Annotated in this window: 49 protein-coding genes, 2 tRNA genes and 4 pseudogenes (1 of these 55 running past the window's edge); 22 read left to right on the top strand and 33 right to left on the bottom strand. The window is 57.9% G+C overall.

The window, feature by feature from the left end; genetic code table 11:
- Positions 1-190, top strand: a 190-nt coding sequence (locus DWU98_RS22350) for a hypothetical protein (RefSeq protein WP_230474966.1), incomplete at its 5' end; no start/stop codon positions are given.
- Between the two features lie 267 nt (positions 191-457).
- Here DWU98_RS22350 and DWU98_RS20160 read toward each other — a convergent pair.
- A complete protein-coding gene (locus tag DWU98_RS20160; protein ID WP_115497387.1) occupies positions 458-1,339 on the bottom strand; it encodes a LysR family transcriptional regulator in 882 nt (293 codons plus the stop codon).
- Positions 1,340-1,436: 97 nt separating this feature from the next.
- Here DWU98_RS20160 and DWU98_RS20165 point away from each other — a divergent pair, with 97 nt between their 5' ends.
- From DWU98_RS20165 to DWU98_RS20185, 5 genes are all read left to right on the top strand, one after another.
- Positions 1,437-2,036, top strand: coding sequence for an NADPH-dependent F420 reductase (locus DWU98_RS20165; protein ID WP_115497388.1), 600 nt, complete (start codon positions 1,437-1,439; stop codon positions 2,034-2,036).
- A 56-nt stretch (positions 2,037-2,092) separates the two neighbouring features.
- Positions 2,093-2,599 (top strand): SRPBCC domain-containing protein, encoded by a 507-nt coding sequence (locus DWU98_RS20170; RefSeq protein ID WP_115497389.1) that lies wholly within the window; start codon positions 2,093-2,095, stop codon positions 2,597-2,599.
- Positions 2,600-2,616: 17 nt separating this feature from the next.
- Positions 2,617-3,120, top strand: coding sequence for an SRPBCC domain-containing protein (locus DWU98_RS20175; RefSeq protein ID WP_115497390.1), 504 nt, complete (start codon positions 2,617-2,619; stop codon positions 3,118-3,120).
- Positions 3,121-3,147: 27 nt separating this feature from the next.
- Positions 3,148-3,942, top strand: coding sequence for an SDR family NAD(P)-dependent oxidoreductase (locus DWU98_RS20180; protein WP_115497391.1), 795 nt, complete (start codon positions 3,148-3,150; stop codon positions 3,940-3,942).
- A gap of 213 nt (positions 3,943-4,155) precedes the next feature.
- The gene (locus DWU98_RS20185; protein WP_115497392.1) at positions 4,156-4,521 is read left to right on the top strand and encodes a cupin domain-containing protein; all 366 of its coding nucleotides are present in this window, start codon (positions 4,156-4,158) and stop codon (positions 4,519-4,521) included.
- A 136-nt stretch (positions 4,522-4,657) separates the two neighbouring features.
- Here the strand turns inward: DWU98_RS20185 and DWU98_RS20190 are convergent, their stop codons facing one another.
- The 4 genes from DWU98_RS20190 to DWU98_RS20205 all read right to left on the bottom strand — a co-directional run bounded on the left by DWU98_RS20190 (position 4,658) and on the right by DWU98_RS20205 (position 9,284).
- Entirely contained in the window at positions 4,658-5,794 is a 1,137-nt protein-coding gene (locus DWU98_RS20190; protein WP_115497393.1) for an RICIN domain-containing protein, read from the bottom strand.
- A 547-nt stretch (positions 5,795-6,341) separates the two neighbouring features.
- The gene (locus tag DWU98_RS20195; RefSeq protein WP_158545130.1) at positions 6,342-6,842 is read right to left on the bottom strand and encodes a DUF2199 domain-containing protein; all 501 of its coding nucleotides are present in this window, start codon (positions 6,840-6,842) and stop codon (positions 6,342-6,344) included.
- A gap of 52 nt (positions 6,843-6,894) precedes the next feature.
- A complete protein-coding gene (locus tag DWU98_RS20200; protein ID WP_158545131.1) occupies positions 6,895-8,163 on the bottom strand; it encodes a serine hydrolase in 1,269 nt (422 codons plus the stop codon).
- Positions 8,164-8,819: 656 nt separating this feature from the next.
- The gene (locus DWU98_RS20205) at positions 8,820-9,284 is read right to left on the bottom strand and encodes a hypothetical protein (RefSeq protein WP_147293391.1); all 465 of its coding nucleotides are present in this window, start codon (positions 9,282-9,284) and stop codon (positions 8,820-8,822) included.
- 386 nt (positions 9,285-9,670) lie between these two features.
- On the opposite strand from DWU98_RS20205, the gene DWU98_RS20210 reads away from it, so the two are divergent.
- From DWU98_RS20210 to DWU98_RS20230, 5 genes are all read left to right on the top strand, one after another.
- Positions 9,671-10,792 carry a cysteine peptidase family C39 domain-containing protein gene (locus DWU98_RS20210; RefSeq protein ID WP_158545132.1) on the top strand — a complete coding sequence of 374 codons (1,122 nt, stop codon included), beginning with the start codon at positions 9,671-9,673 and terminating at the stop codon, positions 10,790-10,792.
- A gap of 110 nt (positions 10,793-10,902) precedes the next feature.
- Positions 10,903-11,895 (top strand): DUF5675 family protein, encoded by a 993-nt coding sequence (locus tag DWU98_RS20215; protein WP_115497436.1) that lies wholly within the window; start codon positions 10,903-10,905, stop codon positions 11,893-11,895.
- A gap of 16 nt (positions 11,896-11,911) precedes the next feature.
- The gene (locus DWU98_RS20220; protein ID WP_147293392.1) at positions 11,912-12,478 is read left to right on the top strand and encodes a hypothetical protein; all 567 of its coding nucleotides are present in this window, start codon (positions 11,912-11,914) and stop codon (positions 12,476-12,478) included.
- 114 nt (positions 12,479-12,592) lie between these two features.
- Positions 12,593-13,309: an RHS repeat-associated core domain-containing protein gene (locus DWU98_RS22600; RefSeq protein WP_425480253.1), complete on the top strand. Its 717-nt coding sequence runs from the start codon at positions 12,593-12,595 to the stop codon at positions 13,307-13,309.
- Complete coding sequence (locus tag DWU98_RS20230; RefSeq protein WP_230474967.1) at positions 13,306-13,779, top strand: hypothetical protein; 474 nt, start codon at positions 13,306-13,308, stop codon at positions 13,777-13,779. The genes DWU98_RS22600 and DWU98_RS20230 overlap by 4 nt, the downstream gene beginning before the upstream one ends.
- Positions 13,780-13,850: 71 nt before the next feature.
- Here DWU98_RS20230 and DWU98_RS20235 read toward each other — a convergent pair whose 3' ends face one another.
- Both DWU98_RS20235 and DWU98_RS20240 read right to left on the bottom strand, forming a co-directional pair.
- The gene (locus DWU98_RS20235) at positions 13,851-14,405 is read right to left on the bottom strand and encodes a hypothetical protein (RefSeq protein WP_147293393.1); all 555 of its coding nucleotides are present in this window, start codon (positions 14,403-14,405) and stop codon (positions 13,851-13,853) included.
- Between the two features lie 319 nt (positions 14,406-14,724).
- The gene (locus DWU98_RS20240) at positions 14,725-15,072 is read right to left on the bottom strand and encodes a response regulator (RefSeq protein ID WP_158545134.1); all 348 of its coding nucleotides are present in this window, start codon (positions 15,070-15,072) and stop codon (positions 14,725-14,727) included.
- A gap of 624 nt (positions 15,073-15,696) precedes the next feature.
- Here DWU98_RS20240 and DWU98_RS20250 point away from each other — a divergent pair.
- From DWU98_RS20250 to DWU98_RS20265, 4 genes and pseudogenes are all read left to right on the top strand, one after another.
- Entirely contained in the window at positions 15,697-19,212 is a 3,516-nt protein-coding gene (locus tag DWU98_RS20250) for a chemotaxis protein CheB (protein WP_115497403.1), read from the top strand.
- Positions 19,213-19,614 (top strand): response regulator, encoded by a 402-nt coding sequence (locus tag DWU98_RS20255; protein ID WP_115497404.1) that lies wholly within the window; start codon positions 19,213-19,215, stop codon positions 19,612-19,614.
- Between the two features lie 50 nt (positions 19,615-19,664).
- Positions 19,665-20,639, top strand: a complete 975-nt coding sequence (locus DWU98_RS20260; protein WP_158545135.1) for a chemotaxis protein CheB — start codon at positions 19,665-19,667, stop codon at positions 20,637-20,639.
- A gap of 92 nt (positions 20,640-20,731) precedes the next feature.
- Positions 20,732-21,815, top strand: a pseudogene (locus DWU98_RS20265) (IS5 family transposase).
- A gap of 71 nt (positions 21,816-21,886) precedes the next feature.
- On the opposite strand, the gene DWU98_RS20270 reads toward DWU98_RS20265, so the two are convergent.
- On the bottom strand, positions 21,887-24,805 hold the full coding sequence (locus DWU98_RS20270) for a putative bifunctional diguanylate cyclase/phosphodiesterase (protein WP_147293394.1): 2,919 nt from the start codon (positions 24,803-24,805) through the stop codon (positions 21,887-21,889).
- Positions 24,806-25,482: 677 nt separating this feature from the next.
- On the opposite strand from DWU98_RS20270, the gene DWU98_RS20275 reads away from it, so the two are divergent.
- Positions 25,483-25,737, top strand: a complete 255-nt coding sequence (locus tag DWU98_RS20275; RefSeq protein ID WP_115497407.1) for a hypothetical protein — start codon at positions 25,483-25,485, stop codon at positions 25,735-25,737.
- 127 nt (positions 25,738-25,864) lie between these two features.
- Here the strand turns inward: DWU98_RS20275 and DWU98_RS20280 are convergent, their stop codons facing one another.
- Together DWU98_RS20280 and DWU98_RS20285 are read right to left on the bottom strand one after the other, a co-directional pair.
- On the bottom strand, positions 25,865-26,203 hold the full coding sequence (locus DWU98_RS20280; protein ID WP_115497408.1) for a PRC-barrel domain-containing protein: 339 nt from the start codon (positions 26,201-26,203) through the stop codon (positions 25,865-25,867).
- A gap of 126 nt (positions 26,204-26,329) precedes the next feature.
- Positions 26,330-26,788 (bottom strand): PA2171 family ribosome-binding persister protein, encoded by a 459-nt coding sequence (locus DWU98_RS20285; protein ID WP_115497409.1) that lies wholly within the window; start codon positions 26,786-26,788, stop codon positions 26,330-26,332.
- Positions 26,789-27,057: 269 nt separating this feature from the next.
- Here DWU98_RS20285 and DWU98_RS20290 point away from each other — a divergent pair, with 269 nt between their 5' ends.
- Positions 27,058-27,225 carry a lipocalin family protein gene (locus DWU98_RS20290; RefSeq protein ID WP_425480252.1) on the top strand — a complete coding sequence of 56 codons (168 nt, stop codon included), beginning with the start codon at positions 27,058-27,060 and terminating at the stop codon, positions 27,223-27,225.
- A gap of 200 nt (positions 27,226-27,425) precedes the next feature.
- On the opposite strand, the gene DWU98_RS20295 is transcribed toward DWU98_RS20290, so the two are convergent.
- Positions 27,426-28,601, bottom strand: a complete 1,176-nt coding sequence (locus DWU98_RS20295; protein WP_158545136.1) for an AI-2E family transporter — start codon at positions 28,599-28,601, stop codon at positions 27,426-27,428.
- Positions 28,602-29,138: 537 nt separating this feature from the next.
- Entirely contained in the window at positions 29,139-29,795 is a 657-nt protein-coding gene (locus DWU98_RS20300; RefSeq protein WP_115497412.1) for a hypothetical protein, read from the bottom strand.
- Positions 29,796-30,547: 752 nt separating this feature from the next.
- On the opposite strand from DWU98_RS20300, the pseudogene DWU98_RS20305 reads away from it, so the two are divergent.
- Positions 30,548-31,003 (top strand): annotated as a pseudogene (locus tag DWU98_RS20305) (HupE/UreJ family protein); the annotation flags it as partial.
- A gap of 185 nt (positions 31,004-31,188) precedes the next feature.
- The gene (locus DWU98_RS20310; protein ID WP_158545137.1) at positions 31,189-33,261 is read left to right on the top strand and encodes a TonB-dependent receptor; all 2,073 of its coding nucleotides are present in this window, start codon (positions 31,189-31,191) and stop codon (positions 33,259-33,261) included.
- 143 nt (positions 33,262-33,404) lie between these two features.
- Here DWU98_RS20310 and DWU98_RS22035 read toward each other — a convergent pair.
- The 10 genes and pseudogenes from DWU98_RS22035 to DWU98_RS20355 all read right to left on the bottom strand — a co-directional run bounded on the left by DWU98_RS22035 (position 33,405) and on the right by DWU98_RS20355 (position 42,102).
- Positions 33,405-33,495 (bottom strand) — tRNA-Val (locus tag DWU98_RS22035).
- 374 nt (positions 33,496-33,869) lie between these two features.
- Positions 33,870-34,151 carry a hypothetical protein gene (locus DWU98_RS20315; protein WP_115497415.1) on the bottom strand — a complete coding sequence of 94 codons (282 nt, stop codon included), beginning with the start codon at positions 34,149-34,151 and terminating at the stop codon, positions 33,870-33,872.
- Between the two features lie 73 nt (positions 34,152-34,224).
- Positions 34,225-34,650 (bottom strand): antitoxin, encoded by a 426-nt coding sequence (locus tag DWU98_RS20320; RefSeq protein ID WP_115497416.1) that lies wholly within the window; start codon positions 34,648-34,650, stop codon positions 34,225-34,227.
- A gap of 347 nt (positions 34,651-34,997) precedes the next feature.
- Positions 34,998-35,956, bottom strand: a pseudogene (locus DWU98_RS20325) (IS5 family transposase).
- A gap of 510 nt (positions 35,957-36,466) precedes the next feature.
- Positions 36,467-37,210 carry an SseB family protein gene (locus tag DWU98_RS20330; protein ID WP_115497417.1) on the bottom strand — a complete coding sequence of 248 codons (744 nt, stop codon included), beginning with the start codon at positions 37,208-37,210 and terminating at the stop codon, positions 36,467-36,469.
- 17 nt (positions 37,211-37,227) lie between these two features.
- Positions 37,228-37,452, bottom strand: coding sequence for a helix-turn-helix domain-containing protein (locus DWU98_RS20335; RefSeq protein WP_115497418.1), 225 nt, complete (start codon positions 37,450-37,452; stop codon positions 37,228-37,230).
- 723 nt (positions 37,453-38,175) lie between these two features.
- Positions 38,176-38,496, bottom strand: a complete 321-nt coding sequence (locus DWU98_RS22355) for a hypothetical protein (protein ID WP_230474969.1) — start codon at positions 38,494-38,496, stop codon at positions 38,176-38,178.
- A 585-nt stretch (positions 38,497-39,081) separates the two neighbouring features.
- Positions 39,082-39,510: pseudogene (locus DWU98_RS22605) on the bottom strand (TniQ family protein); the annotation flags it as partial.
- A complete protein-coding gene (locus tag DWU98_RS20350; protein WP_147293395.1) occupies positions 39,510-40,496 on the bottom strand; it encodes an ATP-binding protein in 987 nt (328 codons plus the stop codon). The pseudogene DWU98_RS22605 and the gene DWU98_RS20350, both read right to left, overlap by 1 nt.
- Before the next feature lie 34 nt (positions 40,497-40,530).
- A complete protein-coding gene (locus DWU98_RS20355) occupies positions 40,531-42,102 on the bottom strand; it encodes a DDE-type integrase/transposase/recombinase (RefSeq protein WP_115497422.1) in 1,572 nt (523 codons plus the stop codon).
- A gap of 1,230 nt (positions 42,103-43,332) precedes the next feature.
- Here DWU98_RS20355 and DWU98_RS22040 point away from each other — a divergent pair.
- A complete protein-coding gene (locus DWU98_RS22040) occupies positions 43,333-44,145 on the top strand; it encodes a hypothetical protein (RefSeq protein WP_158545138.1) in 813 nt (270 codons plus the stop codon).
- Positions 44,146-44,377: 232 nt separating this feature from the next.
- Here DWU98_RS22040 and DWU98_RS20365 read toward each other — a convergent pair.
- A tRNA-Arg gene (locus DWU98_RS20365) sits at positions 44,378-44,454 on the bottom strand.
- 150 nt (positions 44,455-44,604) lie between these two features.
- Positions 44,605-46,509, bottom strand: coding sequence for a M61 family metallopeptidase (locus tag DWU98_RS20370; protein WP_115497424.1), 1,905 nt, complete (start codon positions 46,507-46,509; stop codon positions 44,605-44,607).
- Between the two features lie 313 nt (positions 46,510-46,822).
- Here DWU98_RS20370 and DWU98_RS20375 point away from each other — a divergent pair, with 313 nt between their 5' ends.
- Both DWU98_RS20375 and DWU98_RS20380 read left to right on the top strand, forming a co-directional pair.
- Positions 46,823-47,473, top strand: a complete 651-nt coding sequence (locus DWU98_RS20375; RefSeq protein ID WP_158545139.1) for an outer membrane protein — start codon at positions 46,823-46,825, stop codon at positions 47,471-47,473.
- Positions 47,474-47,669: 196 nt separating this feature from the next.
- Positions 47,670-48,032, top strand: a complete 363-nt coding sequence (locus tag DWU98_RS20380) for a hypothetical protein (RefSeq protein ID WP_115497426.1) — start codon at positions 47,670-47,672, stop codon at positions 48,030-48,032.
- A gap of 327 nt (positions 48,033-48,359) precedes the next feature.
- Here the strand turns inward: DWU98_RS20380 and DWU98_RS20390 are convergent, their stop codons facing one another.
- The 9 genes from DWU98_RS20390 to DWU98_RS20430 form a co-directional block, all read right to left on the bottom strand.
- Positions 48,360-48,665, bottom strand: a complete 306-nt coding sequence (locus tag DWU98_RS20390; RefSeq protein WP_115497428.1) for an STAS domain-containing protein — start codon at positions 48,663-48,665, stop codon at positions 48,360-48,362.
- A gap of 12 nt (positions 48,666-48,677) precedes the next feature.
- The gene (locus tag DWU98_RS20395; RefSeq protein ID WP_115497429.1) at positions 48,678-49,859 is read right to left on the bottom strand and encodes a methyl-accepting chemotaxis protein; all 1,182 of its coding nucleotides are present in this window, start codon (positions 49,857-49,859) and stop codon (positions 48,678-48,680) included.
- 16 nt (positions 49,860-49,875) lie between these two features.
- Complete coding sequence (locus DWU98_RS20400; protein WP_115497430.1) at positions 49,876-50,973, bottom strand: protein-glutamate methylesterase/protein-glutamine glutaminase; 1,098 nt, start codon at positions 50,971-50,973, stop codon at positions 49,876-49,878.
- A 108-nt stretch (positions 50,974-51,081) separates the two neighbouring features.
- Positions 51,082-51,738, bottom strand: coding sequence for a chemoreceptor glutamine deamidase CheD (gene cheD / locus DWU98_RS20405; protein ID WP_115497438.1), 657 nt, complete (start codon positions 51,736-51,738; stop codon positions 51,082-51,084).
- Complete coding sequence (locus DWU98_RS20410) at positions 51,735-52,610, bottom strand: CheR family methyltransferase (RefSeq protein ID WP_115497431.1); 876 nt, start codon at positions 52,608-52,610, stop codon at positions 51,735-51,737. The genes cheD and DWU98_RS20410 overlap by 4 nt, the downstream gene beginning before the upstream one ends.
- 85 nt (positions 52,611-52,695) lie before the next feature.
- On the bottom strand, positions 52,696-54,423 hold the full coding sequence (locus DWU98_RS20415; RefSeq protein ID WP_115497432.1) for a methyl-accepting chemotaxis protein: 1,728 nt from the start codon (positions 54,421-54,423) through the stop codon (positions 52,696-52,698).
- Between the two features lie 14 nt (positions 54,424-54,437).
- The gene (locus DWU98_RS20420; protein ID WP_115497433.1) at positions 54,438-54,923 is read right to left on the bottom strand and encodes a chemotaxis protein CheW; all 486 of its coding nucleotides are present in this window, start codon (positions 54,921-54,923) and stop codon (positions 54,438-54,440) included.
- Positions 54,924-55,206: 283 nt separating this feature from the next.
- The gene (locus DWU98_RS20425) at positions 55,207-56,850 is read right to left on the bottom strand and encodes a methyl-accepting chemotaxis protein (protein WP_230474970.1); all 1,644 of its coding nucleotides are present in this window, start codon (positions 56,848-56,850) and stop codon (positions 55,207-55,209) included.
- Between the two features lie 129 nt (positions 56,851-56,979).
- Positions 56,980-57,671, bottom strand: the final stretch of a protein-coding gene (locus DWU98_RS20430) for a chemotaxis protein CheA (protein ID WP_115497434.1). 1,294 nt of this gene lie beyond the right edge of the window; the window shows 692 of its 1,986 coding nt (coding positions 1,295-1,986); its start codon lies beyond the right edge, outside the window — the gene reads right to left on this strand; its stop codon occupies positions 56,980-56,982.

The following is a 57,671-nucleotide window of genomic DNA, read 5'->3' on the forward strand; positions in this document are numbered from 1 at the left end:
CTTGCCATCGATCTGCTCCTTCTACGGCGATTATCATCGCCTCATTGAGCAGGAAATCCACCTATCGGGCTGTTCAGTTTTCCGGGGCCAGCTCTGTGACGCCGCAATGGTTCGGCAACCTATGCCGAAGTTTATGCACCCGCTTGCCTGGAAGCGCATCGGAGAGCAGGCGGAATTCATGCTCCGATAAGTAAATGGACGTAAGAAGTCGCGTGCACGCATCCACATCAGCTTTTCGGGTTAGGCGAAGAATCGCCGGGCCACCTGATAAAGGCCTGGCTTCCCTGAGTCGAAGGCGTGCCCCGGTGGCGTAGAGGTCGGTTATACGCTCCGTTCGGAGCTCGAGTCCTTCAGGTATCGCACGACACAGCCATCGACGCTCGCGCTCGACCGCCATGTATTTGGTGGTACGAAATCCAAGCGAAGCTGCCATGTGATTATCGATATCCATCATTGGCTAGATGCGTTGCGGCATCGCTGCCGCAAAAAAATCAGTCACACGGCGTACGCGTGTTGGTACGAACCGACGCTTGGGCCAGATGAGGCTCACGTCTCTGGGCTCGCTCACGAATTTCTCGAGAACTATGATCACGTCCTTGTGCTGGAATTCACCGACCAGCGAAGCGCGATGAAACATACCGATGCCCACACCGGCCAGTACACCTGCCAGGATCGTTTCGGCGCTGTTGGAGGAAAGGTTGCCGCGCACCGGCACGTTGAATCGTCCTTGTGGCCCCATGAATGGCCACTCTGTCATGTCGCCATAGATCAAGCAGTTATGGCCGGCGAGATCGGCCGGTGTTTTAGGGATGCCGTACTGCTTGAAGTAACGGCGGGAACCGGCGCAGACAAGCGACGTGCCGGCGACGCGGCGCACGACGGAATCGGGATCGCTGACAGTACTCACCCGGATCGCCAGATCGATCCGGTCTTCGACCATGTCCCGCACGGCATCGGAAAGCACCAGATCCACGCGAAGGCCGGGGTGTCGCAAGAGCAGCTCGGGAATAAGCGGAAGCACGTGCAGGCGACCGAACGTCGACGGCGCGGCGATCCTCACCAGACCCGTGGCATCGAGCGTGCTGCTGGTCAGCTCGCTGTCCGCCACCTGGATTTCGTCCAGGAGTGGCTTGGTACGTTCGTAGTATTTCTGTCCCTGATCGGTGAGTGTCACCTTGCGCGTGCTCCGATGGAGCAGCGCCACGCCCAGGCGCTTCTCCAGCGCATTCACCGCCTTGCTGACCGCAGACTGGGACTCGCCGGTTTTGCGTGCCGCCGCGGAGAAGCCGCCGGTCTCGACCACGGCGATGAAGGTATTCAATTCGTGAAACTTATCCATTCGATTTTGGAATAGGTTTTATGAATATTCTGCGGATTATCATCACAGCGAGCCGTAATTACCATCCTTCTCAATCTGACTGAGCAGGAGCGGTTCCTTGTGCTATTCGATCATCGGTTTCGGAGCGGTCGGCCAGGCGCTCGCGCGCGCGTTCGCCCGGAAGAACATCGACGTCACCGTCGCGAGCCGTCGGCCACCGGAGGCGCTGGCAGCGCAGGCACGGGGGATCGGTGCCGCCGTTATTCCTGCGACGCTGCAAGATGCCGTCAAGGCCGACACGCTTTTTCTTGCCGTTCCTTACTGGGAACACCGGGCAGTCTCAAAAATCCTGGCGAGCTGGCGAGGCAAGACGCTCATTGATGTGACAAACGCGTTTGGCGTTCCGGTTGACGATCTGGATGGTCTTGGGTCCTCCGTGGTTGTCGCCAAGGCGTTTCCCGACGCTGCTTTTGTGAAGGGGTTTAACCATCTTCCAGCAGCGGTCCTCGCGGCTGATCCAGACGTCCAAGGCGGACATCGGGTGGTGTTTCTATCGAGCGACGACGAGGCTGCCGTAAAGCCCGTGGCGACGCTGGCCGAGCGACTCGGCTTTGCGCCGATCTGGTTGGGAAAGCTCAACGAAGGCGGTTCGCTCGTGCAAGCGCGCGGACGCAGCTGGGCACCGCTCATTTTTCAAGATCTCGTCAAACCTCGCTAAGGCGACGCAAACATTCAGCGTCATCAAGCGCGCCATCCAGACAGCAAAGGAAAAACATGTACGAGATCATCAAATGGCCCAGGGACATGGCGCCCAGCCGTTCCCCGATCCACTTCACCAACGAACTCGAAGTCGCCGCTTCGCCGGCAGCGATCTGGTCGCTGCTCACGGATCCAGCCGCGTGGCCGCGCTTCTATCCCGGGGTCAAACACGTCCAGTTGTTGGACGGCCACACGACGCTTGGTTTGGGCACACGGTTCGAAACAAATCTCGCCGGCCAGGATGTCCTTGCATCGGTGCAGGAATTCGAACCGATGACGCGCATTGCGTGGGGAGGCTATCCAAAGGTTTCCGAGGTATCCAAGGCGTATCACGCCTGGATCATCACGCCGACAGCCAACGGGTGTCACCTGTGGACGGAAGAGACGATGCAGGGACCGCATTGGATCGAATTGGCCAAACAGGCGCCGGACATTTTCTGGCTTACGCACGAAAAGCTGCTCAAGGATCTGGCCGCCGCCGCGCTCACTCGCGAGCACGCTCGCGACTATCTATCCCCCTGACGAAAGAGATTGCAGCCATGCTAGATAAAGTGATTTGGCCCGAACGGTACGACCCACGAACAGCGGCCATCTACGCGCTCAACGACATCGACGTGAAAGCGCCTGCCGAGGTAGTTTGGAAACTTCTCGTCGATGCCAAGCGCTGGTCGCGCTACTTTCCTGCCGAAGACCAGGTCACCATTCTGTCCGGTGAATCGGTATTGGCGCTGGGCACCCGATACCGCCGGGTGACCGTTGGCTATCCCATGTCGCTGACCGTCACGGAGTGCGTGCCCGGCCGCAGGCTTGCATGGGCGACCACCGTCGATGGCGACGGCACCGGTTCAAGCGCCTATCACGGCTGGGTGATCACCCCCACGAACGACGGTTGTCACGTACTGACCGAGGAAACGCAACAAGGCGAGTTCTTCCTCGAAGTGATCGGCCGCCAACATCCCGGTGCGCTCTATCGCTATCACCAGGAATGGGTCGAATGCCTTGCCCGCGCGGCAGAAAGCGAAGCTGGCAAGCGTGCAGGCTGATCGGGGGTCCTACCGGAGACGTATTCCATGCATATCCAATTGAAAGGCCGCAAGGCAGTCGTAACGGGCTCCACGGCGGGCATCGGTCGGGCCATTGCGGAAGGCCTCGCGCGTGCGGGTGCCGCGGTGGTGATCAACGGCCGCACACAGGAGCGGGTCGACGTCGCGCTTGGGCAGATGCGGGCGCTGCTGCCCGAAGCTGATATCACCGGTGTTGTCGCCGATGTTTCGACACAGGAAGGATGCGCGGGGCTGATTGCACGGGTGCCCTCCGCGGACATCCTTATCAACAACGCAGGCACAGCACGCCTGAACAACTTCTTCAAGCAACACGACAGCGAATGGCTCGACCTGTTTCAGCTCAACGTGATGAGCGGCGTTCGCACCGCACGCCATTACCTGCCGAAAATGATGGAGCGCGGCTGGGGGCGGGTCGTTTTCATCAGCAGCGAGTCCGCACTGAACATTCCGAAGGACATGATCGACTATGGCGTCACCAAGACCGCGATGCTGGCGGTCTCGCGTGGCCTGGCCGAACTCGTTGCCGGCACGGGCGTCACCGTCAATGCCGTGCTTCCCGGCCCGACCGATTCGGAGATTCTCTCCAACTGGATGAAGTCGACGGCGCACGACAAGGGCATCTCGCAAGCGGAGGCCGAACAGCAATTCTTGCAGACCATGCGCCCGACGACGCTGATCAAGCGATTCGCTACCACCGAAGAAGTCGCGAACATGGTGGTCTATGTTTCTTCTGAACAGGCCTCTGCAACGACGGGCGCCGCACTGCGCGTCGATGGCGGGGTTCTTCGATCAATCGCCTGAGGTTCTTCACGCCAGCGCCTATGCGGCATTCTGTGGATTTGATCATCGGCCATCCAAACTGCATCGCGGCGCAAGAGCGGGTTGCCGTGCGTGAGTTTTCTCGAAGGGCTTCGCCATGTTGAAGCCACCGCTTCCGTAAAGTGCAACTTTCTACACGGGACGCTGCGTGCGCGCCGTGCTATGAATGGTCCGCTGTCGTCTCTGGAGATACCTATGCTCGCCGTACAAAACCTGCTCGCCGCGTTCGAGCGCGTCACCGATTACTGGTCGCCCAAGGTGATCGGCAAGGTCAACGATCAGCTGCTAAAGGTTGCCAAAATCAAGGGTGAGCTCGTCTGGCACGCGCACGACCACGAGGACGAGCTGTTCCATATCGTCAAAGGCAGCCTGCGCATTGAGTTGGAGGATGCTGTGGTCGAGCTGCGCGAGGGCGACATGCTCACCATTCCCAAGGGCGTGCGCCACAATCCGGTCGCCGATGAAGAGTGCTGGATACTGCTGATCGAGCCGGCGTCCACCAAGCACACCGGCGATGAAGTCACGCCGCTGACGCGCAGCATCGAAGAGCAACTTTCCTGAGTACCGCAGCGATGCGGCCACCGCATCCATTTCCGGTGGCCGCGTTGTGCGACTACGCGAGGTTTAACGTAGCGCAGTCGCCGGAGGTTTCCTCACGGTGGTGCTCAAGCGACAATCGATCACAGCAGAACCATACCTACGGCAGCACCGGCAAAAACGGCAGTGACCACTGTTGCGTAAAGTCTCCTGTGCATACCTGCATCGTCAACTGTGCGCCGGCATTTCCCTCCGTCAGGCAATACCCGGAGAGGTTGCTCTGCAATATGTTGCCGTCCCCTTCAAGCGTCCACTGCTGACTGACGCCACCGTTGCACTGATCAGCGACCACCACCGCACCCGACGACGGATCGGCGTTGGCGATATCCAGGCAAAGATTGCTCTGTAGCCGCATCGTGCTGTCCTTCGCGTACACCCAGGCTTGTCCCGCACTCTTCTCGTTGCAGGTTACGGTGGTAACCGCTGCATCATTGGTACGGCCGTTGCCCGCATCTGCGCAAAGGCTATCGTTCTCGCTCTGGGTTTCGCCGCGCAGCAAATTGCCGACGCCGTTGAACTGTTCGCTACCGGCCCCGTTCGGATACGTATCGATGTTGCTGAAGCTGGCGCACGTTGTGTTGGTACCGGTATCCGAAACAGTAGCCACGTACTGGCCATTGTTACCGCTGGGCGCGGTGAACTGCACGTCACTGTAGGGTTGGTTGTAGCAGTTCGAATTGGGCGAACTTCCTTCGAGATAGTTCGTCCGGCTCTCCATGCCGCGCGGCGAAATGCTGGTCGCGTCGGTGAGGATGCTGCCCAGATTGACCGACTGATTGGTGTAGAGATCGGTGACCGTAACGCTCAGCCACTCGCCGCCTGCATAGGCAAGCTGGAACTGATAGTTATCGGTTGGCACCCAGTTGTAGGGCATGCTGCAGCTGACGCCGCCATTTTCACCGCTCACAGTGGCGCAGGAGCTGCCGGGCGAGCCGGCCTGGTATTGTGTTGCGCCCCGCACCGAAAACACGAAGAGGGGACCGCGATCAGCCTTTTCCTCCATGCCGGTATAGCCGCCGTTGCTGGTACCGACCAGGTGAAACCGGTTGCTCCAGCGCACATTCGCGCGGTAGCCCGGATCGGCTTGCACGTTGATGTCGTAGTCCACCGCAGTCAGCCCGGTAACCGCGGGGGCCCATTGATATTTGGCATAGGTACCGGGTACGTCGCCAGCGTGGGCGAGGATTGGAAACAGCAAAAGCAATGGCAGCGTGTACAAGCTCTTTGTCGCCTTCATGATTGCCTCCGTAGGTTGGCCCCTGTTGATGACACGTGTTGCGTGATAAGCGAACCGTTGCCCGGAAGACGCACAAGGGCTCAAGTGGAACGAGTCACTCGTTCAATGCATTCGTTCAGGTGTCAGCTCCGCGCACGGTGAAGCGACGTGCCGTGCCCGTCGGCCTTTTCTGTTGCCGGTTCACGCCATGAACGTCGCTTCCGAATGCGCATCCACATTGCAGAGCGCAATCAAGCGTTATCGGAGACAGCGGATGTTGGAACACGTACGTGCAAACGGATGAGCAAGCCAACGCCGCCGTGCTGGCAACGAGCACACGCATGATGGATTTTCCCCAATAACTGGAACGAACTACCCGAACACATGACCCCTGCGATGCCGCCACGCGCTTGACGCGCGGTGACGTACGCGGCCCTCTACGGATGTGAGCTTAGGGGCGTTCGAGTCGATGTAGCGTGAGAACGCTTACACAGCTTTTTTTGTAGGATGAGTCCGCTCGTTGCAGACAGGACTATCGGTCGCGAACATCCCACTAATGCGCGCTTTATTACCGCGCGCTCGTCGTGTATTCGTAAGCCCTGTGCGCCGTGATGCCATTACGCTGCTGATCGGTTATGGGGTGACCGACAACCGCAACAAAAACGTCCGGCCGCGTCTTCGGGCCGGTCAGTTGTAGCGACGCCGCCAAGCCGCGGGTATCGGGAAGGGTTGAAATGCGGTTGGCAATGGTTACCTCGAACGGGGGTTCGTTCGCCTGGCTCTCATCGCTCCAGAGCATATAAATCCTGCGGAACGCCGCTTCGCTGGTTTGAACCCATACACCCAGCCGGTACGGAATTTCACTTGCGTGCACGGGCAGAGGCAACGTCGCGCGTACGAAATAGTGCTCGTTACGAATCACGCAAAGATCATCCGATTCCAGCACATCCTGCTTACGCGCGTTCTCCGGCAAGTCAATCACAGCGTCCGGCCGGAAGAATGTCAGTTCTAGCTTGTCGAGCGCATGGATCGCTCCGCACTGCTGACATGCCGCCTCGTCACTTCGCATAATCTCTCTCCATTTCATCACGATCTTTCATGACGTTCGAAGTATCTGCCGGTTAATGAGTGCCTATGCGCTTTTCCAGCCGCGCGTGGCTCATGCCGTCTGGATAAAACTCGAGCGCGGTAATGCGACCATCCCTCGCTCTGACGATATGAAAATAGTCCGTGCCGTCACCTGCATAATAGAGAAGATCACCCTTGGCCGGCGTCAACGGACGGCTCGGACCAGGTGGCCGTTGGATAAATAGCTGCCCATTCTCCAGCGTTATGACGTGCGTGGAACCTCCTGCAATCGCATAGGTTCCCGCCAGGGCTTCTTCGTCGTGCGTTGACAACGTCACATCGACAAAGCGCTGGTACGGCTTGCCGATGGCCAACGCCGCCAACTGACGCGCGATGCCGCGTGTATTGGGCGTTCCGGAGTCCGAGTTGGCGAGCACCACTACCGTCACTTTTTCGCGAGGCACATAAATGTATTGCGATGAGAAACCCTCAATACCGCCGTTGTGTGCGAACGCCTCTTCGCCGCGCACGCGTTCCAGCATGACGCCGTAGCCGTAAGGAACGGTGCTTCCATCCGCGAGTTTGGTCGCCGCGGTCATCACGTTGAGTAGCGCTGCCGGAAATGTCTTGCTGTTGTTGAGACCTTCGACCAGGCGACGTATGTCATCGGCCGTGGAGGCGAGCGCGCCCGCCGTCATGGGGCCACTGATGGACACGAAGGGCGGCCTGGTCACTTCGCCTTGTGCGTTGACGCTATAGCCTTGTGCCATGTCGTTGACAACGGAATTGTCGGGATAATAAGCCGTATGAGTCATGCCAAACGGGACGAGTACCACATCGTGTTCGACGTCATACCAATGACGCCCCGTTACTTTTTCGATCACGGCACCCAGCAGCATGTATCCCGAATTGCTGTAACGCCACGCGCTTGCGGGCTTGAAGTCCAAGGGCTGCTTGGCGATCAAGCTGGCCAGCGTTTTGGTATCGATGGCCGATGCGGGATCGACGTTCCAATCGTCGCTGATGCCTGCGGTGTGGCTCAACAGTTCCGCAATGGTGATGTCGGACGCGTGGGGAAAATCCGGCAGGAATCTGGACAGACGATCATCCAGGGATAATTTTCCCTGTTGGCTTAGCAACAAAATGGTGGCTGCCGTAACTGTTTTGGTGATCGAACCGATGCGATAGACGTCATCATCTGCGGATGGCACATGGAGTTCCATGCTGGCCATTCCGCGCGAAGCACGGTAGATCACGTTGCCGTCCTTGGAAACAGTCACGGAAATACCCGGACTGTTCTGCTGCACAAGCTGCAACACCATGCGGTTGGCTGCCGATGCGAACGGCGGTATTTCTGAAGCAGCCGCAGGGAACGTTATGCCAAGCAACGAAACAACAACCAGGGCAGCTCGTAATAGGCGAACTACGCAATCCATGATCATCCCCTGTGATGCCTTGTCCTAGCTAAGCACATGTACCCGTGAGCGTACTCCTGAGAAAGTGCTCAAAGGCAGCGTTCCGCAAAAGCCTGAAGATCGATTATTGATTGATCTCGCTGGGCGGCCCATCGCCTTCCGTTAGCCGTCCGTGATGGCACTGGAATCGGCTGGAGTTCATCCTCGATGCGGCGGTCGCAAGAGTCGCGCCAGTTACGTGTGCCGACCGATCGCGTGAAGCCTCCGTAAGCGTTTGCAGCGGCGTTAGCTGGATATGTGGCGACCTGGCCGCGCAGCGTCCCTGGAGCACATTACCTGAAATAAAAAAAGCGGCTGAAAGCCGCCTTTACAGTTAAAGCTCAAACTTAGTGGCCGCTCATTAACGGAGCAGGTTTCTCATCACCAAGTGAAGATAGCCAGGCATACAGAGATGACAAAGCCCACCGATGCGCAACCGGCCGCAATCAGCGATACAAGTGCTCGGGGCGTGCTTTCTGATGGAAATAGACGTTGGGCGAGTGCTGTCATGACACCATCCTAACCTAGTGACGAATGGCCCAGAAATGAACCGTAATGAATGCAACTATGGCACCAAGAGTAGCGATGGTACTCCAAAACGCAACCCCATAGTAGTTGATCCAGTCCCATATTGATTCAGTTTCAATGACTTGGACCGTGTCGACGGCTCCGTTGGTAGCGAAAACACCTGCTGCAAGGACCGTAAGAACGATATCCAAAAGGACAAAGATCGTCCACGCTGGAGCAGTTTTGTGATCTATCACAAGACCTTCGGCGAATTCAGAAACCGCGGCGAAACACATTAGAAGCGCCACCCATCCCAATTGTCCATCCTTGAACAAGAGAACATAGCGCCTTGTTTTTAAGAGTTCTTTTCGTTCTTCCTTTTTCTCGGGTTTCTTCAACGACACGCGCATCAAAAACATTCCGCCCACAGGAAGAAATATAGGCAGCACGATATTGACGAATATCCACAGCCATTCGTTCATATTCAATAGCTTCCTTTCATAACGAAATCTACGAGTACGCGCGTTCAGCGACAGCCGGAACATACCCGCCCACCGCACCGATCGCTATTGTTTCGCGAGTTCCACCAGGTACGCGACTTCAATTGGACAAACTTGCTGAGCATCCATCGAAGTTTGTCCAAAACGGACAAACTTGTGCTGGATCGCGCAGATCCGCGGGTGGGCCATCTAAGAAATAGCGGGACACGAAACTTGGAAGGATTCCAGCAAATAGTGAGAAATTGAGGCAACCAATCACCGCATCAGTTGCATGATATCTCTTCGAATCCACGAATAAGTGGGAATCCATGCGCCACGACACCCCAGCACAATGCGGGGTCCCGGAAGCTCGCCGCGTAGTTTGCTTAGTGAGTCGATCGAATGCGTCAGCTGCGCTGGAGCAGTTCCTCGCATCGCATCCCCAAAATCCCTGGCGTGCTTCGCTTTGGCTGGATATCGGCCTGGCCGATCGCACCAGCGGGCGCTTTAGTGCAGTTATCCACGCCTTCGAGCAGGCACGCGCTACCGTGCAAGCTTCGCGCGACTTGGCCTTACGCCCCATTGCGGTTCGTGCACTGAGTGAACAGCTGACCCTGGAAACCCGTTTGGGTCACGAGCAATCTGTGACGCAATTGCTTCATGCGGCACAACATCTTGGTATGTCCGCGCAAGATTCGTTGGCAATGTCGCTGGCCGAAAACGGCTTGTGGGACATGCAGCAGCATCCCGAAAGTGCTTTCCAATGTGGGTGGATCGCCTTGCGTGCACTTTGGCAGACGCAGGGTTTCCATGTGAATACGGCCCCTTCGCTACCGATGGATGCCGCGCATCCGGGCTATAGTTTGGGTCAACTGGTGACGATGGCGGCGCAGATGCACCAGCCGGTGGTGGCGGTCCATCTGGCTGCGAACGCCACTATCCCGGTGCCGTCCGTTGTGCATTGGAAGAGCGGTCACTTTGCCACAATCGTGGCAGAGGACCACGGTCATTATCAGGTTGCCGATCCGACCCTGGAGGGCGGCTTGGCCCGGATGACCGCTGCCGCCGTGCATGACGAAAGCAGTGGCTATTTCCTGGTGCCGGCTGCGAACGGTGAGCTGGCTATGAGCGAGCGGCCGGTCAATGCTCACGAAGCCACTACCGTGCGTGGCGCGGGCTATACCACGTCAAACAATCCGCATGGTTTTCCGAGCGGCTGTAACCAAAGCTGCACGGGTTCGAACGGTTCATCCGGTGGCGTAAATGGTGCTGGCGGCGGTACTGGTGGCGCTACGCCAGGCGCGGTCAGCGCCCCCTCGCCGTCGCCATCCACCGGGATGCCCACCTACAGCATTAGCCCGATGCTGGTTAGTCTTTCCCTGACTGACACGCCGCTCAGCTACGCGCCGCCCAAAGCGTCACATACAACGGGACGGGTGACCGGGTTAGCAAGAACGGCAGTGGATATGGCACCGGCACCTACCTCTACAACGCAGGCTCCCATCAATTAATTGCTACAGGAACTGCCGCGCGTACGGTTGACGCGGATGGCAATACTACGGCAGTGAGTCAAGCGGGCAGTACATTCGGCTTTGGTTATAGCAATCGCAATCGCAATCGCATGACGATCGCGCAGCTTGCAGGTAGTACGGTAGGTAGCTACATCTACAATGCGCTGGGACAGCGGGTATCCAAGCAGACAGGTACGTATCCGTCACTTTTTGCTTACGATGAAGCAGGTCATTTGATCAGCGAAAATCAAAATGGAAATTATAAGTACTATGCTTGGCTTGGTGATTTGCCGATTGCGACCGGGTCTGCGGGTGTTTGGCAATTCGTTATCGCGGACCAACTGAATACTCCGCGCGTGGTAATCAACGCCATAGGACGCGTTCAATGGCAATGGTCCTATCAAGAGAATCCTTGGGGTGAGCAGGGGCCGACGACGACCAATGGAACTACTTATAATTTGCGTTTCCCGGGGCAGTACTACGATCAAGAAACTGGCCTGTTTTACAACGGACATCGCGACTACGACTCGGCGAGTGGGCGGGAAATCGAGAGCGATCCGATGGGTTTATTCGGCAATCAAATAAGCACGTACGACTACGCTCGAAACAATCCGCTGTATTGGATAGACCCTTCAGGACTTGATGTCACGATCACTATTCAACGCCAAGGCTACTCCTCAACCGGGAATAGTATGCAAAGCACAATTACTGTGACGAGCGATCAAACATCGGACACCTATTCAGGTTACACGATGGAGAATGCCCACGCGGGCGACAACGGTGACAAGGGTCCGATACCGGCGGGCACGTACGATGCATTTCTAAGGGCAGATCACAACCCAAATAGACTGGAACTGGAGAATGTTCCTGGCTATCAAAACATCCAGATTCACAACGGCAACTATCCACGCGATTTCAAGGGCTGCTTTGGTGTAGGAAATACGCATAGAACGGATTTTATAGGCGACAGTCAAAATGCATTGAAGTCAATCCTGAACATCGTCAGTGAGGATGGTACGGGTAACATATCTGTAAACGTTCTTCCGCCATCGGCACCAAGTTATGTTCCTTTTGATGACAGCTTGCCCGGCCCGCCCTTCTAATTGGGAGATGCGAATCATGAAAAAGGAAATTAACTGCCTCCTCGTGGCGCTGCTGGTGAATGCAAGTGTTGTGTGCGCCGCTCCAAGTGCGCGGGCCTGCCAGGCAAATGCAAGCGCATTTTTAGCTAATCCGGATAAAAGAACCTTGGCGGCACTTGCTCCAAATGTCGGTGATCAGTGCTGGCAGATCATTGGGAAGTCCAATTCAAATCTTAAAAAACTACTCGACAGCGTAAGCAGTGGAAATTACTCAGCTGCTAGCTATCTTGCAAAAAATATCAAGTCGCTCGATGGTGGGAACTTGGAAGACTCTCTCGTAGCATTGGGCGGCTTCTCTGATACTCGCATGACCGACTTGTTGGCCTTTGCAAACAAAGGGCTCATTAGCCCGCATGAGCTAAGGGACGCTTTGACCATGCTTCCATTATCGATGAGCGACAATCAGGCGGCTCAACTATTTGCGATGCAAGCTCGAAGAAGCAAAGTTAACAAGGTCACGCGCTCAGATCTGGCAACTCAAAAGTCCGCCGCACTGAAAGCTATTGACGACTTTATTGGTGAGATTAAATCATCGCAACATTGACACTAGGCGGGCGAGATACTCAAATTCTGCTTGCTCTTGCCTGTGCGAGAGCGAGTGCGTACAAAACCGTCTCAAGGAAAAATCGCCAGGGATGCCTCTGCGCTCGTGCTCGCCGTGCTCGCCAAGCCGCGACGTATCAAGGAAAGCCACCGGCGTCGGCGCAGGGGTGCGTCAAGGGTACGGTTCCCGGGGCAGTACTACGACGCTGAAACGCGTCTCAGCAACAACGTAAACCGTGACTACGACTCGTCGACCGGAAGGTTCTCGCAAGCTGACCCAACTGGGTTTAATGGTGGAGTAAGCTTGTATGCGCATGGTTTAAATAGCCCGTTGACCTACGGAGATCCAACTGGACTGTCGTCGCTTATTTTCAATCCATCGATTCAAACTCTCACGGTAGTGAGTGGGAGCGGCGTAGCTTTGGAAAACTTTCCGGCGGCAAATAACACGCAGAGAAATAGCATTGGCCCCTGGCAGCCAGGCGATTATCCATATGCGTATTACAACCCGCACTCTGGCGACGGACCTGACAGTGCTTACGGTTCCAATGGAATCAATGTATTTGATAAACCGGGATGTTCAGGCTGCGGGGTGCATTCTGGTAGAGAGAATGTTATGGACGCTTTGGGTCGAAAGGACGTTTATCACGCCACACTTGGATGCATAAGAACTACTGACAACGGAACTGGCTTTATTCGACAGCTCGCAAACGCAGGCGATCCACTCAGTGGACTGATGGTCACGAACAATCCGCCACCCACAAATTTGGCTCCCTTTGATCCGTCTTTGCCGGGTGCTCCGTCTACTTATCCACCTGATCCACAGCTATGAAAATTTTTTACCAGAATCGAACTTGGGGTAGAGGTATTAATGCCGTCAGACTGCTTGTCACGGTGGCAGTACTGACTTTGCCATGGATGGATAATGCGTCCGCTGTAGCACAAGCGACGTGTACGAGAGACGACGCTATGAAGGCAATGAGCGAAGCTTCTGATCTAAAAACTTGGGGTAGCGTTTTCGACTCCTACAAGAAATATAAGCAGTGCGACGACGGAGCCACTGCGGAGGGTTATAGCGCCTCAGTTGCCTATTTACTGGCTGATAAGTGGCAAGATATCGGTCAATTGCTGAGCTTGTCTGGAAAAAGCAATGGTTTTAGGCAATTTGTCCTCAAACACGTGGATGAGACCATGAGCAAGGATCAAAGCATAACTATCAGTAAAAATATTAAATATCACTGTCCAATAGCTGCAAAAGTTCTTTGTGCGGATATACGGCATCGTTTTGCAGAATTTCAATAATGGGCTGCAATCTAATTTTCCCTATTAGAATTGGCCACTGCAAATTCAAGTCGGCTCGGCCACTAACGGGCCTAAATATCGGTACCACCCTTTGAGCTCTGTTGAGCAAGTTCAAGGAGATGATTAATCACTGCCTGGGTCATTCCTAAGTGCAGCGCTTCTTCCGGAGTGCGATCGCCGAACTGGGGAGTTTTCGTTTTCATCCATTTATCCATGGCCTCCCGCCCTCCCACAAGCTCCGCGAACTGGGCGGCGAATAGGTCCGTGGTGTATTCAAATTGTCCGCAGCGTCGGCCGGGGGAGTCGAGCCAATTTTGATGCTGCTTACGCGCTTGTTTACCACCGATTTCCGTTTCAAGCTCTTCCAGCGCATGCACTGCCTTGGCACCGAATTCGTGTGAGTTGGGAAGGACGGCAAGGACTCGATCGAGAATCGATTCGATCATTTGGCGATCTCCCGCATCTACCCCAAACGTCGGTGTATAGGTCATAGGTACTAGTAAAGAGTGCTTGAGTTCTCCACCAACGATAATTCGTAGCTCAAAGGCCACAGGCTCTGCGTCATCTGTTGGAATGTACGCTTCAAACGTGTAGCCCCTTTCTTCAAAAGTGCCATATAAAAGCATAGTCATCCCTCATATATATCGCCGTCATCGTGGGATGCGCGCCTGCTGACACGTCGAGCGGGCTAAACTCATGCACCGTCGCGTCATCGCCCCACGAATGTCGGCTAGATCCCAGGATGGCATGACACCGTCTTACAGATTAAGACAATACTGTCTGTGGCTGAAAATAACCTCCAGTTGCCTGCATTTTGGACAGCATCAAGTGCCATTCGGTGCTGGTGCCCTGATATGGCCGCGAAGTGGGGGTGCTTTGGCACGCTCATTTCACCAAATCCAGTAGTGCAGCGTCACCCAGGCGAAACGTGAAGTCTGAATACGCTCAGCGATCCACCAAGTTCGTGATCGCCTCCAATAACTCATGCATACCAAAGGGCTTTTCAAGACATGTGATGTCTCGATATGGCGTCTTGATCTGAGTGCAATCAAGTCCCGTTATGAGCACTAGCGCAGTTGGCAGTTCCCTCAGGCGATCCACAATCGGATAAGCCGGCCCACTGGGTAAGAGGATATCTATCAGAGCCAGATCGGGGATAAGTCCTTTATCCAGCCAAGCCAACGCGCTTGGCACGTCTCCGGCGTGACCGATGACCGTAATCCCAAACGCAACCATTGCGTCCATCAGCGTTGAGGCCAACGTGGGGTCGTCTTCAACGACAAACGCATTCATAATAGGCGCCAATGACGACATCCACTTGCGGACCCGTCGCATATGCCGACAGTGAGTTTACTACAGATCTTTCCGTCAAACCGCATATGACTGTCACTCACCGTTCTACGGCGGCCAACTTTGCAGTCATCCTCGAACAAGGTGGCACGCATTTATTCGAGATCACGCCAGACGAGATGCAAGAGCTGGACTTTCTGCCTCACGGTGAGAAAGGCATAGAGATGTTCTGTAAGTACTCCATGCGCGATACGGTATGGGCGCGCATCGTCAACAAGATGGCGGCGAAAGGCGGGAGCTGCCTTTACGAACGTACTAGGGCAGGAACGTACTTGGTCACTTGCACCGTTCCGACCCCCGCAAGGTAAGTGCAGGCGAACACACCGATCGGTGTACCGATGTGGGGCCCGGACCATCCTGGCCAATCATTGCCGGCAGGCTTGAGATGGGAGGCTATCGATTCCCCCAATGGCTTTTGCTTTTAAGTCACTAAGAAGCGCCGTGCATGTGTCGCGTTCGCTCACGCGTGCAGGGGCGACGTTAGGGTGCTTACTCGAGAATAGGCCTTATTGCACCGCGGCGAGATAGACGTCAAATTCACGACATAGCAGCGAGGGTAACAACGCAATGAGCGGTCGGCCGCGAAATTTCTCACCCCTTGGGCTTGTGATCGGTGTCGGCGCCTCTGCCGGCGGCCTTCAGGCTTTCTCAGCATTTCTTGCGCATCTTCCCCCCGACAGTGGCATGGCATTTGTGCTCGTGCAGCATCTCTCTCCCGAGCATGAGAGCGTGTTGACGGAGATCTTGGGCCGGGCAGCGCCCATTCCCGTGGTCGCAGCTCAGGATGGCATGCTCGTCGAGCCCAACCGTGTCCACGTGATCCCGCCCGATGCCACCTTGACGATCAAGGACGGCCGGCTTCTCGTCGCCAAACCCGCGCCACCGCGATCGAGCCGGCGCCCCATCGATGCTTTCTTCGCCTCTCTGGCTGAGGACCAGGGCGACAACGCGGTTGCCATTGTCCTGTCGGGCGTGGGCAGTGACGGTTCGGCCGGACTCGCCGCCGTAAAGGAAAGCGGCGGACTCACAATTGCCCAGGCGGAGTTCGATCACCAGGCCATGCCGGGGATGCCCCAAAGCGCGACAGCAACCGGTTGCGTCGATTATGTCCTGAAGGTCGAAGTCATACCGGCCAAGTTAATCGAATATCGCGACCATCTGGCGTTCGTAGCCGACCGAAAAGACAACGACGGGACGCGGACCGATGCCGCGGAGCATCTGGCGACCGTCCTATCTGTGTTGCGCGCGAAGACGGGGCACGATTTCGCCAAATATAAAGACAAGACGATCACCCGCCGCATTCAGCGCCGTATGCAGATCCTGCAGACGGCCTCCGTCTCTGACTATATCAAACGCCTACGGGAAGACTCCACTGAACCGGAGATGCTTTTTCGGGAGCTGCTCATTGGCGTGACCGAGTTTTTCCGCGATCCATTGGCCTTCCAAGGGCTATCCGCAGTCATCGAAGCCTTGCTTGAGCGCGTTGCGGAAGGGCAATCCCTGCGGATCTGGGTACCGGCCTGTTCGACAGGTGAAGAGGTCTACAGCCTCGCTATTACCGTCCAAGAACTGATCGAGGCGCGCGGCGCGAACGTGGAAGTGCAGATTTTCGGCACGGACATCGATGATCGGGCGATCGAGTTCGCTAGAGCAGGACGTTACCCGCGCACGACTGGTATCTCATCCGAGCGTCTGCGGCGTTGGTTTGTCGAGGACGACGGCGACTTTTACCCGACTCGCCAGATTCGCGGATTGTGCGTCTTTTCTGTGCACAACGTGGCGAAGGATCCACCGTTTTCCAGGCTCGACCTGATCTCGTGTCGCAACCTCATGATCTATATGAACAGCGACCTCCAGGATCGGGTATTGCGCACGTTCCACTATGCGTTAAAGCCTGACGGCTTCCTTTTCCTAGGATTGTCAGAAGGCGTAAGTCGGCACACTAAGTTCTTCACACTGAAGGACAAAGCCGCTCACATCTTCCAAAGGCGCGAGGGGGATGCCGCATTTCCGTCCATGCCGATGCCCACGCAGGCGGCTATCGCTTCGAACCGCCTCACCAGTGGACTTGGCCGGGGATCGGGCGACGCCGTCGATCATGGTGTTCGTGCGGCTTTGGCGAAACATGCGCCTGCATTCCTCGTTGTGGATCGCCAAAGCAACATCGTGCGCTATTCGGGCGGGGAAATTGCCCCATACCTAGAGCCTTCCGCAGGTGCGGCAAGCCTCAATCTCGTTTCAAACCTGCGCAATAGCCTACGGATCATCGTAAGCACGACGTTACAGTCCGTGATAAAGACAGGAAAAGGAGTCATCGTTGATAGCGTTTCCCTCCTCATGGAGGGTGAGCAACGTGTGCTGAGCGTCATCGTCGAACCAGTGCGTGACACAAACGTCGAAGGACTTTACGTCATCGCTTTCCAACATGTTCGCATGACAGTGCCAGAGCCCTCGCCAGCCGCGGACGGGAGCCCTCGGAGTCCTGAGGTCGTGGCCATCGAGCAGGAGCTTCGCACGACCCGGGCTCAGTTGCAGGCGATGATCGGCGACCTTGAAACGGCGAACGAAGAAATGAAGTCCGCCGCGGAGGAGTATCAGTCAGTCAATGAAGAGCTGCAGTCGACTAACGAGGAGCTTCAGACGTCGAAGGAAGAAATGCAGTCCATCAATGAGGAGCTGCAAACCGTCAACGCCGAGATGATGGCGAAGAACGATCTTCTCTCCAATCTCAATAGCGATCTGCAGAACTTGCTGGACAGCACGCAAATCGCGACGATCTTTCTTGACGAAAATCTTCGTATCAAAAACTTCACGCCGAGCATGGCGGACATCTTCAGCCTACGGAGCGGTGATCGTGGCCGCCCCCTGACCGAAATCGTCAGCCTGCTTGCTTACGACGATCTGCAGCGCGATGTGGACAAAGTGCTGCGCGAACTCACCGTCTTGGAGCGTGAGCTCGACCTGCACGACCGTGGCGCATCGTTCGTCATGCGTATCCGCCCATACCGCAGTGTCGAGCGGGTGATTGAGGGTGTGGTCATCACCTTTGTCGACGTGACAGAGCACAAGAAGGCCGAGCAGGCCCGCGGCGTTAGCGAGCGCCGCTTCACCACGATTGTCAACCAGGCCGCTGTAGGTGTGGCCGAAACAGACCTCGACGGGCGCTTCCTTCTGACCAACGCCGCGTTCGAGAAGATGGTCGATCGGTCCGGGGAAGATTTAGAGCGAGTGCGCAAGGATGAGCTCATCCATCCCGATGATGCCGAGGCTATCCACCAGCGCTTTGTTCAGGTAACGCGTGACGGAGAGCCGTGTGAAGCCGAGTACCGCCTTCTGCGCCGAGACGGCACGATCATATGGGTGCATGACAGCGTCTCGGTGCTCGGTAACAGCGACGGGCGCGCCAACCGCATCATCTCCGTCACCCTGGATATCGACAATCGCAAGCGTGTTGAAGAGCAAGCGAAACTGCTTTTGGGGGAACTCGACCACCGTGTGAAGAACATCCTGGCGATCGTATCATCCATTGTCGCCCAGACCCTAAAGACAAATCCCTCGCCGGAAGCGTTCGCAGAAAAGATTGCAGGCCGTATCACAGCAATCGCGCGCGCGCATAGCCAACTTACCCATCGTGGTTCCGCTGGCGCTGGAAGTCTTCGCGACCTTATCGATACCGAACTGGAGCCTTACCGGGATCGGGAGCTCCGTGTGGAGGGCCCTGTCGTTGTGCTGACCCCCAAGGCAGGTCTTTCGATGGCAATGGCTATCCATGAATTGGCCAGCAACGCGGCAAAGTACGGTTCACTGTCCGATCCGCACGGCCGACTTACCATCTCCTGGGTGGTGACGTCGGGCCCTTATCGCCGATTGCAGTTGAAATGGACGGAAACTGGCGGCCCCCCTGTTCCCGGACCGCCTGCACAAAGGGGCTTTGGCACCACATTGATCGAACGCTCCCTGGGCTACGAGCTCGACGCGGAAGTTGACCGCAGCTTCGCGGCGACTGGCTTAGTCTGCACCATCGATATGCCTTTTAACGCGGAAGTCGGAGAGTTCCGCCCCACCAAGCGAGCGGACGGTTGAATGGCTGCCAAACGAGTCATCGATGGCCGCCGGGTGCTGGTGGTTGAGGATGAGATGACCGTTGTATTGGTGATCGAAGAGACGCTGCTCGACCTCGGTATCCAAGTGGTAGGTCCTGTGGCGCGCGTGGATACAGCTTTGTCACTGGCAAAAGAATCAGCCATCGACGCCGCGATCCTGGACATCAACATCCGCGGCGGTAATTCCTATGGTGTCGCGGATATTCTGGCCGAACGGCGAATTCCGTTCCTGTTCTGCAGCGGCTACAGCGATGTGGCAGTCGAGGAAAGACACCGCGATCGCCCACGCCTGGCAAAGCCCTACAGCCTGAGAGAGCTGCAAGACCGGGTGCTGCAATTGTTGGGCGAGGCGCCCAACGAATATTCCAAAACACCCCAATGAGGCCTGTGCCACACAGCGTTTCGTTTACGCATTTGATGGGAGCAAGTCCTATGGCCAAGCGCGAGATCATTGCCATCGGCGGCTCGGCTGGCTCAATCGAAGTCATTCGGCGAATCTGCCTTGCATTGCCCACAGACCTGGAGGCTTCGGTCCTCATCGCCGTCCACGTCGGGGCCAGCGATCGAGATCTCCTTGCCGCCATTCTGGACAGCGGCGGCCCGCTCCCAGCGAGCACTGCCCTTGATGGCGAACCGCTCCAGGAAGCGCACGTCTATGTGGCGCCCCCAGACCATCACCTCGTGATTGATGGACACTTTGCCCGATTGGGCCGCGGACCACGCGAGAACATGGCGCGGCCGGCGATCGATCCCCTGTTTCGCTCCGCCGGCATCAGCGCCGGGCCCAGGGCTATCGGCGTTCTGCTCTCCGGGTTGCTGAATGACGGCGCCTCGGGTTTGGCAGATCTCAAGCGCTGTGGAGGTGTAACAGTCGTGCAGAGCCCGCTCGATGCTGTCCAGGGCGAGATGCCCCGAACCGCGCTGCTCGCGAGCGATATTGATTACCGTGCGCCGGCCCGCGATCTGGGTGAGCTTGTAGTCCGCCTTGCACGCGAAGAACCAGGCCCGGCTCTAACTCCGCCCGAAAGCGTCGCGCTGGAAGTGGCCATCGCGCTGGGTCGGCCCTCTGACACCCCAACCATCGCCGGGATAGCCGACCCGGTCCCGTTGGCATGCCCTGCCTGTGGAGGGACGTTGTCGCAGGTCAGGCGCTCCCCGCTGCGCTTCCGTTGTCAGGTGGGACATGGCTATACCGCCGAAGCGTTGGCACACGAACAGGAGGGTTCCGTTGATGAGGCCTTTCGCATTGCTCTCAGAGTTATTGGGGAGCGCGTCGTTCTCATGGAGAAAATGACGCTTGACGCGCTTCAGGCGGGAAGAGCCACCGCTGCCGCGGGGTTCGAGCAGCGCAGTCAGGAGTACAGACGCTCCGCGGCGGTCGTGATGGAGGCGGCGCTTAAAAGATAGCGGTAGTGTCGGGGCGTTGAGGTGTAGCAGGCTGTTGAAAAACCGCATCAAACCGGCACAATCATAGTCTGCATCAATGGTGAGGCAAGATCGTGCGTGGAGTGGATGTGCAGCAACTGGGAATGTTCGCGTACGTATCGGTGGAAGAATGCGTACCCAAGGATCATCCCATCCGCAAGCTCCGCATCCTGGTGGATACGATTCTCGCTCAATTGGACAACCTGCTGTCTTCGCGTTACGCCGAAGGTGGGCGGCCCTCCATCCCGCCCGAACGCATCCTGCGCGCCTCGCTGTTGCAGGTGATCTACAGTGTGCGGAGCGAGCGATAGCTGATGGAGCAAATGCAGTACAACCTATTGTTTCGCTGGTTTGTGGGCCTGAATATCGATGATCCGGTATGGGATCACTCCACGTTTTCATTCAACCGGGATCGTTTGTTCGACGAGGAGACTGCGCAAGCGTTTTTCGAGAATACCGTGTTACTGGCACGATTGAATGAGCTTGTCAGTGACGAGCATTTCTCGGTCGATGGCACCTTGCTGGAAGCGTGGTCCTCGCACAAAAGCTTCCGCCCCAAAGAGCGAGACGGCAAGGATGACGAGGATGGGGACGGGAGTGCGTTCCGCGGTAAAAACGCAGCAACGCCACGCACGCCTCCACGACGGACCCGGATGCACGCCTGGCACGCAAAGGCAAAGGGCGCGAGGCAAGGTTGAGTTATTTGGCCAATGCGCTGATGGAAAATCGCCATGGCTTTCTGGTCGGTATCGACGTGCGGCACGCCAGCGGTACGGGGAGCGCGAGGGCGCACTGGCGCTGGTGGATGCCCATCTTCGTCACGGCGCAACACTCGGCTCCGACAAAGGCTACGACGTACATGACTTCGTGGAGCAGCTCAAGCGCCGCGGCATTCGTCCTCACATTGCCCGTCACACGCAGGGGCGACGCAGTGCGATCGATGGACGAACGGCGCGCGGCAAGGGCTATGCGATCAGTCAGCAAGTACGCGAACGAATCGAACAGGGATTTGGCTGGGTCAAGACCATCGGTGACTTACGCAAGCTGCCGCTCGTTGGATTGTCCCATGTACGTGCATGGGCGACGTGGAACTTCGCCGCCTACAACCTGATTCGGATGGGTGGCATCGGCGAGTGGTGGAATCCGTCCCCGACCTGATGACAGACATCCACCGAGCCATAGAAAACCACTATGACTTAGCGCGTAAAATGATGTTTCTCAAAAGCCTGTTAAGGGACGCTACGGCGCTTTAGCGTTGACTGCGACAACGTCTTCAAGACGTCCTGCAGTGGTCCGGGCTTGCCGAGAAAGTAGCCTTGCGCCGCATCACAACCGTGGTGTTGGAGCCACGCATACTGTGCATAATGCTCGATACCTTCGGCAATAACGTCGATCTTCAAACTTTTGCCTAGGGCAATGATGGTCTCGCAAATCATCGCCGAGCGTTCATCACAATCGACATTGCGCACAAAAGCTTGATCGATTTTCAATGCATCAATCGGCAGGTCGCGTAGGTATGAGAGACTTGAAAATCCGGTGCCGAAATCGTCCAGTGCGATAGCTATCCCATCAGCGCGCAATTGCCGCATCACGGCTACAGCTTTGTCTTTGTGCGTGATTAAGCTGCTTTCGGTGACTTCGACGCGCAGCGCGCCGGAGGGTAACGAATACGCCTCGCGGACGGCGCGGAAGCTTGCTATGAGATCCCGACCGAGTAACTCCGCTGGAGAAATGTTTATGGCAACCGGCAAGCCCTCGAATCCAGCTGACTTCAAATCGCAGACCGCTTTGGCAGCCTGGGTCATCACCCAGTGACCCAAGGAGGTGATCAGACCCGACTCCTCGCAGATCGGAATGAACGTGGACGGCGAAATAAAGGTGCCATCGGTTTGAGGCCAACGAATCAGCGCTTCCAGGCCGATCGGACGCATGTCGTGGAGGTCCGTAAGGACTTGGAAATGCAACTCGAATTCGTGATGCTTGACAGCTCTGCGAAGGCAGGCGGCAAAGTGGAGTTTCTCGCGGGATTGCTGCGCAAGTAATGGTTCGAAGTAATGAATGGTCTCATCACTATGAAGGTGCGCGTGCGCGGCCAATGCCGCATGCGCCAGTAACACGTCGCTCTGTATTCCATCGCTGGGATAACGAGCGATGCCGATCACGACGTTTATCTGATGTTGAGTGTCTTTGTAGTGAATAGGTTCGGCCACGCTATCGGCGACCGCTCGCATGTGCGCATCAGCGATCTGATTGGGAGTCGCCCAGACGAATGCCTGCTCGGCTGCCATCGCTGTGCATTCGTTGCTTTCGGTGATAAGACGTGATGCCACTGTTTGTAAAACACCCGTAGCGACAGGGATGCCGAACGTGTCTGCGATCGCATCCATGCCCACGAGTTGAAGGTAAGCGACCTCGAAAGGAGTGCTTTTGGCGATGAGTACATCCATCCATTGGATCAACGCATGTTGATTGGGAAGCCCTGTGATCAGATCGTGTGATGCGCGGTAGGCCAATTCGCGCTCATCGGCCAATTGCGTGGTGACGTCCTCGGCTAACACCAATCGCGCGGGGCGATCCGCGAAAACAATATCGACACTATGAATGCGCACGTCGATGGCCGTGCCTCCCTTGGTGCGATGCACCCAAAGCTTGGGGACATTCCGTACCTCCGGGGGCGATGCCAAATCCTCCCAGACTTTGAGACGTTCTGTCGTATCCCGAATGTCAAAAATGGTCATTTGCAGGAATTCTTCCCGGGTATAACCATAAACGCGAACGGCGGCCGCATTGACCTCAAGAAACCGCTTTGAGGAGGCATCGAATACCCAAAAGGGTAACGGGTTCTGCTCAAACAGCACCTTGAAACGATGTTGGCTTTCGATGTGGCGCTGCCACACCGACCACTGCTCGGTGACGTCTACGACCGTCCCGACCATTTGCTTGGCGCCTGTCTCGTCCGTCACCATTTGGCCGCAGGCCGATAGGCGGCGTACGACGCCTTCGGGTTTTTGGATGCAAAATTCAACCCGCAATGGAACCGCTTTCTTCCACGCGCGCCTGACTTGCGTGGCAAGAAGCAAGCGGTCGGCGGGGACAACGATGGTGAGCACATCGTTGGCGCTGGCTAAGGTTTGGCCGGGACGCAACCCGAACCAATCCCCTGCCTCTTCGTAGCATTCGAAGCGTTGCGCGGAATCGCTGAGCGACCATAACGCCGTTTTTCCTGCGCGCTGGGCCAGGCGCAAATGCTGAGTCTTGGCCTGCAAGCTTTGGATGTAATGACGTTGTAGTTTTGCTGCTCCCATGATGATCTTCAGTAGGCACGCGAACGCGACCAGGTAGAAGACGTAAAACGAAATCGCGCCCAGGGCAACATTGCGCCAGGGTACCCATATGTCCTGCAGGCTTATTTGGGCCGTCGCGAAGAATGGATAAGGCCCTATGGGTACGGTTGCTTGGAGCGGTGGAATATGGGATCCAATTAACCATGGCACCCATCCAGGTTTCACGTTTTCAGCGGATAGGTCATGGCCGCCCTGCAAAACCAACCGGCCCTGTGTATCACGGAGGGAAAATGCCACGTTGTCAGGGCTTACGACACGCTCGATGGCGCGCTTAAGGACCGCCACCCGGATCTCGCCAACAACCCATTGACGCCCATCAATGGCTGCCGCCACGGGGATAACCAAGCCCTGAGCCGTATCGCGGGTGGCGTCAAAGCAAATCACCGTCGCTGCATCTACACTCGTATTGCACAAGGGGGAAGTGCTGGTGGAGTGAAGAGACGCCCATGGGTTATCGGGCTTCGCTGTATCCACCACGACGATGCGCCCTATCTGGGACTGCTGCTTGAGAACGGTAGTGATGAGACCTTTTAAGGCCGTATCGTTCAGTGGCGCCGCGGGATGAAAACGGCGCGACGCCTCGGCGATAAATATCAGGGCATTGGCGCTGGATCTGAGGAGACCTTGGGCCATTTGCGCCACGTTGATTGCTGCATCATCGGCGCGATGGCTGCTATCGCTCCATCGACTGCGAAGATTCGATGCCAGATCATGCGCCAACACAAAAAAGAGCAGCACGGCAGTCACACTACCGAAGAGGATGATCGCTTGTATGGATACGGCTCTCGACCGGCTATCGGTCACGGTTGGTCCTTTCGTGTTTTCTAGACGGCACAAACGTGGCGCACCGCCTCCATGGGAAGCAAAGCATGTGCCATGAACGCCGACTTCCCTTGGAGTCGTCAACGCTTAGCCATTCACCTTTGTGAGTAAATAGTGATGACGTCTCGCGGCGATGCGCGGGTGAGGTCGCGAACGCGATGACGCTGGGCGTGCGACTATGCGGCGAACGACCGCATCACCCCCTATCGAAGCATTGCGCATTCGCATGCAAGAAGACCGTGCGGCTCAAGTTCGCCAGTTCAGGAACGCGAGGGTGTGCAGGCCACACCGCCAAGCGCACTGCGCGCTTGGACGATCACGACCAGCGCAGGTGAAGTCGTCGCCGCACAGCAGGCAATACGAATCGACAGCATGCGCACAATGAGGCAGCCGGAACCCCGCTCTAAGAAGGGTTCCATTGACTTACGGGTCGTGTTTCGCGAGGGGGTAGCCGGCATTCATCGCAGCCGCCTTGGATGAAGTATGGACCATTCTTTCGGTGAACCTGATGGGGCGTCTTGCGCATGCTCGACAACGACAGCCAGCAAATGAAACGTTCACTGCACAAATACCGACGCCGCGTAGGATCGAAGATCTGCACTGTGGCGTACCCCGTCGTGCAGTCTGCTTTTCACGCAACTACGTCGAGGTAACGCATCATGACCAGTCAAGATAAAAGCGGTGACACCCATCACGAGCATCATTCAAAAGCCGCCGAACATCACAAGCACGCCGCCAAGCATCATGAAGAAGCGGCAAAACATTTGAAGAACAACGATGCATCGAAGGGCGCTCACCATGCGCATTTGGCGACCGGTCACGGCCACCACGCTGAAGAGCACGCGCGTGAAGCGGGCAAGCGATTTAGTGACGAGCACGGCGAGAAGTCCTCGTCGGATAAACAGGGCAAGTAAACGAGGCGCGCATTGGACAGCGGGAGGCAGGACGGCTTCCCCCTTGGTGTAAGAGCACCATGCTCCAGCGATCATTCGGCTTCCTACCGCACCGCAGGCGACCCACACTTAGGACAGGCTTTTGGGCTCAGTGCTGGAAATACGCTCGCACGCGGGCGGTGAACGAACTATCGGTAAAGTTCGGCCAGTGGTCCTTGTCAAAACCCGGTGCCGCCTTCAATCGTTCCTTATCGACATCCAAGAGAAGTTGCTTGTTTTTCTCATCGAGCTGGATCGCTTCCCAGGGTACGGCGAAGAGCTTTTCGCCCATACCTAGCAAGCCTCCGAAGGAAAGGACGCCATAAGCGATGCGTCCGTTGGTGGTATCGATCATAAAGTCTTTCAATTCACCAATCGGATCACCCGTGAGGTCCTTTATGGGTTCACCGGTGAGCGTCAATACGGAGAGGAGATGCGGTGTTGCCATAGTGGAATCTCGCAAGCGAATGAATGAACGCACATACCTTTTCCCATATGCTTTTTAAAGTGTGCGCGTGGATCCGTGAGCGGCGTGACGACACAGTCAAATCCAAACACGCCACCGGAATGCCAATCAGGTCCGTTTGTCCAAAAGCTCCTGTTTACGCTGCGCCATTTGAGCGCCTAATTCACGAAGCTGCTCTTTACTCATGAGCGCTTTAGCGTCTTTGAACATCTTGCTTTCTTCTTCGTCGGCATGATGTTCGATCAACTCCCTCAACACTTTGGCTCGGCCAGAAAAGCTATCGCTTCCCGCATCGGTACTTAAGAGATCGGGGAGCACCAGTTCTTCGACAGCTCGGTGCTCCTCCAACGCTTCAAAATACATTTTTGTTTCTTGTTTCTTCCCGGCGGCTTTAATCGCCGGATAAAAGAGTTCCTCCTCAATGGTCGTATGCACGCTGAGATCGATTTGAATCTCCTGAAGGAGCAGCGTGCGCTTCTTGGTGGCTCGCTCAGAGGTCTCGGTGAGTTCCGCAAGCAAACGTTTGACCAGTTTATGGTCGGCTTTGAGCAACTGAATGGCATCCATGGGGGTGTCCTGGCATCGGGCCGGAACGCAAGCGTTTCACGCGAGCCGTGAAACCCTGGTAGCGCAATCTGGTACTTCCGGGATCCCGGTACCACTGGTCGGCGGTTGACTCCGGCGCTCGTCCGTGCTCCCGCCCGGGCGCAGGCATTGCCACTTCCTACACGCGCTAGCGCTTAAGTAACGATTGATGCCGTTTGCTGCATACACACGCGGGATGCTACGCATGACACGTTCCACGCCCGCGCCGCCAAGGGATTACCAACCAGCCTGTGCAGGAGTTGGGTGTTCTCCGCTACCAAGGGCTTTGGCACGAGATTGCCCACTTGCCCATGTTCTACCAGCGACATTGCTTCAGTGACATCACGGCCACCTATAGCGTCCGAGAGGATGGATGCGCCATTGTGCGGTGGTCGGCGGGCCTACGCACAAGTATTTAGGCGTTTTTACCTGTACTGGTACTAGTGACGAAACAAGGTTCTGCTGGTGATCCATGAAGTCGCCACGGTGCAGTTGATGAACCAATGCCTCATCCATGGGCTCCGCGCAAAGTCGAGGCTGCTCAGGTGCCGTAGTTGATAGAGCGCACTTCGTACGGCGTAACGACTTGAGTGTGTCGTGATTACGGTTTGGTGTACCTCTAAGGCGCCCAAACATGCTGCTCGCCTTCCAGAAAGTGGCCGAATGCGGCGAGTGATCGGACGCGATCGCAAATGATCTTGACAATGGCAAGAATGGGTACCGCAAGAATGGCGCCAGGAACTCCCCACATCCAATCCCAAAAGAGTAGCGACATAATTACGAGCACCGGATTGAGCGTAAATCGGCGCGCAAGGATCAATGGGGTCACGGTTTCACCCTCGAGAATGTGAATGGTGCTGTACAGAATCATCGGCATAAAAGCCTTCCACAGCGGATCGAGGCTCAGCATGCCGACCGCCAAAAATATGGCGAAACCGCATAGCGGCCCTAGGATTGGCACAAAGTTCAGAAGAAAAGCAGCCGCACCCCACAGTAGGACGTCTTGAAGTCCCAGGGCCCACATGGCTAAGCCGGTCGCGATGCCAACCAGTGCGTTCATCCCGGTGACTGTCACGAGATAGGCAGAAATGTCGGCCTCGATTTGCTGCGAGATATCGGTAACCTGGCGCTTATCGCGAAATCGTGGCATCACCTCGACGAGCCGCCGTAAGAAGGTATCACCGGACATCAATAAAAAGAACAGAATAAGGAATGTTGCAAGGAACTCGGAGGCGAATGTATGCGCTGCGCTCAACAACGCAGCTTGAAGACCGTTCGTGAGTGAAGGGGACGCCTGCATGGTGCCGGCACCGGGTGTGTTCGCGCCTCCCACTGCCATTTTCGCATGGGCGAGTAAACGACTCATCGCATTGAGCGGTGCGCTGATGATTCGTACGCGCTCTTGCAATCGCGGGAGACCTTCCGGAAGACGTTTCGCCCAATCGGATGCCGGCGTGCTCAACAGCTCTCCGAGTCCGCAAATAATACCCAGCAATAGAAGAATAACTAGTAGGGAGGCCACTACGCGGCTCACACGTAATCGTGCAAACAAGCGCATGATCGGCTGCATCAGAAGTTTGAGGATGAAAGCCAACACAATGGGCAGAAGCACCTCGCGTGCCAGATAGACACCGGCAAGCAATGCGAGAAGGAATAGTCCTCCCTGAAAAATCGCTTGAGGGTCTTGGGGAAGCGGCATATCGTTCCGTTCATCGGGTGCCGGTATCGCGCTATCGTCGATCGTCACTTCACGACCCACGCTTAAATCCCCTGAAGGCGGCTTGGAAGATGGCATGAGGCTGCCCTCCGCAATGTGCAGGTGCATGAGACCGGCGACCAGTGGACAGTACCGAATGTCAAAGACCTGCGATGCCCGCACATTCGGGTTAATGGGTGCTTACATGGGCGCGCCAATGAACTTAACGGCGTGTCCACGGCAAGCGTTAACGATGTCGGGATCTAGTCCGCTAAACGCGCAGAAGGAAGAAGGGCTAGCTACTTTGCATGTTCCTTGGGGTGATCACGCAAGAAGGTACCCAAGTGATCTCTTGTGTGCCACAACCCAACTCATAGTAAGTGACGGACGCAATCCTACGTGCCGCCACCACCAACAGTAGCGGCGCATGGCAGAGCGTATTTCCAAGGAGACCTTGCCCAGGCCGCCAGCCCAAATCGCTAGATTGGCGCTACTTAGCAACCACAAAATTTAGGCCGTTACAAATTGCACGAAAATCAAGACAACCCTCAGAAGCGCGCACCGTGGCAGCTGAAGCCCAATTGGCTTCAGCACGCAAACGCCGACGATCCGAATGAGTGTGGCCCGGCACGGCATTCAACGTCGCGTGTTGCGAGTCAATGCTTCCGCGGCTTTTCGCGAACGATCGCCACGAAGGTGCATGTCGCAGAATTCAATGGTGATGGGCGACATATTTCCCAGCGTTGAGTGGAAAGGCTTAATACGATCGAGTATGCGAGCACCACGATCAGCGAAGACCTTCAGATCGAAATACGCCGTGATATTGTCCCTGTAGAGCGCAACGGCCTCGCTGTACTGGCCCAGCAACTCCATGAGCTCCGTAAGGCGCCCTTTGAATAATGCAGGCTCGATCGCCATCATATCCGTCTCCTTGTCCAATACGGCGCGCAGGGACGTGACCGAAGGCTGAGGTGCCGTCGTGACCAGCGGCGCATGGAGGATCTCTTGCATATCTCGATAGAGCGCATCGAGCCACCGCACGTGTTGATCTGCCAGTTGCCGCTGTCGGTCACGCTCAAGTAGTTCGTACTGCAAACGTACCGTCCAAACCACGGCCACCAAGGCAAGGAAGCTAAGGAGTGGTCCGGCCACCCCTCCGACATAGGAGCCAAAATTGGCCAAGTCGGTCGTTTGGTGGGATAGCGATGAGGCAAATCCGCCGAGCCAGAAGTAGGCCCCAATTGTCCCCGCAACAATCACTAGCCCCAGCAGAGCAAAGATAATCACGGCCACACGACGGCCCTCCTAGTTGGGTTCCCTTCCTCAATATAGCGAAGAAGTAGCGACGCACTGCGCCGCTGGAACAAAAAAAAGGGGGGTCGCGCAGATATGCTCCGATTCATTGACTTCAGGCCAGGCCACGCACACCGATGGCCTCCTCATAGCCTTTTCGAAGACAAACATACCGCCAAGCATGGCGGCATGGTCGGGCCCATCGGTCATCCATGGTGAGGTGGGGCCCCGCCTCGGCGCCTCACGTCCCGGCCCACCCATGTTAAGCCACCCGTGGTCAAAAATTTTGATGAAACCGGCCCGGAATCTGCAGCCCGCAGGCCAGACACTCGCCGGATTATCGGTGGCCACGCGCCGAGAGTATGCGGAGCCGATCGGTGTACGAGCCAACCACCGAGAGGATGCACAACGAAGCTGTTTCCAAGAGGTTTTAGGCTAGACCGCTACAAATTGCACGACAACCGGAACAACCCCCGATATGCCATCCCTTTGTGCTAAGAGGAAGACCCCGAGGAATGGGCCGATACCAGCCTGCACGTCGGCCATGAAGAAGCTGAGGCATTCGAGCGCACGGACTCCGGGTCGAGTAGCGCGCATCATGGGTCAAAGGAAATCCGGCGCAAATTGAGGGCTTGCTCTAGCTGCTGTTGTAGCCTCGGTGGAGAACCACGTTTACCGTTGCGCCGCGTGTCCTACCCAAACTATTTTGTAAGTCCAACCCAAACTATTTTGTCAATTTCCAGGTTGTTTCCGCTTTCAGCCTTTCTCACTCGGTGACGTTGTCATTGGCCGTGCTGGGCATTGTCGATTTGCCTAGCCGATGGGTGGAATCGGGCATTGCGTTGTCCGTGCTGGTGGCCGCGCTGAACAATCTTTATCCAGTGGTGAATAGACGGGTATGGCTCATTGCTTTCGCGTTCGGTTTCATCCACGGCTTGGGATTCGCCAGCGCATTGCAAGGATTGCGGCTGCCAGCTGGTGCGATGGCAGCCTCCCTTGGTGGTTTCAGTGTCGGTGTGGAAATCGGTCAGGAAGCAATCGTCGTCGCATTCCTGCCGCTGGCTTTCCTACTCCGCAAGACGCGCTACTACCGCGTAGCAGTGCTGCGCTGGGGCTCGCTACTCATCGTCATCATTGCCATGGGTTGGTTTGTACAGCGCGCGTTCAACATCGCCATTCCGGGCTTTAGTGCAATCATCCCTAACTAACTACCCACCCAGGAATGAGCATAGTCTTCGAGCAAGCGACAAGGAACACCTTCGCGCTGGTTTGCCTCATACTTCTGGCTGGTTTGCAAGCGGAGAACTTCAAGGCGCGAGCAGCGGGCGCGCCAATCGGCTCGACCATCTCACCTCCGACGCATTCGGGTGCCCGGCAAGCCCGGACTACGCACGTGAACAAGCACATGCCATCTGCCGCAACAGACGCCCGCGATCATGCCGCTGTTCTTGCGGCGATCAATGTCATCGCCCACTACGAAAACGGCATAGGCACCTCGGACGCAGCCTCACAAGGCATCATCCTCGGAACGCTGCTGCAGGATATTCCGCTGTTGCGCCCCGGCAACATCCTGGAAGCCGTACCTGGCATGGTGGTTACGCAGCATTCGGGGGATGGCAAAGCCAACCAGTATTTCCTGCGGGGTTATAACCTGGATCACGGTACCGATTTCGCCACCCGTGTCGATGGCGTGCCCGTCAACATGCCGACCAATGCGCACGGGCAAGGGTATTCGGATCTCAATTTTCTGATTCCCGAGCTGATACAGCGGATCGATTATCGAAAAGGAACCTATTCCGCTGAAAACGGCGATTTTTCCGCAGCGGGGTCTGCGGACATCCACTACCGTAGCACCCTAGCCACCCCGCTCGCGGTGTGGGAATGGGGCAGTTACGGGTATCGCCGCATTCTGCTTGCCGGTTCCTTTCCCGTAACACACGGCCGCCGTCCTAGTGAGGCGACGGCACAGAGCCCTGTCTTACTGGCCGCTGTGGAAGGGCTTGAGGAAAACGGTCCATGGAAGCGGCCTGAGGGTATGCGCAAGATTAATGGCGTGCTGCGCCTGAGTGGTGGTGGCTCGGCAAACGGTTGGTCAGTCGATGCCCTCGCCTACCAAGCGCACTGGAACGCGACCGATCAGGTGCCGCTGAGCTTGATCCAGTCAGGCCAGCTTTGCCGGTATTGCGCACTGGACCCCACGGATGGTGGCGATACCGCGCGCGACATTCTCTCCGCGCAGTGGCACGCGCATGACGCACAGAGCTACAGCCTTGCTACGGCGTACTTTGAACATTACCGATTACAACTATTTTCCAACTTCACCTTTTTCGAGCTACGCCCCGCCACAGGCGACCAATTCGAGCAGGCTGAGGCGCGAAATGTACTTGGCTTTACGGTAGCCCATGGCTGGATTCGTTCCTTGCAGAATCGCGACTCCACCACAGAGCTTGGTCTTCAGTTTCGCCGCGATGCTATCCGCGTCGGGCTGGTCGATACTGAAGATCGTATTCCCTTTGAAACCGTTGACGACAACCGCATCCGCGAAACGGAAGCGGCGGTGTACGTTCAGAACATCACGCAATGGAGCGACTGGTTTCGCAGCGTGGTAGGTGTGCGTGGTGATGATCTGTGGATGAGTGTGGATTCCTTGACGTTTGCAAAAAATAGCGGCAACGCCTCGGCGAGCCGGATATCACCCAAACTATCGATGATTTTCGGGCCATGGCATAAGACCGAATTCTTTATCAACGCGGGTGAAGGCTTTCACAGCAACGATGCCCGCGGCGTTATTTACAAAATCGACCCGACTACCGGTACTCCTTCCTCGCGTGTGCCACCATTGGTAGGCGCCTTCGGGCAGGAAATAGGCATCAAGACCGACGCCATTGAGGACCTGCAAAGCTCGTTGACGCTGTGGCGCCTAGACAGCGAATCAGAGCTTGTCTATAACGCCGATTCAACGATCGGAAGCACCACACCGAACGGTTCAAGCCGTCGCTACGGCGCAGAATGGAACAACCACGTTTCCTTGAATCAATGGTTGCTGTTTGATGCCGATCTTGCGTACACCCATGCGCGCTACACACATCCTGAAGAAAATGGACAGATTGGACAGTTCATACCCAACGCTGTTCCGAAAGTCGCCTCAATCGGACTGACAGTACACAGCAACCCCATCTTGTCGTGTGATGTGACGATGCGCTATGTTGGCCGATATCCGTTGTCGCAGAGTGGCGACCTGAGTGGATCCTCATCGGTCGTTACCAATGTGCGCATTCAGCGCATTCTGATGCCCCGCGTATCGTTAATGTTGGATATATTGAATGTCTTTAACCGCAAGTATGACGACATTGCCTACGCGCAGAATTACAGAATATCTAGAGATAGCCCGATAGTGCCCGATGGCGTCACAGTACATCCTGGTGAACCTCGCGAATTTCGCGCGACGTTTGTGATTCGAATGTAACTCGTCCGACAAAGAACTCCGAGACGCGCGCGTCGACGTTGGTTGTACGCACCGTGGCAACGCCACATCGGGTCTTTGTGTCTAGATATCTTCGAGACGCGCGATTCGTCCACCGGTTGCGAGATTGCTGATTGTTACGTTGATGGTGCCCCCAGGCAGGACTCAAACCTGCATCGGTGATCAGTGACCACTGCCTGATCCGGAGAAAACCCGGAACCTTTCGGCCACGGGGGCATGACAACAAACTTGATTGTGTGCGACCAAACACGAAATGATAAGTGCTGTCGGGTGCATAACACGTCGATGATGCTGCTTGGTGGTTCCCACTTGCGCGTGCTGCCTGACACATGTGTCCTGTCTAAAAACGACAAACTGCCCCCTAGCTGCCAACAAACTGCCCCCTAGCTGCCAACAAACTGCCGCATAGTCGCCGGTCGACCAACAACCTGCCGCATTCTCGCCGGAACGACCAACGAACTGCCGCGGAATTCGCGGGCCGGATGGTCGCGGCGACTTTCGAATTGCCAACAAGTTGCCCCGACTTTTGACCTACAAAATGCCGCGAATTTGGGTATGCGCAACAGACCATAAGAAGTTCGGCGCATTAGTTAGATCGTGTGCTCGAACCGCGGGTCGCGGATGATCTCGTAGACATTTTTCTTGCTGCACAACGCCTTCAGCCTGGACACGCTGCCGTGAAAAATTGAGATCTCGGTGCGCTGCGGAAACAGCAGGTAGCCATTCAGGCTGCGGGCACCCGCCGTGGGCTTCTTGCATCGGAAAGCAAATGTTGCGCCCTGTTCATCGGCCAAGCCCACCTCGACCATCTGGTTGAGCGTATTTTCCGTGCTGATTTTACGGATGTAAAACTTCAGGGGATGCACTTCCATTAGAGCCTCCTCAGCGTTTGAAATTGGACTGGCGCGTGACGTAAATACGGAATCCAGGCCCCAACCAATTCTGTCAGAACAGTTCCCGCTCCACCTGAAGCTGGGTGTCACGCGTGGTCATGAAGTCATCCGCGACGTCTTCGGCGGTGTCGAAGAAACTGTCCCACCGATGGCTCGCTGGCGACATGCTGTAGAAGTATTCCGCAAAGTAATACCCGCCGGCCTCCCCGGTCTTGGCCAAGCCTTCCAGCGCTTTATCGGGCACCCACTCGGAGAACGTCGCCCCCCTTGACCGGCGGTTTCTTGGTGCGGCAAGGGATACGTTTCGATGGCTGCGTGCAGCTGGCAGCTTTTGCTTGAGAATATCCGCCGCGTACGTTGCGGTCATGGCTACAACTAGCGCTAATTGATACCCCTTACTGATGGCGGCATGCACGACTTGCGCGATGTGCAGCTCGCTCCGTAAGTGACTGTCGGATTCGTGTCGATCGTCGCTCATTCCACTCGCTCCACGATTGCCTCAAACGAAATTCAGGACCATGCAAGGCGCAGCGGCCGTTCCACCGTTACGACAGGTTGTAGTGCAGTTCGGCAAAAGCTTATGCAGCGTTTTTGCAGCATCCCATCCGCTACCAATTCTACTAACAGCTTGGCCGGTCCACTCGATGACCAGCGATGGAGTGAAGCGCGCCGTCACAATGGCCGGGTAATAGTTGCGGCGCGATTTTTTCCTTAGGGATGCTCTGAACAAATCACTTTCACCACACCCCCGATTCGAGTGTGCTGTGCCGCCATCGAAGGGGATGACGCCACGAAGAACAATTCCCCGCGCTCAGGTGACGCCTTTCATGCCATCACCAGCAAACGTCGACGCGCCATCCATAAGTTCGACAACGCAAACAGCGTCAATACCTGGCCGGTGTTCTTCACCAGCCCCCGGTAACGGACCTTCGTATAGCCGAACTGCCGTTTGATCACCCGGAATGGATGCTCCACTTTCGCACGCACCGCCGCTTCGAGGTGTTCCACGTAACGCGTGATGTCTTTGAGCTTCCCGTTCACCATCGCCTTGACGTTGCCCGGCTTGGTGGCGATGTGCCACCTTAGGGGGCGCCCCTTCAGACCTTCACGTTTGTTCGCGCCGGTGTAACCGGCATCGCCCCAAACGCTCTTTTCCTTGCCGTGCAGCAAGTGCTCGGTCTGGGTCACGTCCGCTTCGTTGGCCGGGGTTGTGGTGACCGTATGTACCAGGCCCGACTCCACGTCCACGCCGATGTGTGCCTTCATGCCGAAGTAATACCGGTTGCCCTTCTTGGTCTGATACATGGCCGGATCACGCTTGCCTTCCTGATTCTTGGTCGAGGACGGCGCATGGATGATCGTGGCATCCACGATCGTGCCCTGACGAAGCAACAACCCCTTGTCTCCAAGGTGGGCGTTGACCGCTTCCAGCAGCTTGCTCGCCAGATCATGCTTTTCCAGCAACCGGCGGAACTTCAGGATCGTGGTCTCGTCCGGCAACGCGTCATCGGCCAGGTCCAGCCGTGCGAAGCGACGCATCGACTCGATCTCGTACAGCGCATATCGCTCAACGCGTACCACTGTTGCATGAAATGAATGCGCAGCATCGTGCCCAGGGGCATCGGCGGCCGGCCGCGGCGACCGGCCTTCGGATAGTGCGGCTCGATGATCGCTTCGAGCATCGCCCACGGAATAACTTGCTCCATCTCCGTCAGGAACACTTCCCGGCGCGTTCGTTTCTTCTTGGCATCAAAACTCCACGAGGCGAAGGTGGTTTGCTTCATCGGCGTGGGCAACTCCGTGGCGTGGAGCTAGGATGCATCATTCGAGGAATAAATCAGAGTGTCCCTAGGTGGGCTGATCCCCTGGCAGCGGTTCGGCTGATCAACCCGGTCGGTTTCCGCACCTTGAATCGTAGTACCGTCGCTGAGGGAAACGTGACCGCGACGGAAACGGAGATGGTGTGGCGCCATCGGCAAACTCTCCATAGCTGCTGCGGCGATAGCGTGTGCCTCTATATTCGGTTTATATGTCGATCCTGCGCGCTGCCGCCTGGCACTACCGGTTCACCTTGGCCGGAGCTTCCGTCATTTTTGGCGGCGCGTTCTTTGCGCTCGCGCTATACGCGCCTGGGATTCGTGCGGGTTGCGAACACCAACTTTATGGTGCGCGATTTGGAAAACGGATAGGGGTGGACACCGCGATTGGCACGCTCGGCCCGCAAATCCAATGCGCATCGCGGTATTGGGATTTCAGGAAATGCTCGTACTGCCGAGGCGAAGCGGCGCTAACCCTCAGGTGCCGTAGAACTGGATGCCGTGATGGCAGATATCGAGGAGCGGCTCGTTCGGAGTTACACAGGTCATGGTGACGGGGAGATCGGGGGGTGGCGATAGGGAGTTCAACTCCAGTGTCGTTAAATGCACCAGGCGTTCCTCGCTCTCCGGCATCACTATCAAGACCAGCAACAGGAAAACCTCGGCATCATTGGCTCCGCGATGGACTTCGACCATATACCCAGCCCGTACGGCAGGCTCGCGCGTGAAAAGTGCGCGCAAGGCCAAGACCAACGTCTCCGTTGAAATGGTCGGGGGACACGCCCCGACTGTCTCATCTTGCTGGAGCTTTTCCTGAGTGAAGAATCCAAGGGGACGCCCCGCCAGGAGGGCGCTGATTTCCGGTGGATAAAGCGCCACACGGTCCAGATTCGGGTTCAGCATGAGTGTCGCGCCTTGGGTCAGCTCAAAGAGGCGCCGGCCGCTCATGGCCACGATCCCAACCTTCAATGCCGAAGCCTCCTCCGCCTGTTTGCGATCGCTAAAAAACGGCAGGACGGTCTGCTGGTTGTCGGGTCGAACGAACTGGACGAACCGGATGCGCCCTGGCGGCACGGGGCCGTGCGGGACGTGCGCGTACACCGTCGAGTCAAGAAGTGCCTTAAAGACGGCTTCTTCGGTCTGTCTCCGACCCTCGGAATTTGCCGCCGACCTTGCGGCCTCCAACAATGTCTGGAGCTGGGACGTTGGCACGGTTGCCATGCGCGGGTGGGCCGAAGCTAATCCAGGTCCTTAAGCAACGCGCTCATACTGACGCCGAAACCTTCGGCAACCCGCTGAAGGGTCGTCAGGGTGATGTTTTTCTCGCCACGCTCAATGGCCGAGTAGTAAGCCCGATGCATATGGATTCGGTCCGCAAAGTCGTCTTGGCTTAGCCCACTAATTCGTCGTTGCGCGCGCAGCGACTGACCTAGCTTGGCCGCCAGGGAGGTCGGTTTTGTCATGCCGACACGCTAGGTCGGCGCTACTTTCTACTCTACCACCTTATGAGTAGACTATTTATAAGTATCATTGCGGATAAAGGCATGTTGCGCATTCACGATCCGGAGACCGATACGTCCCTGACCTCCATATCCCGTGGATGCTGGAAGAGGCATTCCGTGTTCAGCTGGGGCGTCACCTGGATGCAGGAGGCCAGTCGCGGCTTCTGTGGGAGGTGGGTGGTTGCTTTGCCGTCGTGCTCTATCAACTGGTCGATCGGGACCTCCTCCCACCGACCGAACGTCAACGCGCCCTCGCAGCACGCATAAGCAAGGTGCCGCCAAGCCCCGCGTTTCGTAGAGGCTGTTTCTGCTGGCCAGCGTCGGCCGGAGGGTGATCAACTGGCCGGCGTGTTCGTCATCGCCGGTCGGTCGCGTGCTGGAAGCGTCCTGGTGTACACGGCTCTCCCTGGCAAGGTGCTCGTCGGCGAACCGGCATCGTGGCGGCTTTTCAGGACGTTTCGGGTGGTCGGATTCACATTGTTACGGGTGGCCAGTTTGAGTGCATTTTAGGTGGCCGCTTTGGATCGTTACGGCTGGTCGGCTTCGCCTGGAATACGCAATGACGGCACACCATCCCGGAAACCACGCCCAGACCGCCTAGAAAGGAACAATCGCACCGCGACTTGCATAGTCTCGTGGTGCACACGTCCCATGGTCTTCCCGTTGGCTACACCAAAAACCTGACTATCCATTTCGAAACCTGACGCTATCGATGATCGTCGGCATCAGCCGATCGCCTAACGCAGCAATCAATAGCTTTGCAACGTGCACTACCGACTCCGCTTCAGCCTTCGTTGCGCCGGTCACAGAGGAGATCGCGGCGCCGATTTGTCGGAGATTCAATTCGGCAGCAGCCTCTTGCTGCCGCGCAAGCTCAAGCAACACTGCGGTCCATAGAGCTCGGCTGATTCTCTCCCGTCTTGAGTCTTGAAGTTCGCGTTTTCGGTACTCGCCGTATCGCCTGTAGATGTCTGGATCGAACTGGAAGAATGTTGATGCACGCATACCTGCAGCGCAACACAGTTGCCGGAACGGAGGGAGTAAACTGCCAGGAACTGCTATCATTTGGATCAGGGCCTCGCGCAGACGCTCCTTCGATTCCCTAGGCACCCGTCTTACGGCGAGTTGAGGCCGCCCTTGTGGAACGCTATCGATCAATCGCGACTGCATCACTAGGAGAGGCGATTCAAAGACGGCTCGCGGGGCCATCCCGAGCTCAGCAGTCGCAAGGAAAACAGTAGTCAACTGCGGACAGGCTCCGCGCTTTCGAATCCGCTCCAAGAGCCTCGTGACGGTAGGCATCTGCTCTGTTCGTGATCGTCGTTCCTGTCTAGTCTCTCCAGCAAGCGCATTCGTCACGACCTTAAGCGCATCCTTTCCGACGCCCTTCCATTCCGTGTCCGCAACAAGTCGAATCAGATCCTCGGTTTGCTTCTGCTCCCACATGTAGAAGTGACCCAACGGCCTTCTTCGTCTCTCCCACTCACGAAGGTCGTGCCCACATTTGTGACATTTGGTGCGCCTTTCGATATCACGTAAGGACGCACGAGCTGAGCCGCATCGCGGACAAGCGATGAGCAGAGGGCAGCCGTCGCGAGGACAAACATGGGCCGTCTTCAATTGCCAAATCAGACGTTCTGGACAATCGGGTGAACCCGAAGCAAAGCATTCAGGACACCAACGGAGTCTTCCCAAGATTGCGCCAGTTCCATTCGGTGCAAGCATCGGCGCCAACTTCAGCAGGCTTCCACAGGCCAGGATCTGCTGCCCGGTCAGCTCCTCGAGTCGGCGTAAGTATGTTCTTGTGGCATCCGAGTATCCCGCCAGCGCTGGGAAGCTCAACGCTCCGAACTTCACCGCTGGACCGACCTCGTCAGCGCATCTCATCGAGAAGATGAGCCGTTGAACTCGCAAAGGAGAGACGCCGTGTGTGTGCGCCAGCCGTAATACATAGGAAGGAACTGACTCGACGAGTTCTGTGCCCGTATCGGCCAGACGCAACGGTGCAAGCCTTGTCATCAAGTTGCACCAACAGGTGACCGCGCTGGCTTACGCGCCCTCGCGCCGCGTCTCCGCGAAGCAGCCTTCTGTTGCTGGGGCGGCTCAGAGGGCAGTGTTGGATCCAAAGAAAACAATATCGCTTCACCGACAATGATTTCTTGCTCAAGAAGCAGTAGTTGGGGAGGCAGGTACTTCGAGTCCTCAAAGTGGTCCCATGCAATTGCTTTAGCGTCGCTCGCCTTCCAGTAGATCCTCGCCCTATCTACGTGCGAGTAAACCTCCCCGGGAACGCCAAACGACCACTGGTACAATTTAGCAGCTTGCGTTGTAAGCATTCCAATTGGCAATTCACACTGCTCTTCTATGCCCTGCAGAACGCCAAGGAATGAAACCTTTTGAGGTCGCGACTTGCCGTACCGGTTGATATGTACAGTCAGTGAGCGGCGATTGATATGCTGACTGTGATTCCAAACTTCCAGCAGATCGTACGTGCCGGCGATGATGATCCGTATATGCGCATTTAACGCCAGGACTCTGAGTGCATCCAGGTAGTCAGATGGCAAATGCCTTCCTGGTGCCAAGCACATGAGCTGACCTTCGTCGATGATGAGGACTTCAAGTCCGTACGCTGTTGCGAGTCGCTCGACGATCGAGGTCCAACGCCACTCCGCAACGTCGTCGATCTCGTCGTTCGCGCTTGCCAGCACATCTTTCGGAAGAATCTCTGCCGGATCCGAGCGGAATGGATCGCCCAGCGCAGAGTAAATGTCAAAAATCAGCTTCTTCTGGCTGAACTTGCCTTGCTGGCTGTTGTTTGCGTTCAAGTGGATCAACGGAATGCGGTCTTTCGGGATCGAATCGCCATACAATTCGTCGGCCAGCATCTTCAAGAGCGTAGTCTTACCCGCACCCGATGCGCCCGTGACAAAGCACACGGATCCAAGCTCTGCATAGCTGGCAAACGCGAAGACCAGCTTGAGTGCTCGCTCGAAGTGTTCATGCATTAAGACCTTGCCTTTTCGTGAGTGCGACACGTGTTCACCGGCTCTCGAAGATGGGGATTTCGTTGGCGTTGATTGAGTCAAACTCGTCGAGCGTCGACTCGGACCCTGGCGTCTGCGCGGTCGTGGAAGCCGCGTTTGAGGCCGGTTTTTCTGTCTCGGAGCAGAAGCGGGAAGCCTGTCGAGCCTTTTTAAGGTATGCCGCCTCTTTCTGTTTTGTAACTGTCTGATTGGTCTTTGCTCTGGCGTGGTATTCAAGCAGACTCACGTGCTCAGCAAGGCGCACCGACGTGTCCTCTCCTCCCATCTCACTGTGCTTGGGGGAAAAGGCATCAATTGTTCCCAGCGACGTGATCGCATACATCAAGGTGGGGTCGCAGGCGTCTAGCCGCATTGCATCGAGCTTTGCGCCTCGCAAATGCATCGCTGCAAGTTCGTTCGACGAGAATGTTGCGCCACCGAACCGCAACCCCTTCTTGCGATCCCAAGTGTCGCGGCGCGTCTGTCCACAGGGCACTGCGGTTATCAGACGGAATGCTCGATCATAGACAAAGGGCCTGCAGCACTGCGGAAACTCAGCCCTGCCTTGCTTCCATAGATCTTCCGGCGACAACTCTTCATCCTTCGCTGGCTGTTTGTTGTAGATCTCGAATATCCAGTGATCGATAATTTTAATTAACTCTGCAATCTCGTAAATTGCCCGGCGTTTTCCCTTTTTCTTTCCGTCGGAGGCCCGTCCCATTTTGTCGTTTGCTAATCCCCCGACTAGTTGCTGCAAGAACGCATTCAAACGGGCGAAAAATGCCTCTATCCGTGCGCCCCATTGGGCGCCGCTTCTCGGTCGATAGACTCCGCTCACATTCAGCGCTGCCAGCATTTGTGCGACACAGGCATTATTGAACTCGCTTCCGCCGTCGTAACTGATATTGGATGGCAAGCAGCCGTTTCGGCTGACGGTGTCACTCAAAGCGATCGCTGCTGCCAGCCTGTTCGTGCTGCCAAAAAGGTAGCCGCGACCCAACACGTAGCCCGACTCTTGGTCGATGAGCGGGATAACGATGGGGCGTGGCCAATCTCCGATTTCTTCGTCACGCGTGGCAATCACATCGACCGGGGTGCAGTCGATGTGTGCGAATAGACCGGGAATGGGAGGCGAAATTGCGCGATTTCGCGGATCGGTTGACGCCCGTTCCGCGTGAAAACCGCGCTTCCCCCTGCTTGCCAGAGCGCGTTTTTCTGGTGTTAGAGCCGCGTTGTAGTGCTTTCTGAAGGTTTCCAACGAAGGTCGATAGATCTTGGCTTCTTCCGCCTTGTTCAGAAATTCGCCATACGCAAAGATCAAGGACGGTTTTGGCGATTCCTTGATATGTTCAAGGGCGATTTGGTGCATACAATCCACACAGTCTTCAGGAATGTATGGACGTCTTCCTCTGTCGCCCGTGCGCTGAATAAACGCAGACAGAGCCGGCGCTCCTTCTGCCTTCGCCTGTTCGAGCTTGGTCTTGTAGCGATAGTCAGTTGAGTTGAGCGGGACCTGGCATGCCCGCGCAGCTTGATATGCAGTGAGTGCGTTCTGGGCACGAGAAATCTCCTTCCCAGTAGCACTCATCAGTCGCCGCGCAAGGTCGCCGACTTCGTCCCTCCTTGTTAGAGGCGACAGCGGCGATCAATCGTTCCCGACTTTCTACGTCCTCGGCTGAATGATAGTAGAGGAAGTTTTCTCCAAGGGGACTCGAGCTTAGTGATCCGTGAAGTTCACCCGCGATCAGCCCCTGTAGCAACAGATCTCCATTTGCATGGGCAAACCTGACTAGTAAGTCCGCGTGACTGAGCGGGCCATGCAAGAGTTTTTTGCGCATGGTTCTCAGCATTGACAGTTGCGCGTCACTCAAGGACTCTCGGCTCGCCGTTACAAGCACAGCAAGGTTGCCGGCGAAGATGGACGAGTACATACCGCTGTGAAACAGATGGAAGTCTATCCCCAAGCGCTCACACGACCTCGCGGCCGGGCCCCATGTCCAAGCACCGTCCTGACAAATCCAATCCCCCGGTTCGGATTGTTGGAGCGCGGTCAATCCGTCAATAGGCTTGCACTCTGAGAGAACAAACTTGCTTGATCTCAAGGACAAATAATCTGGTGTCCAACGAGATGGATGTCGCCGTCCGCTGCGATCATGCTTCGTAATACAGAGCTGAGGTGGCTGGTCCCATGTACATAATACTTCGGGATCGAGCTCAGCCCTATGCAGAAAGACCAGCTCAACGCAACGCGATTCCCATTGCAAGGTATGCCCACTCGCACGACTCGCAAACGAACCACTTTGATTCATCAGACCGCCGACTCCAACCAATCTTGTCGGCGCTGACGTAACCGCACCCAGTATGTACTGCCGTCCTTCGGCAGTCAGGTTCTTCCAGGCATCGAGCTTGACGATATCTTCGACGGTGATCATTCCCGCTCTCCCCAAACAATAGTCAGCCAGACCGATTGAACCGGTTGAAGTGTCGCGCGGCCCGGCACCCAGTCACAGACAACAACTGAGGCTCTTAAGGCCCCAAGGCTCCTCACCGAGCACTCTCCGATACATTTAATATTCTCCTGAGCCCAGTATGCGGAGAGATTGAAATGACGCGACACTTGGAGGTTCAACGTCTTGCCGCGTGTGCCTGGGCAGACTTCTTGGTCGTCTCAACTCTCGCACCGAGCCTTTCTTCAGCAGAAAGAATACTTTTTAGCGAATCACACTTTCGCAAATCGACCAGGGGCAACAGCGTGCGCCCTAGCATCTTGAGACGGTGGCTCACTGGCGTTGTGCCCAACGATTCGACGCTCCGTCGGATGGATCGTCGGATCCCCGGCAGCCACCAGCTTTATTGCCATCCGCTGTGGAGCATTCTGCAATGCAATGGAAATCCGCCGGATGAAATTCTCTACCTTCTGGCTCCAAGGATTTGCGAATCAATGCATTCCAGCGAATGCACCGGACCAATTCGGCGTCCTACGCTAAAGAAACTGGACCCGCCGCTATTTGAAGTTATTGCAGCGACACCGACGATCGATAGCTTGGCTGCACTCCTTTTCTCTGTGAAACGTCTTACGCACGAAGCCAATTTCTCGCTCGCAGTTGTGGCAATGAAATCGTTTTTTCGCGTGGCGCTTATGCTTGGTGCATTTCGGCCGCTGGCTTGCGTCACGCCACGGCTAATCGCGCTCGTATGTCAGAGCTTCCCGCTATCCAACGCCTCTGCGCGCTGGCTCCCGGCGGCTGAGATTGAGCGTATAGCCAGCCAGTTATGCCAACTGCTGGCATCTGAACTGCTGGAGGAGATGACTACATTGCCGACGTCTGAAAAACAGCTTCATTGGGTGCATGTTGTGAAAATGCTCAACGCGTTATTTGAGCCCCGGATCGATTCCCTTGTTCCTCATGCATACAACTTGTCATTGCTTCTTGCGGATAGCGCATATGATTCTGTCGCGCTGAGCACTTGGGGTAATCGTACTATTGCGTGGATGGGGGTCGAGGAACTCGCTCCACCCGTCCTATGGACATCACTACCATTTGATAAACGCAATCCCAAGAGAGTCGATTTCGCAGGACTACCGTTCAATTCATGGATCGAAGTCGAGTCGCACACGGTTCGACTCTGATGCGGCACTCGGCTCTTGCCGGCGCTGGTAGCCATCTGGATAAGAGCGCTCGGCTTGTTCATCGCCAGCGATCGTTCCAGGCCTGTTGCAGCGCTGATCTGGCTGTCGTCCAGGTTGCGCGGGCGTAATTTCCGCATTTCCACCAGTAAGTGAGAGAGAAATTCCACGAAATACTGAGAAATCCCCCACTATTTAGTGGGCTGCCCACGGGACTGATACCCAATCAAAAAAATGGCGCGCCCGGAGGGATTCGAACCCCCGACCAATGGCTTCGGAAGCCACTACTCTATCCGGCTGAGCTACGGGCGCTTGGATGAGATGCTGGCGCGGATGCGCGCCGAGCGGGACGGGGAGTATAGCGGAGGTGGGTGGGGATGCCCATGGTGGACACACCGCGCGGAAGGCCCTCACCGCAACCCTCTCCCCGGATGAGGAGAGGGCATGGCTTGATGCCATCGATCAACGTGCCTTGATGAGCTGGGTCAAGGTGTCCGGCTTGCTGGTATCGCGCTCCAGGTGCGGATACTTCAGGCCACCGTGGTAATCGATGCGGATGGTCTTGTACTCGTCGAAGTTCTTCACCAGCAGTTCGATCGACTGGCTCTGATCCTTCGCGGCCGCGGTGACGGCTTCCTTGAGCGCATCAGGGTCGTAGTCCTTGCCGTTGACGGCAACGATGGTCATGCCAGGGGAAATGCCGGCGTTGAACGCGGGGCTGTCCCACAGCACATCGCTGAGGGCGCCATCCTTGCCGATGGAGAGACCGAGCGAATACATCAGATCGGCCGAGTGGCGGCGTGCTTCGAACGCCTTGATCGCATCGGACGGCTTGTCGGTGTACACCAGCTTCCAGCCATGCGATTGCACACCGCCGATCAGCGGACCGTGGCCATCCAGGCGCGTGCGCAGATAGCTCTTCCAGTCGTACGGCGCGATGTCATTGAGCGTCTTGGCCACGTCGTCGAAGGTGTAGGTGTCCACATCCCAGGCTCCGGGGTTCACGCCGAAGAAGGCCTTGCCGAAATCGTCAATGGTCTTCTTGCCGCCGGTGAGTTCACGCAGCTTGCCATCCACGTCCAGCCAGATCATTTCGCCGGCGGAGTAGTAATCCTCGCTCGCCTGGTAGTTGCGATACGGCAGCGGGCGACGCATGGCGATGGTGGGGTCGTTGGTGGTGTCCTGCACATTGCGCCAGCTTGCCAAGCCCGGACGGCCACGGTCATAGGTGGCGGCAACGGCGGCGAGCACGTCCTTGTACTGCTGGTCGCTCCACAGACCCGAGCGTGCGGCCATCACCTGGCCCCAGAACTGCGTCTGGCCTTCATAGACCCACAACAGCGAATCACCCATCGGCACGTTGAAGTTCGGCGTGGCCAGATCCGCACCGCGACGGTATTTGCCGTCCCAGGAGTGGTTGAACTCGTGCGAAAGCAGGTCGCGCATGCCCCAGCTCTTGTCCCATTCGGAGAAGTAGCCAACCCCTGTGCCGTCTTCGCTGGAACGGTGATGTTCAAGACCCTCGCCACTCATCTTGTCGCTGAGCGAGAGCAGGAAATCGTAGTGATTGTAGTGGTGCGCGCCGTACAGCTTGTACATCTGCTGCACGAGCTGGCGATGGACTTTCACCTGTTCCGGCGTGATCTCCAGATACTTCGGATCGTCCGCCACGATGTCCATGTGCACCGGCGTGCTCGCACCCGGATCCAGATCGACGCGCTTGAAGTATTTGCCGGCATAGATCGGCGAATCGACCAGGTCGTCGTAGTTGATCGGCTTGAAGTGCACGGTGCCGCCTTCCTGCGAGGCCACGTCCAGCGCGCAACCGAACTGCCAGCCGGCCGGCAGCGTCACGCTGGCATCGGTCTGGATCTGGCGCGCGTAGTAGCCGGCCGGATACACCGACACTGTGTTCCACTCCAGGTTGAGCATTTCTGGCGTCATCACCACGCGGCCCTGGCGCGTGTCTTGCGGCGAGAGGAACTGGAAGTCCACTTCCACGCTGGTTGCGCCTTGCGGCACGTCCACGCGGAATGCGTAGACGTTGTATTCGTCGCGCGTCCACGGCAGCGTCTGGCCGTTGGCCTTCACCACCAGGCCGGCAAGCTTGTCGATCGGGCCGGTGGGCGAGTGATTGCCGGGAATCCATTCCGGATAGAGCAGCGTAAGCGGACCGGCCGCCGCGGGAATCACTTCATGCACGCGGAATACGCGGTGGGCGAGGTCCGTCGCGTCCACGTCGATCTTCAGTGTTCCGGCACTGTAGGGAACATTCTGCGGTGCGGGCACGTCATCGGCCTGAACGGCAAGACTGGTGCATCCAAGCGCGGTGGCGAGGATGGCGGCGGCGAGCGGGGTGCGTTTCAAGGGAGTCTCCTGGGTCGACCGGCCGCCAACCTGAATGTGAAAGCAGCCGAAAGTCCCGATGCTAGCCATGTGCACAGCCCGCGCTCCCCTGCCAGAGGTCACGCGCAGGCCTTGCGTGGCCTGAATCTCGAACATCTTTGAGCGAAGCGTGGAAGTTCCCTCACAAAGCTGAACTGCGGAAGCCCACAAACCGCATGGATGAGCCCGGTTCAGGTCGGTTGTTACAATCTTGTTACGTCGCGTAACCCCGCGCGACCCCTCGCCGCGACTTCCCCATCGTGTCGAAGGCCTATAACAAAGAATGGAGTCCTCCATGAATAAGCTAGCCCTCTCGGCCGCCGTGGCCGTTCTCGCTCTGTCCCCCGTGCTGAGCCAGGCCGCCCATGCGGACGACAACAGCACCAGCACCCCGACCTACGGCGCCAACGTCAACCCCAACTGGCAAGACAACTTCTTCGTGGCCGGCCAGCTGGGTCAGACCCAGTACCGCGTGGACAGCGACGTGCTGAACACCAACCACGGCACATTCCAGAACATCCGCTTCGGCTGGCGCTGGAACGGCATCATCGGCCCGGAAATCGGCTACACCTATCTCGGCCAGCCCAAGTGGTCCGACGGTTATAACCAGCTGTCGGTGAAGCCGCGCGCGGCTACCATCGGCGTGAACGGCAAATACAACTTCTATCAGAACTGGTTCGTCACGGCCCACGCCGGCTACCTGCGTTCTGAAACCAAGTTCGCCGCCATTGGCGCCTTCGGCACCGACCGTTACCAGACCTGGAACAATGGCCTGTATGCCGGTCTGGGCGTGGGTTACGACATCACCCATAACTTCAGCCTGGGCTTGAACTACGACAACTACCGCCTGCAGTCGGGCAACGGCACCAGCCTTGACAACATCGGCGTACCGCACAGCCGCACCAACGTGGCTGCGTACTCCGCTTCGGTGGAATACCGTTTCTGATAAAGCGTCCCACGTAAGCGTGAGTTCGACCAAACCCCCGGCTTGCCGGGGGTTTTTTATTACCTGCCCCCCGGCTTGCCGGGGGTTTCTTTTGCCGGTCATACCCGGCCAGCGCACGCCGCCTAAAGTTCGCGCCGGCACGGCCGATAGCCCTCACAAGCCTCTTTCGTGGCTCCACCGGCCTAAGGACCGATATATGAAAACCGTGCTCGTTGCGACCTTGCTGCTGGTCGCCCCCATCGCGGCCCACGCCGCTTGCGCAGCTACCGATTTCGCCATCCAAGACGTCAAAGTCGCGGCAGTCGGTTCGGGCATTGCCACTCGCCTCAGCGTGAAGGGCAAGCTGGTCAACAACTGCTCCGCCGCCGCCGCCGCACAGGTGCGCCTGGATGCCAAAGACGGTTCCGGCAACGTGCTGGCCTCCAAGATGGGCTGGCCCGCCGGCACCACCAATCTGAGCCCCGGCCAGTCGGTGGATTTCGACCTGGGCCGCCTGCTGCATTATCAATCGGACATGCAGAGCTATCAGCTCAGCGTGGTCGAAGTGAAGGCTTGGTAAGACGCTTCAAGCGTAAAGTGTGTGTGAACCTGCCGACGGTATGTAAATACCGTCGGTTTTTTTGTGGGTGATGGATTGAGATGTACGCGCTTGCGTGATGTACGCGCTTGCGTGATGTACGCGCTTGCGTGATGTACGCGCTTGCGTGATGTACGCGCTTGCGTGATGTACGCGCTTACATAAAGCGCAAATCTTGCCCACCGTCATTCCGACGAAGGCCGGAATGACGGTGGGCAAGATTTTATTTCGCGTTGAAGGCGCCTTCAGCGCTGATAACGAGGTGCGCAGCCATAGGCATATGGCCAAGGCGATGAAGCGACGCGGCGCTCAGTGCAACGTAAACAGCTTGTCGAATCCGGCCACACGCAGCGTGCCGCGCAATGCAGTGCTCGCATTGACGATGCGGATTTCAGCGCGATCACCGCCCGCATGCTCGCGCAGCAGCAATAGCATGCCGAGCGCAGAGCTATCCATGCTCTCCACATCACCCAGGTCGATCACATAGCTGCGCGAGGGCTTGCGCTCACCCAGACAGGCTTCGTGAAAGCTGCGGTGCACGCTGAAGTCGAAGCGATTGCCGAATTGCAGGGTGACGCAATCCTGTTCGTGGTCGTGTTGAACGTTGAGACTCATGGCAATGGCTCCTTAGAACAGTTCGATCTCGCCGGCATCCATGCTGTTCTGCAGGGCCGGACCGCGCGAACGAATGCGGGCTTTTTCACGCTGCAGCGCCAGACGTTCGCGCACGCGTTCGGAATGCTGGCGCAATAGCTGCGCGTCGAACGATTCGCACGCCAGCGCTTCGATGTCGCGCGTGGTTTCGGTGGCAACGCCTTGCAGTTCCACCAGGCGTGTACGCGTCTGGTTCAACAGCTGGCTGAGGATGTCTTCAAATTGCAGCGATCGGATGGTGGTGGATACGTCGTTGCCCAGGCCGCGGTTGATTTCCACCACTTGATCGGCCACGGCGCTGGTGCGTGCGTCGCTTTCGGTGACGTGCGCCATCATGGCATCGATGCCGCCCTTGGCCGACAGCGCCACATTCAAATCCTGCGAAGCGAGTTCGCCCACCAGGCCACGCACCTGCTCCATTGCGATGCGTGCGCGTTCCACGTGGCTGCCGATCTGCTCGTTGAACTGATTGGAATGGCTGGCCAGGTTACGAATCTCGCCCGCCACTACCGCAAAACCGCGCCCGGCTTCACCGGCACGCGCCGCTTCGATGGCCGCGTTAAGCGCCAGCAGGTTGGTTTCTTCGGCAATCGTGTTCACGTTTTTCAACAGCGCGAACACCGCATCCATTTCCTTGGACATGCCGTCGATGCGATAGACGATGCGCAGGCTTTCGCGCGAAAGCTGCACAATCAAGCCAACGAAGTGTTCCAGCAGATCGCCCGTGCGCGCGGCAAAATCCTGCACCGAGACGCCGCCATTCTGCACATCGATAATCTGCTTGAGCAGCGACTGCTGCATGCCGGTTTTCTGCGACAAGCCATCGAAACCGCCGCCCAGTTCCGAGACGGCGTCACGCAGCAAGTCCAGCGCCTGGTGCAATTCGCGCGCGGCATGCCCCATTTCATCCACCAGCGCGCCGCGCACATCCTCCAGCGCTTCACGCACGGGACCATGGTCAGGCGCCGGCGGCGCTTCCACCACCATGGACGACGAAAGACGGCGGCATTCGAAGATCCACAGCGCGCACAGCGCGGTGATCAGAACGGGCGCCATCCACACCGGATTCCAGATGAGGCACAGCAGCAAGGCAACGAGGCTCGCGCCGATGCCGATCAGCGGGCGTGGAGCGGAAGCGGGCAGGATGGCAGACATAGGTCATTCCGATACGTCAGGATGCGGCGCGTCGTGCGCCGACAGTGGGTTGTTGCGCGAGCACCAACAGGCGCGCGGCGATCTCTTCGAGCGGCAGCTTTTCGTCGGCGGCGCCGAGTTTCCACGCGGCGCCGGGCATGCCCCATACCACCGAGCTGGCCTCGTCCTGCACCAGCGTGGGCGCGCCGCTTTCGCGCAGTTCAAGCAAACCGCGCGCGCCGTCATCGCCCATGCCGGTCAGCAACACGCCGATGGCGGCGGAACCGACGCTCGCTGCGGTGGAACGAAACAGCACATCCACGCTCGGTTTGTGTCGATTCACCTGCGGGCCATCGTGCAGGCGGCAAACGTGCTTGGCGCCGTCCCACATCACCAGCAGGTGCTCGCCGCCCGGCGCGATGTATGCGTGGCCAGGCTGGATGGGTTGACCATCGCGCGCTTCGCACACGCGCATCGCCGAGCAGTTATTCATGCGTGTGGCGAACGGCCCGCTGAAAGCGGCCGGGATGTGCTGCGTGACCACGATCGGCGGTGCATCCGGCGGCATCGATTCCAGTAGCACGCGAATGGCTTCGGTGCCGCCGGTGGATGCGCCCACGGCGATGATGCGCATGCTGCCGCGCGTGCCCGGCGATTGCGAGCGCGGCAGCACCGCGTCTGCGGAAAGCCGCGGCGCGACGTCGAGCTTCTGCACCTGCGTGTAGGGACGTGGACGCGTACGCGCAGCCAGTTTCACTTTCGCGCAGATCTCCTGCGCGCTTTCGGCAAAGCAGTTGGCCAGATCGCTCGACGGCTTGGTGAAGAAATCCACCGCACCGATTTCCAGCGCACGCAACGTGACTTCCGCGCCGCGCTCGGTAAGCGATGACACCATCACCACCGGCATCGGCCGCAGGCGCATCAGGTTTTCGAGAAAGGTGAGCCCGTCCATGCGCGGCATCTCCACGTCGAGCGTCAGCACATCCGGGTTGAGCTGCTTGATCTTGTCGCGCGCGATCAACGGATCGGCGGCCGCACCCACCACCTCGATGCCGGGATCGGAATCGAGCATGGCCGACAGCAGCTTCCGCACCAGGGCGGAATCGTCGATGACCAGTACGCGGACTTTTTCCATGAGCGTTTTTTCTCAACTAATCTAGGGGTTGTTCGTCGTCCCGCCGAAAGCCGGGGCGACGGTGTTGAGGTTTGGCGTCAATCACATCAACCATGGCCTCACTGAAACTCAAAACAATTCCACCTCTCCCTTTATCGGATCGTTCGCCAAACGCTTGAGGTAGCGCTGCTCCGTGGCCGCCAGCTCCGCATCGCGCTGGGTGCGCAACTGCCTTACGCGAACCCTTCCGCTGGCGGGAAAGAACTGCAATTGGCGCGGGTAGATATCGCCCACGTCGGAGGCCACCAGCGGCAGCCCTTCGGTTTCCAGGTAGTGCTGCACGAAGGCGATGTTGCGCTTGCCCACATCGGTCATCTGCGCCAGCACGCGGCCGCCGCCGAAGATCTTCACCCGCAGCGATTCGCGCCGCCCACCGGCCTTCAGGATCGCGTTGATGAGCTGTTCCATCGCGTCGCTGCCATAGCGCGCGGCGCGGCCGACAGCCGACGACCAATCGTTGCGCTCGCCACTCATCGGCGCCGGCAGCATGAAGTGGTTCATGCCACCGATGCGGCGCTCGTCGTCGCGGATGCACGCGGACACGCACGAGCCGAGCACCGTGGAAACCATCTCCTCCTGCGCGCTCACATAGAACTCGCCGGGAAGCACTTTCACGGTCATGCAGCTATGCGTGGGGTCCCAGAACCTGCGCATGTGCTCGAAACCGGGCAACACGGGTGCGTGTTTGTCTCGCGCTATGGCAACGCCTGGCAGAACGGCTGTCATCGTGTGCACTTCCGGTAGACGGTACGGCCGACCAGTTCGAACGAATCGCTGAGGCCATACATCGATTCAGAATGACCCAGGAACAGATAGCCTCCCTGCTCGAGCAGGCCGGCATAGCGTTCGAACAGGCGCTGCTTGGTCGGCTTGTCGAAATAGATCACCACGTTGCGGCAAAAAATGGCGTCGAACGGCCCGCGCATCGGCCAGTCGTGCAACAGGTTGAGCGGTTGGATGGTGACCAGTTCGCGCAAGCGCGGATGCACGCAGGCGTAGCCTTCGTAACGGCCTTCGCCGCGCAGAAACCATTTGCGCCGGCGCTCATCGCTTACGCCGTCCATGCGTTCGAGCGCATACAGCCCGGCACGCGCCTGCTCCAAGGCTTGCGGCGAAAGGTCGGTCGCGAGGATGCGCGCATCGACGCTGCTGCCCGTGCGCTCCAACGCTTCGGCCAATACCATCGCCAAGGCGTACGGTTCTTCGCCGGTGGAACAACCGGCCGACCAGATGCGCAATCGCCCATTGTGCTTTTTTTCTTCGAGCCAGCGTGGCAGCAGTTCGCTCACCAGCAGGTCGTAGTGGTGCATCTCGCGGAAGAACGAAGTGACGTTGGTGCTGATGGCGCTGGCCAGTTCGCCCAGTTCGCCCTCCGGATCCGTGCGCAGCAATTGGCAATAGCTGCCGAACTCTTTCAGGCCCAATGCACGCAGTCGACGTTGTAACCGACCTTGCACGAGCTGGTGTTTCTGCTCGCCCAGCGCGATGCCGCAATGCTGGTAGACGAAGTCGCGCAGGAATTTGAATTCGGCGTCCGCCAGCAGCGGGCCGCTTACGCCTGTGGCGACGTTGGACTCTGTGAGTGCTGCGGTGGTCATGTCCGGTCCTGGTGGGCGCCGACGTCGTTGGGTTGCGGAAGCGGCGCCCTCTCTTCGAAGGGAGAGGGCGCGAGCAGCGATGTGCTTAGAATTCCTTCCACACGCTGGCGTCGGCCGTCTCCGCGACCGCACGGCGTGCCGGTGTGGCGGCAGGCGGTGTCGACTGGCGCACGGCGGCAAACACCGCTTCGGTTTCGGCCATGATGGCCGCGGCTTTGGGCTTTGCGGACGAGGCAGCGACCGCGTCATCGCCGAAGCGGAAGAAGTTCACCTGACGCGACAGTTCGCCAGCCTGTTCGTGCATGGCGCGTGCGGCGGCGGAGGCTTCTTCCACCAGCGCGGCGTTCTGCTGCGTCATCTCGTCCATCTGCGACACGGCGTTATTGACCTGATCGATGCCGGCCGATTGTTCCTGGCTGGCGGCCGCGATCTCGGCCACGATGTCGGTGACTTTCTTGACGCTCTCGACGATGTCCGCCAGCGCCTTGCCGGATTGGTCCACCAGCTCGGTGCCCGCGCGCACCTTGTCCGCGCTGTCGTTGATCAGCAGCTTGATTTCCTTGGCGGCACCCGCGCTGCGCTGCGCGAGGTTGCGCACTTCGGTGGCGACCACGGCGAAGCCACGGCCCTGTTCGCCGGCACGCGCCGCTTCCACGGCGGCATTGAGCGCCAGCAGGTTGGTCTGGAAGGCGATTTCGTCGATCAGGCTGACGATGTCGGAGATCTTGCGGCTGGAGCTGTTGATCTCGCGCATGGCGGTGACCGCCTGCGCCGCCACTTCGCCGCCGCGCTCGGCTTGTTCGCGTGCACCGCGAGCAAGCTGGTTGGCATGGCTGGCGTTCTCGGCGTTCTGCTTCACGGTGGAGGTCATTTCCTCCATCGAGGAGGCGGTTTCTTCCAGGCTGGAGGCCTGCTCTTGCGTACGCTGGCTGAGATCGTCGTTGCCGCGTGCGATCTGCTGCGCCGCCGTGCTCACGGCATCGGAGCCCTGGCGCACTTCCGAGACGATGTCGACCAGGCGCTGATCCATCGTGCGCAGCGCACCGAGCAGTTGGGCGAGTTCATCTTTGCCTTTCACTTCGATGTCGTGGCCCAGCTTGCCGCCGGCGATTTCGTTGGCCATCTTCATGGCATGGCTCAGCGCGCGCGAGATCGAGCGGATCAGCAGCGCCGAGCGCAGTGCCGCGAACAGCAGGCCGGCGATCAAGGCGATCAAAGTGATCATGCGGATGCGCTGGTAGCTCTTCACCTGGTCGGCGAAGATCTGGCCCGCTTCATCGCTCTGCACTTTCACCAGCTTGGCCATGGCATCCTGGCGCTGCATCAAGAGTGGGCGCAGTTCCATTTCCACCGTGTCGGATGCGCCGGTGTCGGCTTGCTTGATGGCGTCGAGCACGTCCTGCTTGGCATCGTTGTAGTCTTTGTCGCTGGAGTGCCAATCTTTCGAGGCCGCCGCTACCGCCGGGCTGACTTGCAGTTTGTCGAAGCGGCCGCGGTAGTCGTCCAGCTCCTTCTGATAGCGCTGGAATTCCACCATCTTCTGCTTGACCTGATCGGGCTTGCCGACCAGTGCGGCAGCCTCGCTCAAGGTGAGGAAGGATTTGAGCGAATCGGCGCGAACCTGATCCAGAATCTGGCTGGGCACGAGGCCCGATTCGTAGATGCGCTGCGTGCCGGCATTTTGTTGCGACATCGAATACAGGCCGATGCCCGCGCCGGCCAGCAGCATGAAGCCGAGCAAGCCGACCAGCATGATCAGTCGCGCCCGCACGGTGAGCGATTTGAAGGTGAGTTTGGGGAAACGCAGTTTCATGAGTGTTTAGTCCTTCAGGCCACAGCTTTCACATCGTGGGCCGCATTCAGCGCGGCTTCGAGCATCTGCGCGTCCTGCGATTGCAGCAATTTGTCTGCATCGAGCAGCAACACCATGCGGTCGCCGGCCGAGGTCAGTCCTTTCAGATATTCGGTATCCACCGTTGTGCCCATGTCGGGCACCGGACGGATGGCATCGCTCGTCACGTCGAGCACATCGGATACGGCATCCACCACCACGCCGAACTGGCGACCGGACACAGTGATGATCACGGTGACGGTGGTGGCGTTGTATTCCTCGCGCGTAAGACCAAAACGCAGACGCAGATCGATCACCGGCACGATCGCGCCGCGCAGGTTCAGCACGCCGAGCACGTAGTGCGGGGATTGCGGAATGCGCGTCACCGGCGTCCAGCCGCGAATTTCGCGCACGGCCAGAATGTCGATACCGTATTCCTCGTGCGCAAGGTTCACGGTGAGGTACTGCGCTTGATCTGCCATGGGTAGCCTCGTGGATGGGGGGCCTGCAAGTGATGCCCCCCGTTCGTAGGAGGAATCGGCGGTCAGAGGGAAAACTTGAGGTGAGGAATGCCTCCGCAAGGCGCCTGATTCCTCGAAAAACGCCAGCTCGCAGCTCTGTGCTCCCTTCCCTGCGTGCAGGGGAGGGCCGGGGTGGGGTTGCCTGGGCTTACGGCACGATTGGCGTTCGCGGCGAGTGGCTTCACCTCACCCCAAGCCTCCCCTACTGCACGTAGGGGAGGGAGCAGTGCGCGGGAAAACCGTCTTAGTCCGCCGCTGCTGCCAATACACCTATCGCAGGCTTCCGGGCAGAAACGCCCTTCACCGCCGCAGGCATCGCCCCGTGCACCCGGAAATACCCCATCTGCGCACTCAGCCGGTCGGCCTGCTCCTGCATGGCGCGCGCGGCTGCAGCGGCTTCTTCCACCAGCGCGGCATTTTGCTGGGTGGCTTCGTCCATCTGGACGACCGCGCGGTTGACCTGGTCGATGCCACCGGACTGCTCCTGGCTGGCCGCGGCCATCTCGTTCACGATGTCCACCACTTTTTTCACACTGGTGATGATGCCGTCCAGGGCCAGGCCGGATTCATCTACGAGCTGCGAGCCGGTCTGCACCTTTTCGGCACTGTCGCCGATCAAGGTCTTGATCTCCCGCGCCGCACGCGCACTGCGCTGGGCGAGGTTGCGCACCTCGGTCGCCACCACCGCAAAACCATGGCCGTGCTGGCCGGCATGGGCCGCTTCCACGGCGGCATTGAGCGCCAGCAGATTGGTCTGGAAGGCGATTTCGTCGATCAGACCGACGATGTCGGCAATCTGCGCGCTGGCGCGGCGAATCTCCTCCATCGCCGTGCTGGCGCGCGATGCGACGGCGCCGCCGTGTTCAGCCTGCTTGCGCATGGCGACGGCGAGCTGGCTGGCATGCTGCGCGTTGTCTGCGCTTTGCTTCACGGTGGCGGTCATTTCCTCCATCGAGGAGGCGGTTTCTTCCAGGCTGGCCGCCTGTTCCTGCGTGCGATAGCTCAAATCGTCATTGCCGCGCGCAATCTGCTGCGCGGCGGACGTCACCGTGTGCGCGCTTTGCTGCACATCGCCCACCACCTCGGTGAGTTTGTCGCGCATGCGGCGCAAGGCATCGAGCAGGCTGCCGGGTGCCGGCATGAGCATGTCGTCGTGGCGCAGATCGCCATCGGCAATGCGCGCGGCCAGCGCCAGCGCGGTGCTTGGCTCGCCACCGATGCTGCGTCGGATGCTGCGCATGGATTCCCAAACTACCAGGATGACCAGCAAAGCCACCAGCCCGGCGCGCAGCAGGCTGCCCAGCAGCATGTGCTGGAACTGGGCGTCGATGTCGACGAAATACGCGCCCGCCGCGACGTGCATATCCCACGGCTTGTACAGCGCCGTGTAGGTCATTTTCAGTTTGTTGCCCTGGCTGCCTGGCATCGGCCACATGTATTGGGTCAACCCGTGACCGTCACGCTGATCAGCGGCGAGCATCTGGCGATACATGTACTTGCCGGTGGAATCGGTCTCGTCGCGAATGCTTGTGCCCACGCGCTTGGGCATGACCGGATGCATGCGCATGGTGAGATGGGAATCGAACACGTAGACATAACCGGTGCCGTTGTTCCAGCGCAGCGCGGACATCGCGCTGAGCGCGCGCCGCTGTGCTTCCGCTTCAGTGAATTCGCCCTTGGCGGCGCGATCGTGATAGCTCTGCAACAAGGACATGGCTGTGGCCACTTCATCGCCCAGCGCGCGTTCGCGTGCCTGCATCTGCAAGCCACGGCTGGCCACCGACGACATGACGGTCAACGCAACCAGCCCGACCACCACGATGGCGATAACAAGCCATACCCTGGCCGAAAGGCTAAGGCGTTGGAGCATTTTCAATGGGGACATCATGACCACAACCTTCGATAACATGGGATGACGGGCGCATCGCCCACCGCGCTCCATGCTTGGGTCACGCGCCGTCGCTCGTGCGCGATTCCACTAAAACGCGGAGCCCTTCCCGCTCCACGAGAGCGTTTGCTAAGCCGCCTTGCGACGCGACTGCAAGCGAATCAAACCGGCCACATCGATGATCAGCGCGACCGAGCCATCGGCAAGAATGGTCGCGCCGGAAATACCATCCACGCGCCGGTAGTTGGCTTCCAACGACTTCACCACGGCTTGCTGCTGGCCGATCAATTCATCGATAAACAGGCCGATCTGCGTGCCGTCCGCTTCGACGACGATCACCAGGCCCTCATCAATGTTCTGGCGTGCATCGGCGCAGCCGAATTGCTGATGCAGGCGCACGATCGGCAGATATTCGCCGCGGAAACGGAACAGCTCGCCGCCGCCGGTCACACTGCGCACCGCATCGGCGCGCAATTGCACCGATTCCACGATCGACACCAGCGGCACGATGTAGCACTCCTCGCCCACCGCCGCGCGCAGACCATCGATGATCGCCAGCGTCAGCGGCAACGTGATGGTGAAGGTCGTACCCTTCCCCGGACGGCTGTTGATGGACACGGTGCCACCCAGATCCACCACGTTGCGGCGAACCACGTCCATGCCCACGCCGCGACCGGAGAGGTCGGTCGTCACGGCCGCAGTAGAGAAGCCGGGCTGGAAAATCAGCTCGCCCACGGCCTCGTCGCTCAACGTATCGGCGCTGCTGATCAAGCTTTTCTGCAACGCCTTGGCGATGATCGCCTCGCGATTGAGGCCCGCGC

This window comes from Dyella monticola, assembly GCF_003363155.1.
GTDB lineage: Bacteria > Pseudomonadota > Gammaproteobacteria > Xanthomonadales > Rhodanobacteraceae > Dyella_B > Dyella_B monticola.

Excerpts from the sequence above, each read along its gene's own strand:
- DWU98_RS20160 (WP_115497387.1), bottom strand. The coding sequence starts at position 1,339 with ATGGATAAGTTTCACGAATTGAATACCTTCATCGCCGTGGTCGAGACC.
- DWU98_RS20170 (WP_115497389.1), top strand. The coding sequence starts at position 2,093 with ATGTACGAGATCATCAAATGGCCCAGGGACATGGCGCCCAGCCGTTCC.
- DWU98_RS20175 (WP_115497390.1), top strand. The coding sequence starts at position 2,617 with ATGCTAGATAAAGTGATTTGGCCCGAACGGTACGACCCACGAACAGCG.
- DWU98_RS20180 (WP_115497391.1), top strand. The coding sequence starts at position 3,148 with ATGCATATCCAATTGAAAGGCCGCAAGGCAGTCGTAACGGGCTCCACG.
- DWU98_RS20185 (WP_115497392.1), top strand. The coding sequence starts at position 4,156 with ATGCTCGCCGTACAAAACCTGCTCGCCGCGTTCGAGCGCGTCACCGAT.
- DWU98_RS20190 (WP_115497393.1), bottom strand. The coding sequence starts at position 5,794 with ATGAAGGCGACAAAGAGCTTGTACACGCTGCCATTGCTTTTGCTGTTT.
- DWU98_RS20195 (WP_158545130.1), bottom strand. The coding sequence starts at position 6,842 with ATGCGAAGTGACGAGGCGGCATGTCAGCAGTGCGGAGCGATCCATGCG.
- DWU98_RS20200 (WP_158545131.1), bottom strand. The coding sequence starts at position 8,163 with ATGGTGTTGCAGCTTGTGCAGCAGAACAGTCCGGGTATTTCCGTGACT.
- DWU98_RS20205 (WP_147293391.1), bottom strand. The coding sequence starts at position 9,284 with ATGAACGAATGGCTGTGGATATTCGTCAATATCGTGCTGCCTATATTT.
- DWU98_RS20215 (WP_115497436.1), top strand. The coding sequence starts at position 10,903 with ATGACGATCGCGCAGCTTGCAGGTAGTACGGTAGGTAGCTACATCTAC.
- DWU98_RS20220 (WP_147293392.1), top strand. The coding sequence starts at position 11,912 with ATGAAAAAGGAAATTAACTGCCTCCTCGTGGCGCTGCTGGTGAATGCA.
- DWU98_RS20230 (WP_230474967.1), top strand. The coding sequence starts at position 13,306 with ATGAAAATTTTTTACCAGAATCGAACTTGGGGTAGAGGTATTAATGCC.
- DWU98_RS20235 (WP_147293393.1), bottom strand. The coding sequence starts at position 14,405 with ATGCTTTTATATGGCACTTTTGAAGAAAGGGGCTACACGTTTGAAGCG.
- DWU98_RS20240 (WP_158545134.1), bottom strand. The coding sequence starts at position 15,072 with ATGAATGCGTTTGTCGTTGAAGACGACCCCACGTTGGCCTCAACGCTG.
- DWU98_RS20250 (WP_115497403.1), top strand. The coding sequence starts at position 15,697 with ATGAGCGGTCGGCCGCGAAATTTCTCACCCCTTGGGCTTGTGATCGGT.
- DWU98_RS20255 (WP_115497404.1), top strand. The coding sequence starts at position 19,213 with ATGGCTGCCAAACGAGTCATCGATGGCCGCCGGGTGCTGGTGGTTGAG.
- DWU98_RS20260 (WP_158545135.1), top strand. The coding sequence starts at position 19,665 with ATGGCCAAGCGCGAGATCATTGCCATCGGCGGCTCGGCTGGCTCAATC.
- DWU98_RS20275 (WP_115497407.1), top strand. The coding sequence starts at position 25,483 with ATGACCAGTCAAGATAAAAGCGGTGACACCCATCACGAGCATCATTCA.
- DWU98_RS20280 (WP_115497408.1), bottom strand. The coding sequence starts at position 26,203 with ATGGCAACACCGCATCTCCTCTCCGTATTGACGCTCACCGGTGAACCC.
- DWU98_RS20285 (WP_115497409.1), bottom strand. The coding sequence starts at position 26,788 with ATGGATGCCATTCAGTTGCTCAAAGCCGACCATAAACTGGTCAAACGT.
- DWU98_RS20295 (WP_158545136.1), bottom strand. The coding sequence starts at position 28,601 with ATGCCATCTTCCAAGCCGCCTTCAGGGGATTTAAGCGTGGGTCGTGAA.
- DWU98_RS20315 (WP_115497415.1), bottom strand. The coding sequence starts at position 34,151 with ATGGAAGTGCATCCCCTGAAGTTTTACATCCGTAAAATCAGCACGGAA.
- DWU98_RS20320 (WP_115497416.1), bottom strand. The coding sequence starts at position 34,650 with ATGAGCGACGATCGACACGAATCCGACAGTCACTTACGGAGCGAGCTG.
- DWU98_RS20330 (WP_115497417.1), bottom strand. The coding sequence starts at position 37,210 with ATGGCAACCGTGCCAACGTCCCAGCTCCAGACATTGTTGGAGGCCGCA.
- DWU98_RS20335 (WP_115497418.1), bottom strand. The coding sequence starts at position 37,452 with ATGACAAAACCGACCTCCCTGGCGGCCAAGCTAGGTCAGTCGCTGCGC.
- DWU98_RS22355 (WP_230474969.1), bottom strand. The coding sequence starts at position 38,496 with ATGCGTGCATCAACATTCTTCCAGTTCGATCCAGACATCTACAGGCGA.
- DWU98_RS20350 (WP_147293395.1), bottom strand. The coding sequence starts at position 40,496 with ATGCATGAACACTTCGAGCGAGCACTCAAGCTGGTCTTCGCGTTTGCC.
- DWU98_RS20355 (WP_115497422.1), bottom strand. The coding sequence starts at position 42,102 with ATGAGTGCTACTGGGAAGGAGATTTCTCGTGCCCAGAACGCACTCACT.
- DWU98_RS22040 (WP_158545138.1), top strand. The coding sequence starts at position 43,333 with ATGGATCGTCGGATCCCCGGCAGCCACCAGCTTTATTGCCATCCGCTG.
- DWU98_RS20375 (WP_158545139.1), top strand. The coding sequence starts at position 46,823 with ATGAATAAGCTAGCCCTCTCGGCCGCCGTGGCCGTTCTCGCTCTGTCC.
- DWU98_RS20380 (WP_115497426.1), top strand. The coding sequence starts at position 47,670 with ATGAAAACCGTGCTCGTTGCGACCTTGCTGCTGGTCGCCCCCATCGCG.
- DWU98_RS20390 (WP_115497428.1), bottom strand. The coding sequence starts at position 48,665 with ATGAGTCTCAACGTTCAACACGACCACGAACAGGATTGCGTCACCCTG.
- DWU98_RS20395 (WP_115497429.1), bottom strand. The coding sequence starts at position 49,859 with ATGTCTGCCATCCTGCCCGCTTCCGCTCCACGCCCGCTGATCGGCATC.
- DWU98_RS20400 (WP_115497430.1), bottom strand. The coding sequence starts at position 50,973 with ATGGAAAAAGTCCGCGTACTGGTCATCGACGATTCCGCCCTGGTGCGG.
- cheD (WP_115497438.1), bottom strand. The coding sequence starts at position 51,738 with ATGACAGCCGTTCTGCCAGGCGTTGCCATAGCGCGAGACAAACACGCA.
- DWU98_RS20410 (WP_115497431.1), bottom strand. The coding sequence starts at position 52,610 with ATGACCACCGCAGCACTCACAGAGTCCAACGTCGCCACAGGCGTAAGC.
- DWU98_RS20415 (WP_115497432.1), bottom strand. The coding sequence starts at position 54,423 with ATGAAACTGCGTTTCCCCAAACTCACCTTCAAATCGCTCACCGTGCGG.
- DWU98_RS20420 (WP_115497433.1), bottom strand. The coding sequence starts at position 54,923 with ATGGCAGATCAAGCGCAGTACCTCACCGTGAACCTTGCGCACGAGGAA.
- DWU98_RS20425 (WP_230474970.1), bottom strand. The coding sequence starts at position 56,850 with ATGATGTCCCCATTGAAAATGCTCCAACGCCTTAGCCTTTCGGCCAGG.